Origin of the sequence: Pedobacter sp. WC2423 (genome assembly GCF_040822065.1) — a bacterium.
Lineage (GTDB): Bacteria > Bacteroidota > Bacteroidia > Sphingobacteriales > Sphingobacteriaceae > Pedobacter.
In genome coordinates this window covers 5,822,154-5,879,824 of sequence record NZ_CP162005.1, presented here as the reverse complement: position 1 = coordinate 5,879,824, position 57,671 = coordinate 5,822,154, and the positions used below count along the sequence as shown (strand labels likewise).

52 protein-coding genes (2 of these 52 cut by a window edge) are annotated in these 57,671 nt (G+C 39.0%); 25 read left to right on the top strand and 27 right to left on the bottom strand.

The features are described from left to right. On the top strand, positions 1 to 756 hold the final stretch of the coding sequence (locus AB3G38_RS24790; protein WP_367866368.1) for a M1 family metallopeptidase. It extends 1,608 nt beyond the left edge of the window; only the last 756 of its 2,364 coding nucleotides appear in the window; its start codon lies beyond the left edge, outside the window; its stop codon occupies positions 754 to 756. Positions 757 to 882: 126 nt separating this feature from the next. On the opposite strand, the gene AB3G38_RS24785 is transcribed toward AB3G38_RS24790, so the two are convergent. From AB3G38_RS24785 to AB3G38_RS24760, 6 genes are all read right to left on the bottom strand, one after another. Further along, complete coding sequence (locus AB3G38_RS24785; RefSeq protein WP_367866367.1) at positions 883 to 1,749, bottom strand: DUF4302 domain-containing protein; 867 nt, start codon at positions 1,747 to 1,749, stop codon at positions 883 to 885. Between the two features lie 65 nt (positions 1,750 to 1,814). Continuing rightward, positions 1,815 to 2,843 carry a substrate import-associated zinc metallohydrolase lipoprotein gene (locus tag AB3G38_RS24780; protein WP_367866366.1) on the bottom strand — a complete coding sequence of 343 codons (1,029 nt, stop codon included), beginning with the start codon at positions 2,841 to 2,843 and terminating at the stop codon, positions 1,815 to 1,817. Between the two features lie 49 nt (positions 2,844 to 2,892). Next, positions 2,893 to 4,374 (bottom strand): RagB/SusD family nutrient uptake outer membrane protein, encoded by a 1,482-nt coding sequence (locus AB3G38_RS24775; protein ID WP_367866365.1) that lies wholly within the window; start codon positions 4,372 to 4,374, stop codon positions 2,893 to 2,895. A 15-nt stretch (positions 4,375 to 4,389) separates the two neighbouring features. Then, on the bottom strand, positions 4,390 to 7,995 hold the full coding sequence (locus AB3G38_RS24770) for a SusC/RagA family TonB-linked outer membrane protein (protein WP_367866364.1): 3,606 nt from the start codon (positions 7,993 to 7,995) through the stop codon (positions 4,390 to 4,392). 251 nt (positions 7,996 to 8,246) lie between these two features. Then, positions 8,247 to 9,443 carry a FecR family protein gene (locus tag AB3G38_RS24765; RefSeq protein ID WP_367866363.1) on the bottom strand — a complete coding sequence of 399 codons (1,197 nt, stop codon included), beginning with the start codon at positions 9,441 to 9,443 and terminating at the stop codon, positions 8,247 to 8,249. 62 nt (positions 9,444 to 9,505) lie between these two features. After that, a complete protein-coding gene (locus AB3G38_RS24760) occupies positions 9,506 to 10,090 on the bottom strand; it encodes an RNA polymerase sigma factor (RefSeq protein WP_367866362.1) in 585 nt (194 codons plus the stop codon). A 404-nt stretch (positions 10,091 to 10,494) separates the two neighbouring features. Between AB3G38_RS24760 and AB3G38_RS24755 the strand changes: the two genes are divergently transcribed. The 13 genes from AB3G38_RS24755 (at position 10,495) to AB3G38_RS24695 (ending at position 22,292) form a co-directional block, all read left to right on the top strand. Beyond that, positions 10,495 to 11,229 carry a hypothetical protein gene (locus AB3G38_RS24755; RefSeq protein WP_367866361.1) on the top strand — a complete coding sequence of 245 codons (735 nt, stop codon included), beginning with the start codon at positions 10,495 to 10,497 and terminating at the stop codon, positions 11,227 to 11,229. Then, positions 11,210 to 11,869 carry a YiiX/YebB-like N1pC/P60 family cysteine hydrolase gene (locus tag AB3G38_RS24750; protein WP_367866360.1) on the top strand — a complete coding sequence of 220 codons (660 nt, stop codon included), beginning with the start codon at positions 11,210 to 11,212 and terminating at the stop codon, positions 11,867 to 11,869. The genes AB3G38_RS24755 and AB3G38_RS24750 overlap by 20 nt, the downstream gene beginning before the upstream one ends. 207 nt (positions 11,870 to 12,076) lie before the next feature. After that, positions 12,077 to 12,853 (top strand): ROK family protein, encoded by a 777-nt coding sequence (locus tag AB3G38_RS24745; RefSeq protein WP_367866359.1) that lies wholly within the window; start codon positions 12,077 to 12,079, stop codon positions 12,851 to 12,853. Continuing rightward, positions 12,843 to 14,258, top strand: coding sequence for an NADP-dependent phosphogluconate dehydrogenase (gene gndA, locus AB3G38_RS24740; RefSeq protein WP_367866358.1), 1,416 nt, complete (start codon positions 12,843 to 12,845; stop codon positions 14,256 to 14,258). The genes AB3G38_RS24745 and gndA overlap by 11 nt, the downstream gene beginning before the upstream one ends. A 94-nt stretch (positions 14,259 to 14,352) precedes the next feature. Then, complete coding sequence (gene zwf, locus AB3G38_RS24735; RefSeq protein ID WP_367866357.1) at positions 14,353 to 15,867, top strand: glucose-6-phosphate dehydrogenase; 1,515 nt, start codon at positions 14,353 to 14,355, stop codon at positions 15,865 to 15,867. Between the two features lies 1 nt (position 15,868). Further along, entirely contained in the window at positions 15,869 to 16,594 is a 726-nt protein-coding gene (pgl, locus tag AB3G38_RS24730) for a 6-phosphogluconolactonase (protein WP_367866356.1), read from the top strand. Between the two features lie 227 nt (positions 16,595 to 16,821). After that, complete coding sequence (locus tag AB3G38_RS24725) at positions 16,822 to 17,955, top strand: NAD(P)/FAD-dependent oxidoreductase (RefSeq protein ID WP_367866355.1); 1,134 nt, start codon at positions 16,822 to 16,824, stop codon at positions 17,953 to 17,955. Beyond that, on the top strand, positions 17,955 to 18,668 hold the full coding sequence (locus tag AB3G38_RS24720) for a methyltransferase domain-containing protein (protein ID WP_367866354.1): 714 nt from the start codon (positions 17,955 to 17,957) through the stop codon (positions 18,666 to 18,668). Before AB3G38_RS24725 ends, AB3G38_RS24720 begins: the two co-directional genes overlap by 1 nt. After that, positions 18,665 to 19,717 carry a type III polyketide synthase gene (locus AB3G38_RS24715; protein ID WP_367866353.1) on the top strand — a complete coding sequence of 351 codons (1,053 nt, stop codon included), beginning with the start codon at positions 18,665 to 18,667 and terminating at the stop codon, positions 19,715 to 19,717. The genes AB3G38_RS24720 and AB3G38_RS24715 overlap by 4 nt, the downstream gene beginning before the upstream one ends. 48 nt (positions 19,718 to 19,765) lie before the next feature. Continuing rightward, a complete protein-coding gene (locus AB3G38_RS24710; protein ID WP_367866352.1) occupies positions 19,766 to 20,212 on the top strand; it encodes a 3-hydroxyacyl-ACP dehydratase FabZ family protein in 447 nt (148 codons plus the stop codon). Beyond that, a complete protein-coding gene (locus AB3G38_RS24705; RefSeq protein WP_367866351.1) occupies positions 20,205 to 21,482 on the top strand; it encodes a beta-ketoacyl synthase in 1,278 nt (425 codons plus the stop codon). Before AB3G38_RS24710 ends, AB3G38_RS24705 begins: the two co-directional genes overlap by 8 nt. Further along, positions 21,472 to 21,729, top strand: a complete 258-nt coding sequence (locus tag AB3G38_RS24700) for an acyl carrier protein (RefSeq protein ID WP_367866350.1) — start codon at positions 21,472 to 21,474, stop codon at positions 21,727 to 21,729. Before AB3G38_RS24705 ends, AB3G38_RS24700 begins: the two co-directional genes overlap by 11 nt. Beyond that, the gene (locus tag AB3G38_RS24695; RefSeq protein ID WP_367866349.1) at positions 21,726 to 22,292 is read left to right on the top strand and encodes a 4'-phosphopantetheinyl transferase superfamily protein; all 567 of its coding nucleotides are present in this window, start codon (positions 21,726 to 21,728) and stop codon (positions 22,290 to 22,292) included. Before AB3G38_RS24700 ends, AB3G38_RS24695 begins: the two co-directional genes overlap by 4 nt. Here the strand turns inward: AB3G38_RS24695 and AB3G38_RS24690 are convergent. The 3 genes from AB3G38_RS24690 to AB3G38_RS24680 all read right to left on the bottom strand — a co-directional run bounded on the left by AB3G38_RS24690 (position 22,258) and on the right by AB3G38_RS24680 (position 26,087). Further along, positions 22,258 to 23,142 (bottom strand): exopolyphosphatase, encoded by an 885-nt coding sequence (locus tag AB3G38_RS24690; protein ID WP_367866348.1) that lies wholly within the window; start codon positions 23,140 to 23,142, stop codon positions 22,258 to 22,260. The two genes, AB3G38_RS24695 and AB3G38_RS24690, sit on opposite strands and share 35 nt — an antisense overlap. Before the next feature lie 6 nt (positions 23,143 to 23,148). Beyond that, on the bottom strand, positions 23,149 to 25,206 hold the full coding sequence (gene ppk1 / locus AB3G38_RS24685) for a polyphosphate kinase 1 (RefSeq protein WP_367866347.1): 2,058 nt from the start codon (positions 25,204 to 25,206) through the stop codon (positions 23,149 to 23,151). A 134-nt stretch (positions 25,207 to 25,340) separates the two neighbouring features. After that, positions 25,341 to 26,087: a hypothetical protein gene (locus AB3G38_RS24680; protein WP_367866346.1), complete on the bottom strand. Its 747-nt coding sequence runs from the start codon at positions 26,085 to 26,087 to the stop codon at positions 25,341 to 25,343. Between the two features lie 73 nt (positions 26,088 to 26,160). On the opposite strand from AB3G38_RS24680, the gene AB3G38_RS24675 reads away from it, so the two are divergent. The 4 genes from AB3G38_RS24675 (at position 26,161) to AB3G38_RS24660 (ending at position 28,776) form a co-directional block, all read left to right on the top strand. Next, on the top strand, positions 26,161 to 26,652 hold the full coding sequence (locus AB3G38_RS24675) for a YajQ family cyclic di-GMP-binding protein (protein ID WP_183878731.1): 492 nt from the start codon (positions 26,161 to 26,163) through the stop codon (positions 26,650 to 26,652). Then, positions 26,652 to 27,098 (top strand): GNAT family N-acetyltransferase, encoded by a 447-nt coding sequence (locus tag AB3G38_RS24670; RefSeq protein ID WP_367866345.1) that lies wholly within the window; start codon positions 26,652 to 26,654, stop codon positions 27,096 to 27,098. The genes AB3G38_RS24675 and AB3G38_RS24670 overlap by 1 nt, the downstream gene beginning before the upstream one ends. A 42-nt stretch (positions 27,099 to 27,140) precedes the next feature. Further along, positions 27,141 to 27,653 (top strand): hypothetical protein, encoded by a 513-nt coding sequence (locus tag AB3G38_RS24665; RefSeq protein ID WP_367866344.1) that lies wholly within the window; start codon positions 27,141 to 27,143, stop codon positions 27,651 to 27,653. A gap of 88 nt (positions 27,654 to 27,741) precedes the next feature. After that, positions 27,742 to 28,776 carry an LLM class flavin-dependent oxidoreductase gene (locus AB3G38_RS24660; protein WP_367866343.1) on the top strand — a complete coding sequence of 345 codons (1,035 nt, stop codon included), beginning with the start codon at positions 27,742 to 27,744 and terminating at the stop codon, positions 28,774 to 28,776. Between the two features lie 18 nt (positions 28,777 to 28,794). On the opposite strand, the gene AB3G38_RS24655 is transcribed toward AB3G38_RS24660, so the two are convergent. Continuing rightward, positions 28,795 to 30,108: a nicotinamide mononucleotide adenylyltransferase gene (locus tag AB3G38_RS24655; RefSeq protein ID WP_367866342.1), complete on the bottom strand. Its 1,314-nt coding sequence runs from the start codon at positions 30,106 to 30,108 to the stop codon at positions 28,795 to 28,797. Between the two features lie 127 nt (positions 30,109 to 30,235). On the opposite strand from AB3G38_RS24655, the gene AB3G38_RS24650 reads away from it, so the two are divergent. Beyond that, on the top strand, positions 30,236 to 31,954 hold the full coding sequence (locus AB3G38_RS24650) for an ABC transporter ATP-binding protein (RefSeq protein ID WP_367866341.1): 1,719 nt from the start codon (positions 30,236 to 30,238) through the stop codon (positions 31,952 to 31,954). Here the strand turns inward: AB3G38_RS24650 and AB3G38_RS24645 are convergent. Continuing rightward, positions 31,937 to 32,827, bottom strand: a complete 891-nt coding sequence (locus tag AB3G38_RS24645; protein WP_367866340.1) for a mechanosensitive ion channel family protein — start codon at positions 32,825 to 32,827, stop codon at positions 31,937 to 31,939. The two genes, AB3G38_RS24650 and AB3G38_RS24645, sit on opposite strands and share 18 nt — an antisense overlap. 192 nt (positions 32,828 to 33,019) lie before the next feature. Here AB3G38_RS24645 and rnr point away from each other — a divergent pair, with 192 nt between their 5' ends. The 3 genes from rnr to AB3G38_RS24630 are packed head-to-tail and all read left to right on the top strand — an operon-like array spanning position 33,020 to position 37,295. Then, positions 33,020 to 35,152 (top strand): ribonuclease R, encoded by a 2,133-nt coding sequence (gene rnr, locus AB3G38_RS24640; protein WP_367866339.1) that lies wholly within the window; start codon positions 33,020 to 33,022, stop codon positions 35,150 to 35,152. 8 nt (positions 35,153 to 35,160) lie between these two features. After that, positions 35,161 to 36,327 (top strand): carboxypeptidase-like regulatory domain-containing protein, encoded by a 1,167-nt coding sequence (locus tag AB3G38_RS24635; RefSeq protein ID WP_367866338.1) that lies wholly within the window; start codon positions 35,161 to 35,163, stop codon positions 36,325 to 36,327. Next, positions 36,327 to 37,295, top strand: a complete 969-nt coding sequence (locus AB3G38_RS24630; RefSeq protein ID WP_367866337.1) for a polyprenyl synthetase family protein — start codon at positions 36,327 to 36,329, stop codon at positions 37,293 to 37,295. Before AB3G38_RS24635 ends, AB3G38_RS24630 begins: the two co-directional genes overlap by 1 nt. 15 nt (positions 37,296 to 37,310) lie before the next feature. Here AB3G38_RS24630 and AB3G38_RS24625 read toward each other — a convergent pair whose 3' ends face one another. After that, a complete protein-coding gene (locus AB3G38_RS24625; RefSeq protein WP_367866336.1) occupies positions 37,311 to 38,099 on the bottom strand; it encodes a response regulator in 789 nt (262 codons plus the stop codon). A 366-nt stretch (positions 38,100 to 38,465) separates the two neighbouring features. Between AB3G38_RS24625 and AB3G38_RS24620 the strand changes: the two genes are divergently transcribed. Continuing rightward, a complete protein-coding gene (locus AB3G38_RS24620; protein ID WP_367866335.1) occupies positions 38,466 to 38,822 on the top strand; it encodes a helix-turn-helix domain-containing protein in 357 nt (118 codons plus the stop codon). Between the two features lie 66 nt (positions 38,823 to 38,888). Here the strand turns inward: AB3G38_RS24620 and rpmA are convergent, their stop codons facing one another. The 4 genes from rpmA to AB3G38_RS24600 all read right to left on the bottom strand — a co-directional run bounded on the left by rpmA (position 38,889) and on the right by AB3G38_RS24600 (position 41,687). Beyond that, on the bottom strand, positions 38,889 to 39,290 hold the full coding sequence (gene rpmA / locus AB3G38_RS24615; protein ID WP_367866334.1) for a 50S ribosomal protein L27: 402 nt from the start codon (positions 39,288 to 39,290) through the stop codon (positions 38,889 to 38,891). A gap of 60 nt (positions 39,291 to 39,350) precedes the next feature. Beyond that, a complete protein-coding gene (gene rplU, locus AB3G38_RS24610; protein WP_068401388.1) occupies positions 39,351 to 39,662 on the bottom strand; it encodes a 50S ribosomal protein L21 in 312 nt (103 codons plus the stop codon). Positions 39,663 to 39,744: 82 nt separating this feature from the next. Further along, on the bottom strand, positions 39,745 to 40,260 hold the full coding sequence (locus AB3G38_RS24605; RefSeq protein WP_367866333.1) for a hypothetical protein: 516 nt from the start codon (positions 40,258 to 40,260) through the stop codon (positions 39,745 to 39,747). Between the two features lie 41 nt (positions 40,261 to 40,301). Beyond that, positions 40,302 to 41,687: a dicarboxylate/amino acid:cation symporter gene (locus AB3G38_RS24600; protein WP_367866332.1), complete on the bottom strand. Its 1,386-nt coding sequence runs from the start codon at positions 41,685 to 41,687 to the stop codon at positions 40,302 to 40,304. 161 nt (positions 41,688 to 41,848) lie between these two features. On the opposite strand from AB3G38_RS24600, the gene AB3G38_RS24595 reads away from it, so the two are divergent. Then, a complete protein-coding gene (locus AB3G38_RS24595) occupies positions 41,849 to 42,346 on the top strand; it encodes an RNA polymerase sigma factor (protein WP_068401403.1) in 498 nt (165 codons plus the stop codon). Beyond that, positions 42,333 to 42,932, top strand: a complete 600-nt coding sequence (locus AB3G38_RS24590) for a hypothetical protein (RefSeq protein WP_367866331.1) — start codon at positions 42,333 to 42,335, stop codon at positions 42,930 to 42,932. Before AB3G38_RS24595 ends, AB3G38_RS24590 begins: the two co-directional genes overlap by 14 nt. 22 nt (positions 42,933 to 42,954) lie before the next feature. On the opposite strand, the gene AB3G38_RS24585 is transcribed toward AB3G38_RS24590, so the two are convergent. The 11 genes from AB3G38_RS24585 to AB3G38_RS24535 form a co-directional block, all read right to left on the bottom strand. Beyond that, on the bottom strand, positions 42,955 to 43,578 hold the full coding sequence (locus AB3G38_RS24585; RefSeq protein WP_367866330.1) for a hypothetical protein: 624 nt from the start codon (positions 43,576 to 43,578) through the stop codon (positions 42,955 to 42,957). 119 nt (positions 43,579 to 43,697) lie between these two features. Next, entirely contained in the window at positions 43,698 to 45,584 is a 1,887-nt protein-coding gene (locus AB3G38_RS24580) for a beta-N-acetylhexosaminidase (protein ID WP_367866329.1), read from the bottom strand. Positions 45,585 to 45,620: 36 nt separating this feature from the next. Next, positions 45,621 to 47,039: a glycoside hydrolase family 125 protein gene (locus AB3G38_RS24575; RefSeq protein ID WP_367866328.1), complete on the bottom strand. Its 1,419-nt coding sequence runs from the start codon at positions 47,037 to 47,039 to the stop codon at positions 45,621 to 45,623. 49 nt (positions 47,040 to 47,088) lie between these two features. Continuing rightward, entirely contained in the window at positions 47,089 to 48,351 is a 1,263-nt protein-coding gene (locus tag AB3G38_RS24570) for a sugar MFS transporter (RefSeq protein WP_367866327.1), read from the bottom strand. A gap of 27 nt (positions 48,352 to 48,378) precedes the next feature. Then, positions 48,379 to 50,298, bottom strand: a complete 1,920-nt coding sequence (gene nagB, locus AB3G38_RS24565; protein ID WP_367866326.1) for a glucosamine-6-phosphate deaminase — start codon at positions 50,296 to 50,298, stop codon at positions 48,379 to 48,381. Between the two features lie 22 nt (positions 50,299 to 50,320). After that, positions 50,321 to 53,011, bottom strand: coding sequence for a glycoside hydrolase family 2 TIM barrel-domain containing protein (locus AB3G38_RS24560; RefSeq protein WP_367866325.1), 2,691 nt, complete (start codon positions 53,009 to 53,011; stop codon positions 50,321 to 50,323). Between the two features lie 409 nt (positions 53,012 to 53,420). After that, entirely contained in the window at positions 53,421 to 54,389 is a 969-nt protein-coding gene (trxB, locus tag AB3G38_RS24555; RefSeq protein ID WP_367866324.1) for a thioredoxin-disulfide reductase, read from the bottom strand. A gap of 121 nt (positions 54,390 to 54,510) precedes the next feature. Further along, entirely contained in the window at positions 54,511 to 55,137 is a 627-nt protein-coding gene (locus tag AB3G38_RS24550; protein ID WP_367866323.1) for a toxin-antitoxin system YwqK family antitoxin, read from the bottom strand. A 19-nt stretch (positions 55,138 to 55,156) separates the two neighbouring features. Next, complete coding sequence (locus AB3G38_RS24545; protein WP_367866322.1) at positions 55,157 to 56,785, bottom strand: acyl-CoA carboxylase subunit beta; 1,629 nt, start codon at positions 56,783 to 56,785, stop codon at positions 55,157 to 55,159. Positions 56,786 to 56,888: 103 nt separating this feature from the next. Then, positions 56,889 to 57,473: a TIGR00730 family Rossman fold protein gene (locus tag AB3G38_RS24540; RefSeq protein WP_367866321.1), complete on the bottom strand. Its 585-nt coding sequence runs from the start codon at positions 57,471 to 57,473 to the stop codon at positions 56,889 to 56,891. Positions 57,474 to 57,482: 9 nt separating this feature from the next. Continuing rightward, positions 57,483 to 57,671, bottom strand: the end of a protein-coding gene (locus AB3G38_RS24535; RefSeq protein ID WP_367866320.1) for a hypothetical protein. Its footprint extends 390 nt past the window's final position; the window shows 189 of its 579 coding nt (coding positions 391–579); its start codon lies beyond the right edge, outside the window; it ends in the stop codon at positions 57,483 to 57,485.

The window sequence follows — 57,671 nt, the reverse complement described above, 5'->3', positions numbered from 1 at the left end:
AGACGATGGGCTTTTAAACATCCTACACCAGCAGACTTATTCAGAACGATGGAAGATGCAAGTGGTGAAGATCTGGACTGGTTCTGGAGAGGATGGTTTTATACGACAGATCCTTGCGACATTGCTCTGGATGCAGTGAAATTTGCCAAAGCAGATGTAACTTCTAAAGTTCCGGTTTCAAGAGTAGCGATGGTTAAACTGGATCGCCCAATGGTCAATGCTTTTGATGATATTTCTAAAGTGAGAAACAGGGAAGATAAGAATATCAGGTTTTATACTGATCAGGACAAATCAACACAGGATTTCTACTGGAGATATGACCGTGGAATGGAGAAATATGATGACAAAGAACATAGACAGGAAATCCCTGAACTCGTAGAAGCTTTGTCTTCAGAAGATCAGGCGAAATATGCCGGTAAATTCTTTTACGAACTATCATTCAGCAATAAGGGTGGTTTGATCATGCCTGTTATCGTTGAATTTACTTATGCTGATGGCAGTAAAAAAATAGATAGAATTCCTGCGCAGATTTGGAGACATAATGAATTACAGGCTTCAAAATTCTATGTGCAGGATAAAGAAGTAACAGCTATCAAATTAGATCCTATGCGTGAAACAGCTGACATTGATGAAAGCAATAATAGCTGGGGAGGAAAAGCACAGACTTCTAAATTCCAGTTATTTAAACAAAAATCCATTGCTACACGCGGACAGTCTGCAGGTGGCAACCCGATGCAAAACGCAAAAGGCAGGTAAGCGCAAAAGCAATAGTATCATAAAAAAGGCTGATCATTTTTAACAATGATCAGCCTTTTTTTGGTAAAACCCGGTTTCCCGGGAAGGTTGGCAACTCTTTACAGGTAGGTATAGGGCCAAAGATGATTAAGGGGCAACAACCAGATCGTATCGTTTCCCTTGCCACTGTATGTACAATGATAATTTTGCACTATCATAAAACACTTCGTTAATGACGATGCCATTGTAAACAATAGTATTTTGAAAAAAGATACTGTTAACAGTTGGTCCCCACTTAGTGGTTTGAGTTTGCACCACCCCTTTATCATCCGGATAAGACAGCGTAAACGTTCTGTCATTGTCCTGATCGGTCACAATTTTACATTCCGGCTGATGTGCAGCATCAATTACCAGGGTTATCTTTTTTCCTTTCGTAGCGATTGCGTAGCTAATCAAAGCAGCCTTTATCGCATCAAATCCTTTATTTTGATAAGCGGTGTATTCTGCCTGTGTTGCTTTAATCAAAATCATTGGTGAATGATTAAAGTTCCCGTCCAGTTTAATCGTATCAGGTGAAGCACTCACAAAAGAAAACTCAAAATCTGATTTATAGCCTACTCCCACAGTTCCGTTTGAAGGATCAGAAAGTACATGTAATGGAGAATATGTATCGAAGATCAGTGATGGTCTTTGCAAAGCTTTCACTTGATATCCGCTGGATCCCGGCCCGCCAAACGTCGGGGAGATTAGCTTTAGAGATGGATCCGCATAGGTTTGCACCTGGTTTTTCTCATCGAACTTAAAGAAGAAACCTCTTCCTCTAAAAAGTCCGGGAAAAATGACTGCTTTCCAGCCATATGGGGCCGCTGTTAAAAATGCCTGGTTTTTTTTGACCTCGGCTGCTGCCCGCTGCTCTGGTGTATCACCAAAAAGCGATGCCTCTTCCTTTTTGCTGCAGCCGGCTAAACCAGCAATAAGCAGCAATATAGTTATATGGACTAAATATTTTTTCATCTGTATACAGGTTATCATTAATTGTTCAGGATATATTTCCGGATATATCAAAATCCGTTCTGCCTTTATTTAACCGCGTTAGCCATAGACTTTTGTACGTTGGTCTGCAAACTATAAAAATCAATGTTGTAGGCTGATTTAAAGTAAGCCACCACAATAGCTTCTTTTTTTCTGATTTTCGCTATTCCAGCTGAATAATCTGGTTTAACAAGATCCTTGATAAAAAAAGAAGCTATTGAAGCCGCAGTACCATCATAGACTTTGTTAATTTCCGGAATGTCTGATATCTTATAGAATTGTCCGAAGATTGTCCCATAAGATCCATCAGGATATACAGCCGGATTTGGAACCGGAACACCTTGTTTCAGATAGGTATTTTCATAATAATCCCTGCCCCAGGTCAGCATCCATGAAACCATTTCTGCAAAATCTTCTTCCGGAGCTTTTCTTGCATATCCTGAGATAAATCCCAATGAAAGTGGGTTCACTGAAGAATTATACCATTCAGCAATATAATCTGATGGGGTTACTTTATTGTAATCAGTGGTATATGCTTTTTTCTGATTCAGGATATGTGTAAATTCATGATGGATTAATTGTACTAATCCCTGAACATCAGCTGGTTTTTTAGGATCTATTTTGTTGATATTTGTCAGTAAAATATCAAGGCCACCTTCAGCTACACCGGCAGTAATGGTTCCATCATTATTCATTTGCGGACTACCAGATAAAATCAATTGCTTAGGAGAATATGTTTTCATGAACACATCACTCCCGGTTTCGGCATTGTATGGATCTATCCATATCTGCTTTAAAGCAGTGGCCACCGGCAAAACTTTTGCTGCCTGCGGAGGTACCAATGTATACTGCATATTAAATTCTGACTGATCCCATTTATATTTCACCTCAATATTATAAGGCTTAACCAGGAGATTGTAAAGATTCAGGTCTAAAGGCGTGGTTCCTGATACTTCCCCGCCAAGGTAATTATCCTGAAGAACCAGTTTCTCACTCTTTTTACAAGAAAATGCAGAGATTGCAATCAGCACAAGCAGGAGCAGTTTTCCTGGTGTGATGTTTATGATAGTTTTCATAATATATTATAATTAAGAATGTTATATTTTATAAATAAATCCAGTTATACTATCTTGGATTTGCTGGCAATCCTCCGGCTGTTTGTGCTGTTTGGGGAATTTGTAATACTCTTCTCAGATCGCCTGGCTTCAAAGAGAACTCATCCTTATTTTCATCCACGTGAACCACTGGCAGATTATAACGAAGAATATCAAACCATCTTAATCCCTCCTGCATAAATTCAGCTCTTTTAAAATCAAGAATGGTATTGATCAGCGCCTGTTTCACATCGCCGGTTTTATAAAAAGCAGTTACTTTAGCCTCGGTTATATTATTGGCCGATGCGCTGTAATTGCTGATTCTTGTACTTAAATAAGTATTAAGATCGGTAATTGCAGCTGCATTGTTTCCTTGCATCACTAAAGCTTCAGCTTTGTTAAACAAAACTTCTTCTGCGCTTAATAAAGGGATATATATATAATTATTACCAATTAATGGAGTTGTATAAATAAAATTACCACGCCATTTATTAATCCCCATCATCTCACCGCTTGAACCGTATCCTACGGCTTGATTAGCCCAGCTGCCGCCTGTCACATTAGGCTGCGTATAAATTTGCTGCTGAAGTTTTGAATTCAATCCATACCTGTACAATTGCCATCCGTTATTCCAGATCGAGGCAGTAGTTGCCAGCAACAGGTTGGATTTTTCAGCAGAACTGGTATAGATTGCTGCTTTTCCGGCATCTGTCAAACTTAAATAAGTTGAATTCCAGGGTCTTAAATAATTGCCTATATTGGTTGGAAAGGTAAGATTTGCCTGTTCAATGACTTTATCGTATTGCTTTTTAAACAGGTAAACCCGGCTTGCAAAAGCATGAGCAGCAGCTTTTGTAAAACGATAAGCAGGAACTTTATAAGCATTATCATTTAATAAAGGCAGTCCTTCTGTTAAATCCTTTTCAATCATCTCATAAACATAAGCTACCGTTTTACGTTCATAAGACTTATACAAGGTTTTCTCAGGCTCGGTTACATAAGGTATGCCCGGATCAGTTGCTGCAGTAGCAGGATCGTAGCTTTTTGAAAAAAGAGAAACCAGCATAAAATGAGAATAGGCACGTGCTATTAATGCCTCTCCTTTATAGGCACTGTATGCTGCAGGATTATTCGCAGTATTAATGGCTTGCAAGGCTTGATTAGCTGCTGAAATCGCACTATAACAAGCACCCCAGTAAGTATCAACTGCTCCATCATCTGATGATGAAAAATCTTTAAACCGGTATGGATTATCATTAAGCAATGCATTGTTATACACAGTTTTATATCCCCTGTCTGCTGCATTATCCGTCATCGATTCGCAAAAAGTAATATAATCTTCACTCGGATAAGCAGCAGTAAGCAATTGAGATACTTTATCCGGACTATCAAGCTCAGCTCTGTTATCTGGTGCAGTATCGAGCATTTTTTTACATCCTGATAAGGAAGCGGAGCAAATTAATGCACCCATGATGATGACCGCTATTTTATTATGAATATGTTTTATTTTCATGTCAAGTTTCATCTTTTATAATCCAATTTTTAAAGAAATAATCACCTGCTTTTGTAAAGGCTGGGCTACACCTCCAGCGTTGAAAAATTCCGGATCTTGTCCTTCCAGTCTCTTATCCGCAAAAAACAACATTAAATTAGTACCGGCAGCTGTCAGCGACATGTTGTTCATCCCTATCGCGTTGGCAAATTTTACAGGTAATTGATAGGCCAGTGACAGATATTTTAATCTGGCAAAACCACCATTGGCAACTCTTGCTGAAGAGAGGTCATAATTATTATATGGATAGGTTCCTGATGGCATGTTGTAATTATTGATAGCATCCAGAATAGACGGAATATTCGTTTTTGTTTCATCTCCAGGCAACATCCATCTGTTTCTGAATTCTGTTGGCATTGCATCCAGATCCGAGTATTGTGGTTTGAATGAAGGATTTAACCTTACTTTATTACCAGCCTGGTAGGTGATCTGTGCAGTTAAGGTGAAAGCTTTATAGCGAAAGCTATTGCTAAAACCTCCCGAATACGGAGGATCTACCGGCCCTTCATATTTCAGGTATTTAGTTTCAATATCCTGTAAATTAACCCTCTGGCTAACCTCTCCTTGCTCGTTGATGAAAAGAGGAACACCTGTATTATGATCTAATCCCTGGAAATCAAGAGAATATAAGGAACTCACAGGAAGCCCCAGTCTGTTGGCACCTGTTGGTACTAACATATCAAAAATAACGGGCTGGTCTTTGGTATTGGTAATCTTATTAGCTGCATAAGAGAATATCAATGTAGATCTCCAGCCCCAGTCTTTTTGTCTGATGATTTCACCAGAAACAGAAAACTCAATTCCATGTGATTTTAAATTAGCATAGTTTCCGGTTTTTACAACCTGTCCGCCAATTCCGCTGCTTCTTAAGTTTCCAATCAGGTCGAAACCTTTTTTATTGTATATATCAGCTGTAATGTTAAGTCTGTTACTGAAAAACCCTGCATCCACACCAATATTACCTGAATATTGTTTTTCATAAGTCAAGTCCGAATTCTCCAGATCTTGTATTCTGATACCAGACTCAATTTCTGAGGAATAAGGTCTGAGTGTATTGAAAGTCTGCAATACTAATGCTGAATTTGTTGCATTACCCGTACTGGCAGACAGACCATAACTCGCTCTTAGTTTCAGGTTACTGATCGCCGTTACATCTTTTATAAATGCTTCCTGATCAATATTCCACGAACCACTCACACTCCATGTTGGCAACCATCTTGCCTGTGGTGATTGACCTAATTGATTAGAACCATCATATCTGGCTGCTGCACTCAAGTTATAACGGCCGTCAAAAGTATAGCCAGCTGTTGCGTAAAAGGAAGCAAAACGATCATACGTTTTACCCATCCCGTAATATTGTCTGTTCTGCTCTACTCCCTGCTTGATAATCTTATAATTAACCAATGGAATTCCACCATTTTCATATTGATAACCGAAACCATTGTTAAACGCATTTTGTCTGTCGGCCGATCTGAGTTCCTGGCCTACAAGGACATTCAGATCGTGTTTACCAAAACTTCTGATATAAGTCAGGTTATTTCTTAAGTTATAGGTACCTAATGAGTTATCTGTACGATTATATAAACCTCCGGCAGCCATAACCACTTCTGGCAAAGCATTTGGATTATCTGAGTCTTTGTATAAATAAATATTCGAATTAGCAATCTGCGAGTTATAATTAGCCCGGTATGCATTTGCTCTGTTGGAGTTTTCATTGACCAGGTTTTCCTGAGTCGTTTTAGCATAACGGACAGCACCAAGAAATTCATACTTCAGATAAGGATCTACTTTATAAGCCAGATTCAACTGCAATTTCACATCAAGATCTGTCAATTTGATCTTGTTATTTTGCAACTCATTGATAATATTGAATGGTGCATAATTCATTCTGAAATATTCCAGGTTACCTTGGTCATCATAAGGAGTTAAGGCACGACTTGTATTTAAAGCATAGCTATAAGGATTGATATCAAACTCCCTGTTAAATTTTCCAAAAACAGGATCAGCTGAACGGTTAATCGTACCTGGTGCCTGCTGATCTCTGAAGGATGCTGTGGTGATAATGCCTCCGCTAAGTTTTTTGGAAAAATTATAAGTATTCTGTGAATTAAAAGTATAGCGTTTTACTTTATCAGCAATGGTCCACCCATTATCATCGTAATAACTTATTGAAGTATAATGTTGTGCTTTATCAGTTCCGCTGGAAATACTGATAGAGTGCTCTTGTGTTAAAGTGTTACGGAATAACAAATGAAACCAGTCTGTATTTGCATTTGCATATCTGCTTAAAAACGCGTTCCGCGCATCAGGCGTATTCTCCAGAAGAAACTTACCTGTTTTGGGGTCAACAGTCTGAAGGTCATTGTACATTTTACCAAATACACCTACATTTGACCGGTTTCCAAGATCTTTCAGGTTAAGCATACCCTTCCCATACATTTCAGAATAAATAGACATCTGATCTGCTGAATTTGAGATATTGAAACTACCATAGGTGGGACGCAATTGTGAACTGAAATTACCCGTATAGTTGATTTGCAAATTCCCATTTTTCCCTTTTTTAGTAGTAATTACGACTACTCCGTTCATCGCTCTTGCCCCATAAAGAGAAGTAGCTGCAACATCTTTTAAAACATAAATGTCTTCCACGTCATTCATGTTAATTCCTGCTACGGAAGATCCCAGCAGCGTAGTCGCATCACCACTGGAAAGCTGATCATTCGTCACATCGATTACATCTTCGAGTGCAATACCATCTACTACCCATAAAGGCTTGTTTGAACCGGTCAGTGAAGTAACACCACGGATCCTGATTTTTGGAGCAGAACCAAAAGTACCTGATACGTTCTGAATAGAAACCCCCGCTACTTTACCTTCCAGGGCACGGCCTATATCTAAAGATCCGGTCTGTCTGAGTTCATCACCTTTTAGTTTTACCGACGAACCGGTGAACTTCTTCTTATCTAACTGCTGATAACCAGTGATGACTGTTTCTTTCAGGTTCGTTGAGCTCTCTTCCAGTTTAATAGCTAAAACCGGATTATTATCTGAGACTTTGACTTCATGTGGTTTAAAACCTATTTTTGTAAAAACCAGTATGGCACCTTTCTGAACATTGATGGTAAATTTACCATCGGCATCTGTTTGCCTGGTGTTATTGGTTCCTTTCTCAGTAATGTTCACGCCAAAAACAGTTTCACTCCTTCCATCATTCTGCGTAAAGGTTACAGATCCTTTCACTGTAACAGGGTCAGGAGCACGGCTGGTAAGCGCTTCGATAAAGGATCTCTCTTTTTCTTTAATGACAACAGTTTGATCGACAATCTCATAAGAAAAGGGCTGATCTTTGAAACATAATTTCAATGCTTCATCTAAAGTTCCATTCTGAATCTTTATATCTACCTTTTTTGCTCTTTCAAGCAAACGTTCATTATAAAAAAACTGGTATCCGCTTTGTTTACCCAAATCATTGAAGATTTCTGGCAATGCGCTGTTTTTCTTATTAAGATTGATCTTTTGGGCTAATCCGGCTGCACTTACATGCATTAATACCGAGAATAGAAGAACGAAGGTTACCTTCATGGTTCGCCAAATTAGGTTACGGCCCTGCCAATTTTTGGACAGCAGGGGGCAATGAATAATATTATTCATATTTTTGTTTGGATTGGGTTGATGATTAAACTGTTTGCAGAAATTGTTAAAGGGTTGGCCCGGTCATTTCAGAAGCTCCGATCGCCATCGGGGTTTCTGTTTTCAAAGGGTACCCAGTTGTTTAATATGGCCCGTCGTCTCTGTAGATTTTTTTCATGTAAGTTTGGTTGGTGGTTGATTGATTAGTTGATTATCATTTTTCTGCCTTCGATACTGAATTTAATATCGCTCAGCTGTAATAGCTTGATGAATTTGCCAAGACTGGCAGCTTTCGGTATCTTTCCTGTAAAACGGTCGGTTGGTATAGCCCCCTTGTAAACAATTTCCAGGTCGTACCATTTTGCAGCCTCACTTAATACATCTTGCAGCTTTGTACTTTTAAAGCAGAACCAGCCTTCTTTCCAGGCTGTAGCTTGTTCAATATCAGCAGGTAGCATAGTAATGTTATTTGCTTTCTGTATAGCTTGTTCTCCTGGTTTCAATAAAATGGTATGCGCAGCCCTGTCTTTTTCCCCGGCATAACCTGATAAAGAAACTTTGACTGACCCCTCTAATAAGGTGGTATGCGTAATGGCACAATCCGCATAACTGCTGATGTTAAAATGAGTACCCAGCACTTCCACTTCCTGCCCCTTTGTTTTGACTTTAAAAGGATGATTTTTATCTTTGGCCACTTCAAAGTAGGCTTCGCCAATAAGTTCAACCCTGCGCTCTTTTTGAAAAGTAAATGATGCAGGATATTTTAAAGAAGATGCCGCATTGAGTTTGATTTTTGAACCATCCGGTAAAACTACCTGATAGTTTTCTCCGGCAGCAGTGGAAATTGTATTATATGCAGAACCCGGTGAAGCTGCATGACCAGGTTTTGAAATTATGGTATAGAGGAGTTCTCCATTTTTTGTTTTAGTAATACATACCCCAGCCTCTTCTGCCAGTTTTCCCTTTACATCATCAGATAAAATGATCTGATGTCCGTTAGCGAGTGTCAGGGTTGCCTTATTTTTCCCTGCTGTAATATGGTTAGCCATTTCAAGGTTTTTTGAAAGACTATTTTCTGCTGTCTGCTGTCTGTTTATTAAATAAACGGAACCTATAATGAATACAGCTGCTGCCGCAGTCAATTGATACCAGCGTTTGATTGATCTGGCAGGCCTTTTTTCAGCAATAAACACTTCTTCTTCAACCAGGTTCGCACGCTGCAATGTCCCTGCCCAGATTTCATCTTTCAAGTGGCTGAAATCTTCTTCGGTTTCAGAAAGATTTTGTTTCAGAATTTCTGCACTATACCAGCTTTCTAATAGTTTGACTTCCGTATCTGTAGCTGTGCCCGAATTATATTTGCTAAGAAGAGTGAGTGCTTCTTTCTCATTGATCATCATCTGGAGTGCTTATTTATAACAATAACCGCTCAGGATGAATCAGGGGGTAGACGAATCAGTAATTATCTGAAAATAATTAAAACAATTAAGCTAAAACCTATTTGTTCAATCCTGGGCCTGATAATTTTCAGGGCATTTTGCACTTGCTTTTTCACTGTCTGGTCTGATAAATTCAGCTTTTCGGCAATCTCTTTATGGGAAAGATTTTCTTTGCGGCTCAGTTCAAAAATCTCCCGCATCTTTGGGGGCAGACTCTGGATTTCGCGCTCAATAATTTTACTGAGTCTTTTTTCATCCAGTTTATCTATAGTATCAGGATCTGTTTCTGAGACAAAAGCAGCAATAGATTTTGCATAGTCATGGCGGACTTTACTTTTCTCTATACTGTTAAGCACCTTATTTCTTGCGGCAGTATATAACAGGCCACCTAAATTATGATTGGATTTAATTGCTGCTGCATTTATCCAAAGTTTACTGAATATTTCCTGAATTACGTCTTTAGCATCATCTTCATCTCTGAGCATCTTATAAACCTGTGCATATAAGACACTCCAGTACCGATTATAAATTTCAGTAAATGCAAAACGATCACCAGATTTCAATAATTCAGTTAGTTCACCATCTGAATACTCACTATACATGCCCATAAACTATGAATTTATAACAATCAAACAATAATTACAACAAATTTTATCTGAAGGATATAATTGAAGACCTTTTCTTTTAAAAAACAGCTGACCTTACCTAAACACTATAAGTAAACCTAATTAAAATCTATTAATTAAGAATATTCAGAGAAAAAATAATCCACAACTATAAAAACATCATAAATAAATACTATATCGATTCAACACCAGCATATTTGGAAAAGTAATCTAAAAAAAAAGCAACTATATTTTATTCAGATTAATCTTTTTTATAAAAAAACTGCAGCATAAACTAAAAAAAAGAAACAGCAATGTAAAAAATTAAGATAATAGCAAACCGGTCACAGTGAATATCAAACAGTACCTCTTTTTTTTGTACCATTGTATAATAAACACAACTTATTTTGAATTATAAAAAGAGTTACCTCCTGCTGCTGTTCCTGACATCGGCTATTTTCGTTAACGGACAGCAGTTAAAGAAAGTAAAAAGTGTTGCTGCATGGAAAATAAGCTATGCGCTGGACTTCGGTCAGCCGCAGCAAAAAGGAACTTCTTCAAAACAAGACCGGGGAGAACTGGCCATGATGGATCTGGCTATGTCTGTATCCGGATATCCGGATGACGGCCCTTCTTTAATTTGTTACCTGAGCCCTGAATATATCAGGGTAGAGCAAAGAGGTTTAGGCGGAGGGATCACTATAGCCGATAAAAGAGATACCGTAAGCTATTTACTGGATACTGTGGCTAAAACAGCGATGAAATATCCTGCTGAAATGCCTAATATACAAACTGCTATGGCCGGAGACTCTATGATGGTAATCAGCTCTGCTGATTTTGTGATGCAGTTGAAAGAAGGCACCATGGTTATTGCGGGAAAAGCTTGTAAAAAAGCAGTTTTTGTTAATCCTCATTCTCCGGAAAATGTAATCACAGTTTGGTATGCGCCTGAACTTCCCCGTTTATATTGGCAGCAATACAGTTATTTAAAAAGTGTACCCGGCTGTGCATTATCTATTGGAACATTATCCAGAGGTTTGAACATCGGTATTAAAGCGAACCTGATCGAACAGGTAACTTTAACGGAGCGCTTTTTCATTCCCCCGCCAGCTTATACTATTAATGAAGAAATGTCTTACTAAATCAACCATGCGTAAATTATTGATTTGTATTTTATCAGCCTTGCTTTTATCTTTTTATGCAAAAGCACAGGAAAATATTCAATTAAAATCCGGTGATCTGATTTTCCAGAATTTAGACTGCGGCCCTTTGTGCGATGCGATCAATGCAGTTACGCAAGGCTATGAGGGAAATAAATTCAGTCATATGGGAATGGTGCTGCTAAGAAACGATAGTGTGCTGATCATTGAAGCCTCCGGAAAAAATGTACACCTTACGCCACTCCAAACATTTTTGTCCAAATCTGCACATCCGCATTATGTGGGGAGATTAAAACCTGCTTATCAAAAGGTAATCCCAGCAGCACTGGCATTTTCAATGGCACAGATGGGTGTGCTGTACGATGATCAGTACTTATATAACAATGGAAAATACTATTGTTCTGAATTGATATATGATGCCTTCAAAGCGGCCAACAAGAATAAACCTTTTTTCAAATTATTCCCGATGACTTACAAAGAACCGGGTTCGGGTGCTTATTTTCCGGTATGGAAAGTGTACTTTGGACACTTAAACATGGAAGTTCCTGAAGGTAAACCCGGATGTAACCCAGGCGGCATCTCTTTATCTGATAAAATTGATATTTTAGGGCAAAAAAAATAACTGTATAAATAGTTAAAAAGTCATAGAGATATCAAATTAACCGCTAAATTCACGTTTAAATACGCTTTGCTGAGTTTTTCATCAATTAAGCCCGATAATTGGATATTCTTACCTGGTTTCTGGTTTTATATGGCTGGAAATTTGTTAATTTGAGTCGTCAAACATTGGCAGCAAGGCATAAAAAGCAATATTCATAAAAAAAGAAATATGGCCAACAACGAGCAAGAAAAAGAGAGTACCAATATTTTATCAATTGATATTGGCGGGACCGGTATCAAGGCCTGTATCTTAAAAGAAAATGGCGAACTATTCTCTGAATATACAAAACTGCCAACACCAAAGGATTCAACTCCTGAAAATGTAATCAAAGTTATTCATGAATTGGTTGCCCCGCTTACCCCTTACAGTAAAATTGCCATTGGTTTTCCCGGTTATGTAAAATGTGGTATCGTGGAAACGGCCCCTAACTTAGCGAAAAACCAATGGGCAGGTTATCCGCTTGCACAGCATATCAGTGATACTTTAGGCAAACCTGTCCGGTTAATTAACGATGCGGATCAACAGGCACTGGGCATTATATCAGGTAAGGGTTTTGAAATCGTACTTACCTTAGGTACAGGTTTTGGTACGGCCTTAACTTTTGACGGAGAATTACTTCCGCACCTTGAACTTTCTCATCTTCCGGTAACTAAAAACAAGGATTATGATGATTATATAGGTGAGAAAGCTTTCCAGAAAGAAGGCGACAAAAAATGGAACGAAAGACTAAAACGAATTATAGAAATTTATAAAACAGTGTTTAACTATGATGTACTTTATCTTGGAGGCGGAAATTCTAAACACATCAATTTTGAACTAGAGCACAATATTCACCTTGTTTCTAACAGGGATGGGATAAAAGGCGGTGCAAAATTATGGGCTGCCAGGGAAAAATATCACGTTTTCACTACCTATCCAAAATCAAATACAACAAATGGAAAGTAAATTCACATTAGGAATGATAGGCCTTGGTACAATGGGCCGCAATTTATTACTGAATATGGCCGATAAAGGCTTTGCAGTAACAGGTTATGACAAGGATCCGAAAATGATCCAGAAACTTAAGGAAGATGGTGCAAAGCACAATCTGACGGCCTACGGCTCATTAGAAGATTTTATTGGAAGTCTGGAGTTACCAAGAAGAATTATGCTTCTTGTACCTGCAGGACCAATTGTTGACAGTGTTATTGAGGAGCTTTTACCTTTACTGGATAAAGGTGATATTATTATTGATAGTGGAAACTCTCATTTTACAGATACCAGCAAAAGAGCAGTTGATCTTTCTGGTCATGGAATCCACTTCTTCGGCATGGGTATTTCTGGTGGTGAAGAAGGTGCACGTTTTGGCCCGAGCATTATGCCAGGTGGCGATAAGACTGCTTATGGGGTGATGCAAGAGATTCTCGAAGCTGTTTCTGCTAAAGTAAATGGTGATCCGTGTGTGGCTTATATTGGCCCCGGAGCTTCAGGTCACTTTGTAAAAATGGTACATAATGGTATAGAATATGCCATGATGCAGTTGTTGGCTGAGGCTTATGACATTATGAAAAATGCACTTGAATATTCAAATGAGCAGATTCATGATGTATTTGAGCAGTGGAACAATGGTCGTTTACAGTCTTTCTTATTAGAAGTGACTAAAGATATCTTTGCTTTCAAAGATGAAAAAACTGGTGGTTACCTGGTTGATTACATCAAAGATGAAGCGAAATCCAAAGGTACTGGAAAATGGACATCACAAGTATCGATGGATTTACAGTTACCAATTCCTTCTATCAATGAAGCGGTAAGTACAAGAGATTTATCGAAATTCAAAAGCTTACGTACTGCGTTATCTAAAACTTATACTCAGGGCAAATATGCTGTTGGAGATAAAGATCAATTTATTGTTGAGCTGGAACAGGCTTTATATTTTGCTGTAATTTCTTCTTATGCGCAAGGTCTTCATTTATTATGGCAGGCATCTATTACTTATGAATATGAACTGAATTTACATGAAATCGCACAAATCTGGCGTGGTGGATGTATCATCAGAGCTGAATTCTTAGAAGATATTTACCAGGCTTATAAAAAACAACCAGATCTGGAGCATCTTTATGCTGATGCAGGTATCGCAAAAAAATTAGAAGAAATCCTTCCGGGCATGAGATCTGTAGTTAGCCACACGGTATTAACAGGATTAGCTGTTCCCGCATTTGCTTCTGCCCTGACCTATTTCGATTCGTTAAAAACAGAAAGAATGCCTTCTAATTTAATTCAGGCACAAAGAGACTTTTTTGGTGCACACCAGTTTGAACGTACTGATGCAGAAGGAACGTTTCATGCTATCTGGAATCCAGTAAAATCGTAATATAAAAGAAATGAAACCTGGATGAGCTTACAAAAGCAGGAAAGCCATTATCAGCTCATTCAGGCTTCATCACCGATAAATAAAATATGCACTAATGAAAACAAGTCAATGCCTTAACCCAACCGTTTTTGTCATCTTTGGTGGCACTGGGGATTTAAATATGCGCAAACTTGCGCCAGCACTTTATAACTTGTATTCTGATGGCTATATGCCTAAAGATTATGCAATCATCGGAACAGCGAGAAGCAAGCTCACTGATGTACAGTTCCGTAACACGATTATGGAGGGGGTAAATAGTTTCTCCCGTGCCGGTAAGGTTAAAAAAGAAAAATGGGATGGTTTTGCAGAAAATGTATACTACAACCCTGTAGATGTATCTGCTCCTGAAACTTTCCAGGATCTTAAAATAAGCATTGAAAAGCTCAGGAAAAAATTCGGCCCTAAAACGCAGGTGATTTATTACCTGGCAGTAGCACCAAATTTATTCCCGTTAATCGCAGAATGTATTGCTAAATATGATCTTGCTGGTAATGAAGACAATTGCCGTATCGTAATTGAAAAGCCTTTCGGTCGTGATTTAGAAACTGCAAAGGAATTAAATAAATTGTTAACCGGAATTTTCACGGAGAAACAGATCTACAGAATTGACCATTATCTGGGTAAGGAAACTGTTCAGAATATTATGGCTTTCCGCTTTGCCAATTCATTCCTTGAACCACTCTGGAACCGTACTTATATTGATCACGTACAGATTTCTGTAACCGAGCAATTGGGTGTTGGAGATCGTGGTGGTTATTATGATGGTGCCGGTGCTTTAAGAGATATGATCCAGAATCATATTTTACAGCTTCTTTGTTTAATTGGTATGGAAACGCCTATCAATTTTGATGCTGACGAAATCAGAAATAAGAAAGTTGATGTATTGAAAGCTATGCGTCCTTTTGGGCCTGATGATATCCGTATGAGCACTGTTCGCGGACAGTATTCTAAAGGATGGGTTGAGGGTAAAGAAGTTCCTGGTTACCGTTCTGAAAAAGATGTGGCACCTGAGTCTAATACAGAAACTTTTGCAGCAGCCAAATTCTTCGTGGATAACTGGCGCTGGCAGGGAATTCCTTTCTATGTACGTACAGGTAAACGTCTGTTCCAGACTTCTTCTCTGATTACGATACAGTTTAAGGATGTTCCTCACCAGGTTTTCCCTGCGGGTGTAACTGAACACTGGCAGCAAAACAGGCTGATCATCAGTATTCAGCCAGAAATGAGTATCCGTTTACAGGTACAGGCAAAAAGACCTGGACTGGACATGGTACTGAATCCAGTTGACATGGTTTTTGACTATAAAGGAACTTATAGTGCTGAAGCACCAGAGGCCTACGAGACTTTATTACTGGATGTAATGATTGCAGATCAGACGCAATTTATGCGTGCAGATCAGGTAGAAAGTGCATGGGAATTATTAATGCCTGTCATCAACGCATGGGAAAGTAAAACTTCATTAAGTTTCCCTAATTACCCTGCTGATTCATGGGGCCCTGAAGATGCCGAAGCACTGATTGCCAGAGACGGTTTCCACTGGTTCACCTTACCTTTAAAAAATAAAGACTAGCATGAACTTACTGATATATAAAACAAAAAGTGAGCTGCTGAAAGATTTGGCAGATTACGTGATCGCAATTGCTGAAAAAGCGATTGCAGAAAAGGATTGTTTTAATTTTGTGCTTACCGGCGGTAATTCTCCTAAAGAATTATATGAGATGCTGTCAACAACTTATCGTGAAAAGTTAGATTGGTCCAAGGTATTTTTCTTCATCGGCGATGAACGTAATGTTCCGCCCGGGCATGAGAGCTATAATGGCTTAATGGCAAATAAATCAATATTAGCCCCTTTGAATATCGCTGCAGACCATATCTTTTTTGTAGATACCACATTAGCTCCTGAAAAGGCTGCAATCGAATATGCTAAAGCAATCACTACTCATTTTGGTGGTGCTGACCTTGCTTTTGATCTTATTTTATTAGGTATGGGTGATGATGGACATACGGCTTCATTGTTCCCTGGAACTGATATTTTAGACAGTAAAGTAGTAACTGTAGAAAGTGTATATGTAGAGAAATTAGCGACCTACAGAATCAGTTTTACAGCGCCATTGATCAATAAGGCTAAAAATGTTGCCTTCCTTGTATTTGGTGAGGCTAAAGCCGATGCATTAAAACATGTCATTGAGGATGATCCTAAGACTCCTGAATTGTATCCATCACAATTGATTGATCCGATTGACGGAAGCCTGACCTGGTTCCTGGATAGTGAAGCAGCAAAATTGCTGGATAACTAACCAATAATCTATCCTGTAAAAAACCCTGTTCCGGATAGGAACAGGGTTTTTTTGTGAGGTTTTGGTCAATGGCTTTTCACACATTGCCGAAATCGACAAAAAGACAGAAAGCCTCCTAAGTAACTTTTACTAAAAACAACAGAAATAAATCATTGCTCCTTTTTAGTCTTAAACAAATAGTCCGGTAAGCTGTTGTAAGATTACGCTTCTTATTCCCCATGTTATTTATGCCTGTTCAAACTGATATTCTTATTATAGGTGGCGGATTAGCCGGATTAACCGCAGCATTACATCTTCAGCAAGCAGGGATTGAGGTAATCCTGATTGAAAAGGATACCTATCCTCATCATAAAGTTTGTGGTGAATATATTTCTAATGAGGTTCTCCCCTATTTAAAATGGCTGGATGCTGATCCGGCAGTACTGCATCCTTCGGTAATTTCTAAAATGCAATTTTCTACAGTTTCAGGACGTCGTATTTCTACCCGGTTACCTCTGGGCGGATTTGGAGTGAGCCGCTATCAGCTGGATCATTTTCTCTATCAAAAATTTCTGGCCAGAGGAGGCCGGGTAATACAGGATACAGTAAGCAGTGTAGTTTATGAAAAAGATACTTTCCTGGTGTCTACGCAAAGTGAAAACCAATATATAGCCAGACAGGTGATTGGTGCTTATGGCAAACGTTCTGCTATTGACCTCAAATTAAAAAGAAAGTTTATACAGCATAAATCGCCATTTCTGGCTGTAAAAGGACATTACGCTGGTAAATTTGAAGACGGGCTTGTTGCATTGCATAATTTTAAAGGAGGCTATTGCGGTGCTTCTAAAATTGAAGGGCAAAAAATCAATATCTGTTACCTGGCAAATTATGAAACCTTCAAAACACACAAAAATATCGCAGCTTACCAGGAAAATGTACTGTATCAGAATAAACACTTAAAAAGTCTTTTTGAAAACTCAGAACCACTGTTTGATACACCAATAACGATCAGTCAACTCTCTTTTGGTGCCAGAGAAGCAGTGGTTGATCATATCCTGATGATTGGCGACACTGCGGCATTGATACATCCTTTGTGTGGAAACGGTATGGCCATGGCCATACACAGCGCCAGGATTTGCTCAGAATTATTGCTTTTGTTTTTTAAAGGAGAGATCCCCGACAGAACTGCCATGGAAAAACGCTATCTTATAGCGTGGAATCAACACTTCAGATCCAGATTATGGATGGGAAGGACTTTATCAGCCCTGTTCGAAAAGGAATATTTAACGGAAAAATTATTAGCCGGGATGGTTCGGCTGCCATTCCTGCTACCTTTGATCATCAAAAAAACACACGGCCATACTTTAACTGTTCCTGAATAATGTTTGTAGACACCACACATAGAAGCGATGCGCCTGAAATTATGGATAATTTCCAGATGGAAGGAGAAATACTCAGAGACGCACTCGATAAAATTGCCAGCATCAACCGCCTGCTTGGCGGAAACAAGGTCACGCTCGAAGGAATTATTTATTTACTCCGTGCACAACCAAAATCTACACTTATACGTATTACTGATGTAGGATGTGGAAATGGCGATATGTTAAGAGCACTCGCAGACTATGCAGAGAAAAATGAGCTGAACTTTATGCTCACCGGTATAGATGCTAACAATTTCACCATTGAACATGCCCGGAGTTTATCATCAGGATATAAAAATATAAGTTATGAATGCATTGATATATTTGAGGAGCTCAATCAGCAAAAATCAGCAGATATTATACTTTGTACTTTAACCCTGCATCATTTTAAAGATCAGGAGATCATTGCATTGCTGCAAAGTTTTCAGCGAACGGCAAAGCTTGGTTTTGTGATTAATGATTTACAACGGAGTGCAATCGCTTATTACCTGTTTTTGGGATTATGTTTTGTATTCCGGCTGAATGAAATGTCGCGCGAAGATGGACTGGTTTCTATTCTCCGCGGATTTAAAAGAAATGATTTAATGTCGTTTTCAAAAACATTAGGTCTTAAGTATTACTTTATTAAATGGAAATGGGCATTCCGCTACCAATGGATAGTTAAAACAGCATGAGTGTAATCATAAAAAGTATCAGCAAAGCGTTGCCTGAATATTCAAGGAACACAGCCGAAATCATCCCTTTTCTGGATGGATGGCTGCATGGGCAGGAAGACCGGTTTATCCGTAAGGTTAAAAAGATATTTGAAAATGCAGCAGTAGATAAACGTTATTCATTTATGTCTCCGGAAGAGGTTTTCAGCGATCTTACGTTTGAGCAGCGGAATAACATCTATTGCAGAGAAGGTATTAAATTAGGGACAAAATGCCTCACTGATGCAATTGATAAGGCTGGCTGGAAAAATGAAGAGCTTGATTATATCATTACCGTAAGCTGTACGGGGATTATGATCCCTTCTTTAGATGCCTATCTGATCAATGCATTAAAGCTGCGTCAGGATATCGTGCGTCTTCCGGTCACAGAAATGGGCTGTGCAGCCGGCGTATCCGGAATCATTTATGCCAAAAACTTCTTAAAATCCAATCCTGGTAAAAGAGCAGCAGTAATTGCTGTAGAATCTCCAACAGCAACTTTCCAGCGCAATGACTTCTCGATGGCCAATATTGTAAGTGCTGCTATTTTTGGAGATGGCGCAGCCTGCGTTCTTTTGTCTTCACATCCCGATGACAGCGGTCCGGAAATACTGGCGGAAGAAATGTATCACTTTTATGATGCAGAAGAAATGATGGGCTTTAAAATGACCAATACAGGTTTACAAATGGTACTGGACGTTACTGTACCTGAAACTATTGCCACACATTTCCCTGCTATTATTCACCCTTTTCTGGAAAAGAACGGATTAAACATTCAGGAAATAGACCACCTGGTTTTTCATCCGGGCGGAAAAAAAATCATCGAAATTGTAGAAGCCTTATTTGGTGAGCTTGGTAAAAATATAAACGATACTAAAGCGATTTTAAGATTATATGGAAATATGTCAAGCGTTACCGTACTCTATGTGCTTGAGCGGATTATGGATGCCAAACCTAAGCCGGGAGACAAAGGTTTGATGCTCAGTTTTGGCCCCGGATTTTCCGCACAGCGAATTTTATTGCAGTGGTAAGCGTTTTTTGTATTTACTTTACACCTTAAAATTGATAATCTTATAACAATGAACGCACAAGAAATACTAGCAAAATTACCTTACAGCAAACCTTTTTTATTTGTTGATGAGTTATTACAAATTGATGAAAACGGATCAGCCGGAACTTATACTTTTGATAAAGACCTTGATTTCTATAAAGGACATTTCAAAGATGCCCCGGTTACACCAGGGGTAATATTAACAGAAACAATGGCACAGATCGGACTGGTTTGCCTGGGTATCTATCTTTCCGGAAATGCAAATACGGAGCTGAAAGCGCATGTGATGCTGACCTCAACAGCAATGGATTTTATGAAACCTGTTTTTCCGGGTGAAAAGGTTACAGTAACTGCTGAAAAAGTATACTTCAGGTTTAAAAAACTGAATTGTAATGTAGTCATGAAAAATGAAGCCGGAGAAACCGTCTGCAAAGGAAATATATCTGGAATGGTAACTACAAAAATGAATGACTAAGCGTGTTGTAATCACTGGCTTAGGGGTTGTTTCACCAAATGGTGCAGACATCACGCAATTCAGGGATGCGCTTAAAAATGGGGTGTCCGGAATTCAGCATGATCCGCAGCTGGAACAACTTCTTTTCTCCTGTCAGATTGCAGGAAAACCAGTGATTGATACTGCCCGGATCAGCCAGTATTTCACTGAACTTGAAATCCGGAACCTGGAAAGCACGGGAATTGTATACGGTGTAATTGCAGGTTTGGATGCATGGAAAGACGCAGGACTTCAACCTGCTCCGGATGAAACACCGGATTGGGAAAGTGGAACTGTTTTCGGTACAGGCACTTCTGGTATTGATAAGTTCAGAGGTGCCATTTATAAATTAGATAACCTGCAAATCCGTAAACTGGGCAGTACTGTAGTCGCCCAGACTATGGCGAGCGGGGTAAGTGCATTGCTGGCCGGAAAGCTTGGCTTAGGGAATCAGGTAACCACGAATTCGTCTGCTTGTGCAACTGGAACCGAAAGTATTTTAATGGCTTATGAGCGTATTAAATCAGGTCAGGCAACGATTATGCTGGCCGGCAGTACAAGTGACAGCGGCCCGTATATCTGGGCTGGTTTTGATGCAATGAAGGTTTGCACGTATAAGCACAATACAAACCCCGGAAAAGGAAGCCGGCCGATGAGTGCCACCGCAAGTGGTTTTGTTCCCGGAAGCGGTGCCGGAGCTTTGGTTTTAGAGAGCCTGGACAGCGCTTTAGCAAGGGGTGCTAAGATTTATGCCGAAATACTGGGCGGACATCTTAATTCCGGAGGACAGCGCGGTGAAGGTACCATGACTGCGCCTAATCCATTAGCGGTACAAAGATGCTTGTCTATGGCCTTCAGGAATGCTGGCATACAAGCTTCTGAAGTTGAGGTGATCAATGGCCATCTCACTGCCACGGTAAAGGATACACTTGAAATACAGAACTGGGTAACCGCATTAGGGCGTTCAGGTAAGGATTTCCCTTATATCAATTCGGTTAAAGGAATGATCGGTCACTGCATTTCTGCGGCCGGGAGTATTGAATGCGTTGCTGCTGTTTTACAACTACATGAAGGGTTTATTTTTCCTAATGTAAACTGTGAGGACCTCCATCCGGCTATTGAAATGCTGGTAGATCCGGAGCGCATCCCCCGTATTTGTCTCCAAAAAGATTTTAATATACTCGTCAAAGCAAGTTTTGGTTTTGGCGATGTCAATGCCTGTTTAGTTTTAAAAAAATATAATGATGGATAGAGAAGTTATCATTTCCGCTATTAAAGAAGTTGCAGCGCCTTATACTCAGGACAAGGAAGCATTGGATCAGCTCAGTGAGACTACAAGTTTCATTACAGACCTGAAAATCAACTCTGCCAACCTGGTAGATATTGTGCTGGACCTGGAAGAAAAGTTCGGCATAGAGATCGATAATGATTCCATGTCAAAAATGCTGGATGTTAAATCAACACTCGATGTTATTGAAGATAAACTAGCTGAAAAATGATAGGCAATGATCTGGTAGATCTCCGCCAGGCTGCCATAGAGAGTAACTGGAAGCGCAAAGGTTACCTGTCTAAAATCTGTACGCCTGAAGAACAGCTGCTCGTTGCGGAGGCTGTACAGCCCGATAAAATGTTATGGTTGATCTGGACGATGAAAGAAGCGGCCTGTAAAATTGTTCAGCGCAAAACAGGCATCAGAAGTTATGAACCTTTGAACTTTTGTTGCGGTTCGCTGAATATCGGGCAGACGAAGGCTTCAGGAATGGTCAGCTATTTTAAAGATAGTTTTCTGATCAGAAGTGAAGTCAAAAGCACATTCATCCATTCTGTTGCGGTGTCAGCGATGGTGGATTTTGAACGGCTCCATTTACACTATCTAAAGCCTGGTACTGGTTACAAGGCAGCATTTAATAATTCAGGTCTTCTTTATCAGCTGGCCGGTACTCCTTCAGGGATCCCGGAGTTAACCCATCAGATTACCGGCCGGAAGCATGCTGTTTCCATCAGTCACCATGGTGACTATCTGGCTGTTATTTATTCAGATTCTCTTCTATTAACAGATTAATAATTCCGTCAGCCATACCAACTCTTGGTACATGGATCTGCTTGATACCCGTCCATTTCATCAGGGTGATAAAGATTTCACTCGCTGGAATGATTACATCGGCACGATCAGGATTCAGGTTAAAAATCTGGATACGTTCTTTTAAAGAATGGCTGTTCAACTGGTTGTAAAGAGATTTCAGCTTCAGAAAAGTCAGCGGCATCCCCTCTTTTTCATTCGCCATTTTATACAATTTATTGATATTTCCTCCGGTTCCTATTCCGGCAAGGTTTTTATGATATTTAGTCTGATCTTTCACCCAGAGTCTCATTTCTTCCCAGGTTTCTTCTTTATCCTGATTGTCCAGGATTCTGATTGTCCCGATATCAAATGATTTAGAAGCAACTGGCACTTTATTGACAAATACTGATAGTTCTGTACTACCACCACCTACATCTATGTAAAGATAGTTTTTCTTGATATCAAGATCATCTTCAATATGGTTGGCATAAATGATATTGGCCTCTCTCTGCCCTTCAATAATCTCCAGATCTATATTGGCCTTCTCTTTGATCATTTTAATGATTTCAAGTCCGTTTTGTGCTTCCCTCATCGAAGAGGTTGCACAAGCCAGGTATTTAGTCACCTGATACACTTCCATCAGATTTTTAAAGGCCTGCATAGTTTTGATCAGGTCTTCGATTTTGCGTGCAGATATTTTATGGTCTAAAAAGGCATCATCACCTAATCTTAAAGGAACCCTGACCAGGGTATTCTTTTTAAAACCAAACCCATTATCATTGTGTGTTATATCTGCAATAAGCAGTCTAACGGCATTAGAGCCAACGTCAATTGCTGCATATCTGAGCATAATCTTCTACTGGTGTTTGTTTTTTAAGTAATTATAAGTTTGAACCTGTGCCCTCACCTTAGTGCTAAGCCTGTTTTTATGATATTTATTGTTATTTAACCGGGTAATATCCCTGGCTTTCACGTTATCCTGTAACTGAAAATCTATAATATCCCTGATCTCTTGTTTAACGTCTTCGTCCAGTACCGGAAAGCCAACTTCTACACGGTGTTCAAAATTCCGGCTCATTAAATCACCTGAAGAAAGAAACATTTCTTCTTTACCGTTATTCCCAAAAATGAACACACGTGCATGCTCCAGAAACTTATCAATGATACTGATGACTGTAATATTTTCACTGAAGTCTTTTACTCCCGGAACAAGGCAGCAAATACCGCGTACAATCAGTTTAATCTTCACTCCTGCATTACTTGCGTCATAAAGTTTCTCTACGATCCCTTCATCGGCAAGACTATTGACTTTGAAAATAAGATAAGCTGGTTTACCGGATTTCGCGATCTTAATTTCCCGGTCTATCAAAGTATAAAACTTAGTTCTGGATTCCAGCGGAGAAACAATCAGGTATTTAAATCCTGTAGCTACTGTGCGCTTGTTTAAGGCAGCAAAGAGCTTAATCAGATCGTGGGTAATCTCTTTTTTAGCCGTAAAAATACTATGGTCACAATATAATTTAGCGGTTTTCTCATTGAAATTACCAGTTGCCAGATTCGCATAATAAACGGGGCGGCCTTTTTCTATACGGGTAACCAGGCAGATTTTAGAATGGACCTTATAATCAGTTAAACCATAGTTTACATGCACACCTTCTTCTTCCAGCCTGTTGGTCCAGAAGATATTCGCTCTTTCATCAAATCGTGCTTTAAGCTCCACCAGACAGTTAACTTTCTTACCATTTTTTGCCGCGTTAATCAGCGCATTAATCACCCTTGAATTCTCAGCCAGACGGTAAAGTGTAATATTGATCGCAGTAACTTTAGGATCAATCGCTGCTTCCCGAAGAAAAAGAATGATATAATCGTAAGATTGATAGGGCAAATTCACCAGGTAATCTCTCTCTGCAAGTTTGTTAAAGATACTCTGGGTACGGTGTAAACCGAAAACCTTCAGTGGTACGTTTGCTGGATATTCCAGACTTTTATCTCCGACATTCGGAAAACGGATAAAATCGCCAAATTTATGATAACGGTTACCGGGAATCAGGCTTTCTGCTTCAATTTTCATTTTAGCCACCAGCACACCTAACATATCAAATGGCATTTCTGTATCATAAAGTAAACGCATAGGTTTACCTTTTTTACGCTTATCAAGGCTGGTCTTTAATTCATCAATAAACTTATCACTTACATTTTTATCGATATCAAGTTCAGCGTCTCTGGTGAGCTGAATGGAATAAGCATCCATTTCATCATATCTGAATACGTAAAAGATGTCATCCAGACAGTATTTGATAATATCTTCAGCGAGGATAATAAATTTTAATCCGTTAGTCTCCGGCAGTACCAGAAACCTTGGCAGATCGGGAGGTAATTCTATCAATGCATACTTTTCATCTTTTCTGCCGGTTTTCTTTTTAAGCCTTACAAAAAAGTACAGGTACCGGTCTCTGAGTTCTGGAAATGGTTTTTCCATATCAATCATGATCGGTACCAGGTTGGAAAGTATCTTATCCCGGAAATGTTCTTTTACAAACTCTCCCCTGGCCACATTGAGTTGTGTATCGTTCAGAATAAAAATCCTGTTCTGTGCAAGTTCGTTAATCAGCGTAGCCTGAAATAATTGTTCAAACTTACGCTCTTGTTTAACGACGATATTTTTAATCTCGTTCAGTACCTTTTTAGGATTAAACCCTAAAAGTTCTTTGGCCTTGTCGTTTAAATTAGACAACCTGGTCAATGTAGCTACACGTACCCGGTAAAATTCTTCCAGGTTAGAAGAGAAAATAGACAAAAATTTAATTCTTTCAATTAGCGGAACAGTTTCATCTGTTGCCTCCTGTAAAACCCGTTCATTGAAATATAACCAGCTGAGTTCTCTATTTAAAAATGGGACCTTCTTCTTTGTCATGGGGGTTAATATCAAAAAATCCCTGGTGGGACCGGATGCTCAAAACTGCGAATTCTATTGTTAATTCCATGTTAATTATTTAAGCATTAATCTTCACTAAAACAGTGCTAAATTAACCTCAAATTGCAATTGAATTAACTTTCGTCTGTAGTCTTTTCACCAGTTTTTTCTGAAGTCACGACAGGTTGAACAGCTGTTAGCGTAGCTTTAGCAGGAGTTGCAGCAGGTTTAACCGGAGTAACAGCAGCTTTGGCTGGAACACGTTTAACAACTGCTTTCTTTACTGGGGCAGTTTTGGCGGCTGCTGTATTTACAACTTTCTTAGCTGCACTCGTTGCTGCTGTAGTTGTTTTATCTTTCGCTGTTGTAGCTGCCTTTTTCACTGCTGCAACATCTTTTTTTACTTCATTTTTAACCTCAGGAACCGCTTTTTTAACTGCTGAAGCAGATTTTTTCACCACTGTTGCCGCTTTTTTAACGGGCTTAGCGATTAAAGTAGCTGCCTTTTCTTCACTGGCAATCACCGGAACTTTAATGCTGTTTACCGATGGTTTAATACTTGAACCTGCTTTTTTAACTTCCTTTTTGACCTTTTTAGCATCTTTAGCAGCTACTTTTTTAAGTTTTTTTGCGGTCTTTTCTATTTCCTTTTTAGTTGATTTTGTTTTTTTAGTAGTTTCTGCTTTCACCGCACTAAACTTACTGGCTAATTTACTAGCCACAGCTTTAGCTGCATGTGCTAATTCTTCACCAATTTTTTCTGCATCATGACCCAAATGAGAAACTGCTTCAAAAAATTTTTGCGAAAGAGTCTGCTCCAATTCTTTTTTAACTGCTTTTTTAGCATTATTTTTTTGCACTTTTGATTTATTGGTTTTCATAATAATTTTTTTAGCAAGAACGTTAAATATTAATATCTAAATCTAATATATTTTTTATACTAAAGCTATAATCATGCCCACTTTCGATATCGTAAGTAAAGTTGACGCGCAGACATTGGATAATGCAATGAACAACGCAAAAAAAGAGATTCTTAACCGTTATGATTTCTCTACCTCTCAGAGTACTATTGACCATGACAAGAAAACAAATGTGATCACCATTGTTACTGAAGATGACATGCGTCTGAAAGCCATTGAAGATTCCATTATTTCCCGTATGGTGAAACAAAATCTGGATCCTAAAAGTCTTGACTTTGGAAAGGAACAATATGCTTCTGGTAATATGATCAGGAAAGAAGTTTCTATCAAAGAAGGAATTGACAAAGATGTCGCCAAAAAGATAGTTGCAAAAATCAAAGCCAGCGGCCTTAAAGTCCAGGCTTCTGTAATGGACGATCAGTTGCGTGTACAAAGCAAAAACATTGATGATCTTCAAAAGGTTATTTCGCTTTGTAAAAGTGAAGATTTCGGACAGCCGCTTCAATATATCAACATGCGTAACTAATGGAAATTGCTGATAACGGCTTTATTTTTTCGGACGACAAAAGCAAAATCAACGCAGTTGCTGTTCATCTTTTCCTGAGTACCAAATCTTACTGGGCTGAGGGAATTCCATTAGAAACAGTCAAAAGATCTATTGATAACTCTCTTTGCTTTGGAATCTATAAAGAAACCCGGCAAATAGGATTTGCCAGATGGATTACTGACCGTGCTACGTTCGCTTACCTGGCAGATGTATATGTGGAGGAAGAGTTCCGTGGTATTGGACTCTCGAAAAAACTAATGTCGCTTATGCTTTTCCATCCTGATCTTCAGGGTCTGAGAAGGTACATGCTGGCCACAAGGGACGCACATAGTCTTTACAGTCAATATGGTTTTGAGCCACTGGAAACACCAGAAAATATAATGGCGGTTACGGTCAAAGACATTTATAAAAAGCAGGAAGATTAATTTCCCTGCTTTTTATTGCACAATCAAATTAATCTACTGACCATGAAAAGATTTCAATTCTACAGCTTAGTACTGGCAGGCCTGTTATTCACTGCTTCCTGTACACAGCAAACAAAAAACAAGGCACCCCAGCAAGATACTATAGACAAAGTTGCAGTTGCAGTTGCACAATCTAAAACTCCCGAACAGGATACACTGAAATCCGGCTCCACAAAAACATGCAGTCAGCTTGCCTATCTGATACTGACCACTTCTCCCCGTTACCAAAGTTTAACCAATGGATTGAGGGAAAGAATCATCAAAAATGGTGGTACTTCATTCTATATTTCTTATGATGGCAGCCCCTATCCAAAAATAGATAGTGCCATGAATTACTCCAAAACGTTTGATTATAGTATTCATGAAAACTATCCTGATCATGCACCCTTAATCGCAAGTTTCACTTTTGATCCTGCGAAGAAGCAGCTATTTGAATATAATGTAGCACAAGATTCTCTAATACCTGCTGCTTTCGATAAGACGCTTTTGGTGGATTTAGCCAAAGCATGCAAGTAAAAATCCAGCAAAAAACATTACTTATCATAGGTTAACGGGAAATTTTAGTTTCCCGCTTAACTTTGTATCAGATTAAAACAAGGTAATTATGGAATTAGGTATTAGTATGTTCGGGGATTTACGTGTTGATCCAATAACAAATAAATTTCAACCTGCCCGGCAACGACTGGGTGAGATTATTGAAGAGATCAAATTAATGGACGAACTGGGGCTGGATTATTTCGGTATCGGAGAACATCACCGTCCTGATTTTTCAGTTTCAAGTCCTGAAATATTATTGGCAGCAGCGGCTGTGGTAACTAAAAACATCAAATTAGGTAGTGCAGTAAGTGTATTAAGTTCTGCTGATCCGGTAAAGTTGTATCAAAACTTTGCGATGGTTGATTTATTGTCCAATGGTCGTGCAGAACTGATGGCAGGCCGTGGAAGTTTTATCGAATCGTTCCCTTTATTCGGAAATAATCTGAATGATTACAATGAATTGTTTACAGAAAAGCTAGACTTATTATTAAAAATAAATAAAGAAGAAACCATTACCTGGAAGGGAAAATTCAGACCGGAACTGGTTAATCAGCAGGTTTTGCCAAGAGCGGTCGATAACAATTTACCAATCTGGATTGCTGTGGGTGGTACTCCGGAGTCTGTGATCAGGGCTGGTAAATTAGGCTTGCCTTTAATGATCGCTATCATTGGCGGCTCCCCAAGCCAGTTTAAACCTTTATTTAACTTATATAGAGAAGAATATCAAAAGGCCGGTCACGATATGGCTAAGTTTCAGGTGGGCATACATGCGCATGCATTCTTTGGGGAAAATGCGGATGAGGTAGCTGCTAACTATTATCCGTTATATGCGGCACAAATGGACAGAATAGGGAAATCACGCGGATGGCCGCCTTATACTAAATACCAGTTTGATTATGGCAGACAAAAAGAGGGAGCATTATTTGTAGGCGATGCTGAAGCAGCAATTGACAAGATTTTATATGCACAGGAGATGTTTGGTCTGACACGCTTTGCAGCACATATGGATGTTGGCGCTCCTGCACACAATGATATGATGAAGTCTATCGAGATTTTCGGAACTAAAATCGCTCCGAAAGTTCGTGAAGCATTAAAAAAATAAGCAGGTATTGTGAAGACTTTAAACGGTCTTCACATCTGTTTCACTGTATTCTTTGATATCTGTAATATATCCGTTCAGGATCAGGAAGTCAAAAAGTGGTTTGGCCTCCGGTGTCACCGGCATATTTACTGTGGTAATTACTTGATTAGATTTTTTATCCAGGAAAGGGTAAGCAAACAGTTTTACATTTTTGGTAAACATATCGCTTACGTAACTTAACAGCATGCTGGAATAGTTCTCCCCGAAATTATAAGAGTTGAATACAAATTTCAGGTTATTGATGTTTGTTGAAATACCTACACTTTTCGGTTTACACCTGTCCAGATATTTAGCTAATTTATTATGTCTCGCAAAGTTGGAAACAATCACCAGGTTGCCTGTTTTACATAACTCTTCAGCCCTTAGCGCTACTGCTTCCAGATCAATATCTTCAGGAATTTCTTCATCAGCGGTCAGAACGTTTGACAACAGGACCTCAATTAGCACACTCAGGTTGTCTTTCTTTACAGCTTCTGTCCTTTTAAACTGATCTACAGCTTTGTTGAACATACTAAAGTTAGGTAAAGATTTCTGCGCATATTTTGTCCGCAAAATCATAATATCCTTTTTGTACAAAAGATCTTTAGGCAGGCATGGATTTCCAAGGGAATCAAAAATGGCCGCATCTGAGAAATCCTTTACAATCAGGTAAAGATTCAGCAGGATATTATTGATGTTTTTAAAAGCCGGGCCATTTACAGAAATCAGATCTATCTCTACAGAACCTACAGTCAGGTTATCTGCAAGCGATTCAATCATTCTTTTTGGATCAGTATGGTAATAGAAAGCTGCATAAACCAGGTTCACGCCAATTATACCCAGTACGTTTTGCTGAAGTGCAGCATCGGTATCCAGTAAACGCACATGGAAAAAGATCTCATTAGGCTCACCACCGGGTTCAGTCTGAAATTTAATACCAATCCACCCATGCGGATCATTTGATTTATTATAGTTCAGGGTAGTAACTGTATCTGCAAAAGCGAAAAAACTCCTTGTTTCATATTTTTCACCATATAGTCTTTCAGTCAGCAAACCAAATTCATGGTTCAGCATTTTCGTCAGCCTGGATTGACTCACGTATCTTCCGGTTTCTTCTACCCCGTAAATTGCATCACTAAAAGTCATGTCATAGGCAGACATGGTTTTAGCTACTGTTCCTGAAGCCGCACCCGCAGTAAAAAAATTGCGCGCTACTTCCTGTCCCGCTCCGATCTCAGCAAAAGTTCCATAAATATCAGGGTTTAGATTAATATTCAGGGCTTTACGCTTGGTATCAAGAATTTCTCTTTCCATTCTGCAAAAATAGCAGAAAATGCGAAGAAGGAGATTAAATTTAGGTGATAAAATTGTTTACAGCTTATTTAGATGGATTTTAAACTGCTTCTTAATTTAAGGTATTTTTCTTTATATTGGGCCTCTGATGTTAAACGTAATTGATCTGAATATCCAGTTTTTTAATCAGGAAGACCGCTCCTGGCAAACCGCGGTTAACCAGATCAGCTTCAAGGCTGAAAGAGGACGGGTTTTAGGAATAGTCGGAGAATCAGGCTCTGGAAAGTCTGTGACCTCATTTGCCATCATGCGTTTACATGATCTGGCGTACACTAAAATTAGTGGAGACATTCTTTTCAATGAGATCAGCCTGCTCTCCTTATCCGATAAGGAAATGAATACCTACAGAGGTAATAAAATTGCAATGATTTTTCAGGAACCCATGACCTCGCTGAATCCTGTTTTCACTTGTGGCGATCAGGTTCAGGAAGCCATTATGCTGCATCAGAACCTCAGTAAACAAGCTGCAAAAGAAAAAACCAATGAACTTTTCAAAGAAGTGCAGCTGCCCCGCCCGGAAACTATCTTCGATACTTACCCGCATCAGCTTTCAGGAGGACAAAAACAAAGGGTAATGATTGCAATGGCTTTAAGTTGCAACCCTGAATTTCTGATTGCCGATGAACCAACCACAGCATTGGATGTAACGGTACAGCAAACAATTCTGCAATTACTGCTGAAGATCAAGGAACAACGGAATATGGGGATGATTTTCATCTCCCACGATCTGGCAGTGATCAGTGAAATTGCCGATGATGTAGCTGTGATGTACAAAGGAACAATTGTGGAGCAAGGTTCTGTGGAACAACTATTTAAACAACCAAAACACCCTTACACCAAAGGTTTGCTGGCCTGCAGGCCCTCTCCTTTATACCGCTTGAAAAAACTGCCGGTAGTAGCCGACTTTTTAAAACAAGGTACAGACCAGCCGATTGCTCATTTACTGGCTATAAACAGTTATACACCACAGGAAATTGACAGCAGAAGAGCAGTTTTATATGAAACGGCTCCCTTGCTTGAAGTAAAAAATATTTGCACCTGGTTTCCGGTCAGCAACGGATTATTCGGATCCTCTAAAACCGTAATCAAAGCCGTTGATGATGTTAGTTTTAAATTATATCCGGGAGAAACGCTGGGCCTGGTAGGCGAATCAGGTTGCGGTAAAACTACACTGGGCAGAACAATTCTCCGCCTGATAGAACCTTCTTCCGGATCAATTTCATTTGATGGACAAGACATTACACATTTAAAGAAGGAAAAACTCCGTGCATTGCGAAAAGATATACAACTCATTTTTCAGGACCCTTATTCTTCCTTAAATTCACAGCTTACTGTAGGAAATGCATTAATGGAACCTTTACAGGTTCATGGTGTATTTAACAGCAATGCTGAACGCAAAGCACATGTACAGCATTTACTGGAACTTGTAGATCTGAAACCTGAACATTTTAATCGATATCCGCATGAATTTTCAGGAGGTCAGCGGCAGCGTATAGTGATTGCACGCGCACTCGCGCTTCAGCCTAAACTCATTATATGTGATGAATCTGTCTCTGCACTGGATGTTTCCGTACAGGCTCAGGTCCTAAATTTACTCAGAAGATTACAGCAGGACATGGGCCTGACTTATATCTTTATTTCTCATGATCTGGCTGTTGTTAAACATTTGTCGGATAGAATGATTGTCATGAATAAAGGAAAAATAGAGGAAGAAGATTTTCCGGAGATTATATATGAACATCCGCAAACCGCTTACACGCAAAAACTAATTGCTGCGATACCAGGAAAACTAAGCCTGACCAGGTAACTCCTGCTTTGGAACAGTCAGTTTGATAATCGCGGTATTCAATGCTCTCCTGATTTCTCTTTCTTTGAGCTTATCATAGTTATTCAATAATACCTGCGCTTTAAATCTGGCAATATCTTTATGAATAGCCAGCGTTTTGATCGTCAGCCCACTGGACACAATATTATCTTTAAAACTATCCACGGCCCGGTATAAATGCTTTTCCAGGAAATCAGGGGTATATCCAAATTGTATTGCCATTTCAAACTCTATACTTAATTTCTTAATATTCTGTTTGGACTGGTTGATAATAACGGAGCTGAATACCACAGAGTTTGGAATAATTACCATATCATTATCTTCATTCTGAAGAATCATGTTAATTAAAGTGATGTCCAGTATTTTACCTTCATTATCATTTACACGGATATGATCACCTAATGATAAACGGTCTGAAAACATAATGATCAGTCCATTGATCATATTGGTAATATAATCTTTAAAAGTAACTGCAATTGCAGCAGCAACAATCGTAATGCTGGTTAAGAATTCAAGAGGTTGAATACCCATCCAGATCATGATTGCAATTACCCCAAATACGGTATTGAGAATAGAAACGATCCTGTTAATGCCTAAAATAAAGTTATCCTTGATCGTAGACTTAAAACGATGTTTCTTAATATACCAGTAAATGACAACCAGGCGGAGAAATGAGACTGCAACACTTGGCCCGAGAAATACCATAAATGCATGTGCAGTTAATGCTATAAAAGGGAAATCGGTAAATATTACTGGCTGATAAGTCTCAAAATATGCCAGCATAAAGAGAACGATAATCTTAATGATAATCATCAGAAATTCCTTTCTTGTACTCCGCTGTTTTTCTTCTATCATTTTAAATTTTCTCCTGTAATCAGATCAATTTTAATATTAGTCATCTGAATTTGAACTGTCCCTAAGCTCTGGTAAAAATTACAATTATACAAATCTCCAATACGTTTTAAGGCCTTTAATATTGGATTTATAGGCCTTAAAGCTTCATAAATCATTTCAAAGTGTTACCTTCGGAATATTGACAAATATACTATGGCAAAAAAGAAATCTTCTCAAATAAAACTCGTCTTAACTCAGTTAATTAGTGATGTTTTAGAGAATAGCAATAATGAAGCCTTGAATTATAAACAGGTTTCAGCCAAACTCAACATAAAAGATGAAGAAGCTAGGGAAACCATTTTAGAGATTCTGAAAGAACAAGCACAAAAAGGTGTTTTTTCGGAACCCGAAAAAGGAAAGTTCAAGCTTAAAGATTTAAAGACCTTTATCACCGGAAAAGTAGATATGACTGCCGATGGCGCAGCTTTTATCATTCCTGATGATGAGTTTGAAAAAGACGTATTCGTATCGGCCCGTAAACTGCACAATGCATTAAACGGCGATAAAGTAAAAGTTTATATCTACGCTAAAAAAAGAGGCAGAAAAAATGAGGGTGAAGTCGTTGAAATTATACAACGCTTAAAAACTGATTTTATAGGGGTAATCAAAATATCTGATCGCTTTGCATTCGTCACTATCGACGACAAAAAAATGCTCCATGACATTTTTGTCCCTTTAAGTGACCTTCATGGTGCTAAAAATGGACAAAAAGTACAAGTAGCGATTACGGACTGGCCAGAGGGCGCAAAAAATCCTATTGGAAAAATCATCAATATCCTGGGTACACAAGGAGAGAATAACACAGAAATGAATGCGATCCTTGCACAATATGGTTTTCCTTTGTCTTTCCCTGCTGAAGTAGAGAAAGAAGCCAATGAAATTCCGGAAGCCATTTCTGAAGAGGAGTTGAAAAACCGCCGCGACTTCCGCGATACGGTCACCTTTACGATTGACCCGGCAGATGCAAAAGATTTTGATGATGCGATATCTTTCAGAAAACTACCAAACGGCAATTATGAAGTTGGGGTACACATTGCGGATGTGTCGCATTATGTACAGCCTAAAACCTATCTGGATAAAGAGGCTTATTCCAGAGCTACTTCTGTTTACCTGGTAGACCGGGTAATCCCTATGCTTCCCGAAAGATTGAGTAACGGTGTTTGCTCACTTCGTCCAAACGAAGACAAACTCTGCTTTGCAGCTGTTTTTGAACTGGATGAAGCGGCTAATGTAGTAGAGGAATGGTTCGGCAGAACTGTGATTCACTCCGACAGGCGCTTCAGTTATGAAGAAGCTCAGGAAGTTATAGAAAATAAAGAAGGTGACTATGCACAGGAAATCCTGAAGCTGAATGAGCTTGCTTACATTTTAAGAGACAGGAAGTTTAAAAACGGAGCGATAAGTTTTGAGAGTACTGAAGTGAAATTCAGACTGGATGAAAAAGGAAAACCAGTTGGTGTTTACGTCAAAGAGCGTAAGGATGCCCATAAACTGATTGAAGACTTTATGTTGCTGGCCAATAAAAAGGTGGCTGAATTTATTGCTAAAAAAGGTAAAGGAAAAGCTAAATATACTTTCGTATACCGTTCTCATGATTCTCCAAACCTGGAAAACCTGGGGAACTTTGCTTTATTTGCTGCTCGTTTTGGTTACAAAATCAACATGAAATCGGATAAGGACATTGCCAAATCACTAAATTTCCTGATGGAAGATGTGGAAGGTAAAAAAGAACAGAATGTATTAACACAGCTGGCTATCCGTTCGATGGCCAAAGCAGTTTATACAACTAAAAAAACCAGCCATTATGGACTGGCTTTTGACCATTATACCCACTTTACCTCTCCGATCCGCCGTTATCCTGATGTAATGGTTCATCGCCTGCTGGCTGCTTATCTTAACGGAGAACGCTCTGCCAATGAGGATGAATATGAAACTGCTGCTTCCCATTCTTCTGCTATGGAAAAACGTGCTGCTGATGCGGAACGTGCTTCTATTAAATACAAACAGGTAGAATACCTGGAAGAGAATGTAGGCAAGCTCTTTATGGGAATTATTTCCGGCGTTACTGAGTGGGGAATGTATGTAGAACTGATTGAGAACAAATGTGAAGGAATGATCAGGCTAAAAGACATAGCTGATGATTTTTATGTACTGGACGAGAAAAACTACTGTATAGTAGGCCAGCGCAAGAAAAAGAAATATCAATTAGGTGATGAAGTCAAAGTGAAAGTAAAAAGAGTAGATCTGTCTAAACGCCAGATTGACTTTTCACTGGTACAGGACTAAAGGATAACATGTATAAATCAGGCTCCGTTCTCCTTTTGTTACTGTTGTTTTCTTCTGTATGCGTTTTAGCGCAGCAAAGAATTTCAGGTATAGTAGTAGAAAAAAGTACAGGTAACCCTGTTGTTTTTGCTACTGTACAGGTTAAAAATCAGAAGAGTACTTTAACCAATGAAAACGGTGAATTCGATCTTACTGTCCCATCATTACCTGTTAGCCTGCTGATTACTCACCTGAATTATGCTGGCGGCAGTTTTGAAGTTAAAACCACAGATGAGCAATTGAAAATAGTGCTTGATCCGCAGGTGATGACTTTAAAAGAAGTAACTATTGGAAATCCGGCAACGGCTATTATGCAGGATGCAACAGATAAAGCGCTGAAAACTTACAATAAACCGAATCTCGGTAAAGCTTTTTTAAGACAGATTGCTTATGAAGGGGACGAACCTGTATACCTGAATGAGATCTGGCTGAATGCAGCATGGAAACCTTATGGACTGATTGGCTGGCACCCTACCGAGGCGCGTCATCTGCAAGGCAAAAAAGGCATCTCTTATACCAATACAAGCTTCTTTTCCTTTATTTTTTCGGGTTATCTGGCCAATACATTTCATAAAAAACCCTTACTGAAAAAAGTAGATTCTTTGTATACTTTCAAACTCGCGGGTACTTATCTGCAGGATGGCGAAGAGATTGCAAAGATCATCTGCACGCCTAAACGGGCACTGAAAGAGAAAAGATTTGAAGGGGCCTATTATGTGAATACAGTCACCAATAATGTCCTCAAAATTGAAGGTGTAATTAAAGGTATGTTTTTCAAGAGTAACGGGTCTGTAAGTATCAAGAATAAAGAAACCGCATTTATCGCACAATACAGATTGAATAAACAGGGAGACAATGTACTGGATTACTCAGTTTTCAATACTTCGAACAGGTTAAAAATGATGGGGCTTGGAGTGCAGAATACAGCTCTTTATTCCACGCTATACATGATCGATGATGATACGATAGATCAAAGTAACCTGGAAGAAGTAAGTTTGAAGATCAATGATAGCAATCTGGTCAAAGCAATGACTTATAATGAAGATTTCTGGAAAAAGAATCCGGGAATTAAAAGAACTGCAAAGGAACAGGCAGCAATAGAAATTTTAGAAAAAAACACCACATTAAGAAAATAATGCATACCATTTTTGAGTTACAGCAATTAATTGAAACAGCGATCAAAAAGGTCGGATATCCAGAGGTTCCTTCCAGGCTATACGAGCCAATAAGCTATATTATGCGCCTTGGCGGCAAACGGATCAGACCGGTATTGCTTTTGCTTTCCAGTGAATTGTTTAATACTGATGCCACCAAAGCCATAGAGGCAGCACTGGCCATTGAAACCTTCCACAATTTTACACTGATCCATGATGATATTATGGACAATGCTCCTTTACGCAGAGGCCAGGATACTGTTCATATTAAATGGGGAGTAAATAATGCGATTCTGAGTGGTGATGTCATGATGGTTGAAGCTAATAAACATTTGACAAATCTGGATGCCAGCATTCTTAAAAAAGCTTTGCATTGTTTCAATGCTACCGCACAAGGAGTTTGTGAAGGTCAGCAGCTGGATATGGAATTCGAACAGCGAACTGACGTAAGTATCGTAGAGTATATCAATATGATCCGTTTAAAAACGGCAGTACTGGTAGGCGGAGCGATGAAGCTCGGTGCAATTGTAGGTGGTGCAAGTGAACAGGATGCCCAACATTTGTATGACTTCGGGGAAAATTTCGGTATTGCTTTTCAGCTGCAGGATGATATCCTTGATGTATACGGCGATCCGGTTAAATTTGGTAAACAGGTTGGCGGCGATATTATCTCCAACAAACAGACCTTCCTTTTACTTAAATTAAAAGAATTAGTGAATAGCAATGACCTGAAATTACTGGAATCACAATATTCAAATACAGACTATCCTGCAAAAATTGAAGCCATTACCAATTTGTATAGCCACTACAACATCAGAGCGCTTGCAGCTACTGAAATGAAACACAGCCTGGACATTGCTTTTACAGCATTGGAAAAAGTAAGTACTGAGCCAGCCAAAAAGAATGAACTGATTCAGCTTGCCGAATCACTGCTTGATAGAGAACACTAACATTTACATCAGGTATTAGTTGTCTACCAGATGTTTAATTTTCTCATAGGTTAAGGGTTTCGTCAGGAAATCCTTAACTGACTTATAGGACTGGGCTCTGGTGCGTTCTGCGGGATCAATTGTAGAAGAGATGATCACGACGTCTACTCCAGGCTTTTGTTCCTCCAGGAGCTTTAAAAACATCCAGCCATCTATCTCTGGCATGTTCAGGTCAAGTAAAATTAAATCAGGCCTGTTTTCCTTCAGATAATCAAGTGCACGTATGGAGCTCCCGAACTGTACCACCCTTTTATTCTTATTGTGTTTAGTAATAATCATATGATGCAGCTTATTGGTCAGTGAGTCATCATCGATCAGCATGATATGTTTGGAATCTATTTTGGTAGATTCTGCAATAAAATCATCAGTCTCCTGTTCTTTATTGATCAGACTATTCAGCATTTTGATAATATCATCCAGTTTTTCTGCCTGAAAGTTAATATCTCTTAATAATTCTTTGATCTTTCTCGTATCAAACAATTCCATATCCGGAAAATTCATCAGGCTCGACAGACTTAAGATATTTGTTATCGGAGCGCGCAGATCATGTGAAGCAAGGTGTGAGTACTCATCGAGCAGTTTCATCTGGTTAGATTTTCTGTTGCTGTCAATAATAGTACAAGCCACCTGCGGATGCTCAGGATCAGTAAAAACCGGTGTAAGGATGATTTGCAGCAAGACATCATCCATACCTTTTACCTTCAAACGCTTTTCTATACTGAAAACCTTCCCTTCAAAGCACTCTGCTACAAGCTTAGAAAACATCCTTTCGTATTTTTGTGAAATGATTTCCACAAAAGATTCCCCAATAGTGGGATTTTTGGCTAAAAAATACCCTATTTTTTCTATCGAATGAATATTAAAAAAAGTAATGTGATTTTTTTTATTAAAAAGAAAATAAGAGTTATCTGTGTAACAATCACAGTAAGCACTAAGCTTCATAGTTGATTTTTTTTAGCATGACACAAATACAAGCACTCATTTAATTTCTTTTTAACATTTAACATCCTACTTTAAACTCGAAATCCTCGTATAAAGATAAACAAATTATGTCTGCAGACGTAATGGATCGATAATTGTCTTTTTTACACCATAGAATAAAGTCACAAACCAACAAAAAAAATATTATTTATGCAAGAAATTCTATCAAAGAAAATATTAGGGAAGAGGATTAAGTCATTAAGACTAGAAAGAGCTTATGCTCAGATTGATGTAGCAAATTTATTGAATCTGTCCAGGAGTAATTATTCTCAGATTGAGCTTGGTAACCAATATCCCACATTTCATACGCTTTTCGCCCTTTCAAGACACTATAATAAAAGTTATGAATGGCTTTTACATGGAGAAGATCATAACAAACCACAGGCAGTACTTCCGGTAGCAAGCTTAATGAATGAACTGGAGACCACGCTTAAAAATTTCTCTTTGTGTTTAGAAAAACTGGAAAACGAACTTCAAAGTCTTAAAATAAAAATTGACGTATCTTAAAAATAAAGGTCAATAAAAAAGCCGCAACGTATTCGTTGCGGCTTTTTTAACTATTTTTTTTAAAGATTATTCTGCCGGAGCAGCTTCAGCTTCAGTTTCAGCTTTAACAGCTTTTTTAGCTGGTGCTTTTTTAACAGGTGCCTCAGCTACCGGAGCAGCAGCTTCTGCTACTTTTTTAGCAGGAACAGCTTTTTCAACAACTTCGCTAATTACACTTGCAGGTAAGATAGAAACATAAGATTTGTTATCTTGTTTCTTTCTGAAAACTACAGTACCAGCAACAAGAGCGAATAAAGTATGGTCTTTACCAATACCTACGCCTTTATCAGGATGGTGTTTAGTTCCGCGTTGACGTACTAAGATGTTTCCTGCAATTGCTTCCTGACCACCAAAAATTTTGATACCTAAGCGTTTACTATGAGACTCACGTCCGTTTCTCGAACTACCGGCTCCTTTTTTATGTGCCATTTTGTTTTATATTTTATCAACTAACAGTTATAAAACTGATAATTTTTGTTTAACAACTAATTATAAACTGATACCAGAGATCTGGATTTTTGTGAAATACTGGCGGTGGCCATTTTTCTTTTTGTAACCTTTTCTACGTTTCTTTTTGAAAACGATTACTTTATCGCCTTTTAAATGAGACACGATTTTAGCTGAAACGATAGCTCCTGATAATAAAGGGGCACCAACAGAGATATTACCTCCGTCTTCAACCAACAATACATTGTCAAATTCAATACTAGCGCCTTCATCTCCTTGCAAACGGTGTACAAAAAGGTGCTGGTCTTTTGCAACTTTGAATTGCTGTCCTGCTATATTTACTATTGCGTACATTGTTAAATAATTAGTATTTTAAATTGTTTATTTTTTTATCGAGGTGCAAATATAGAATATATATTTATAAATTCATAATGATTTACTTTTTCTTAGTATATCTTTCTTCAGCATCATTGATACTCTGTTCCAAAAGGGTCTTCATTTGCTTGGCTACATCCCGTAATTTGGCGATATCGTTATAATCAGTAACAAAAATCACCTTTTTAGTTTTACGTTTATAGTTAAACTGCATCACATAACGCAGTACTTTAGATTGATTAAGGTCAGTTCCGGCATTGGCAATTACATCAGGAAAATTCCAGAATCCAATCTCGCTCGCCTTGTTATGAATATAAATGATATCATTCTGTCTTAACTTCACATTGGTTTTGATCAGCGAATCTTTTGCATTCAGGTACTGATAGTCTCCTGTAGCAGAATCATAAGAATTCACCAGGTCATTACCTGCTCCCCATTTGAACTGGAAAGAGACAAACTCATCCGATCTGAAAGGTGCATTTTTAATAATAGGCATATAATAAAACACACAGTAGGCCAGAAAAGGAACTACGATAGTGAGCAGTAAAAATATTTTTTTCGCGTTGGTACTCATCATTTTAATCTATATAAATTGGTCTTGCATTCATAACTTATCATCTAATCCAGAGGCCCTGTAAGCTCTCCCTCCCACTTGCTGACCACAGCTGTTGCCAGACTGTTACCAATTACATTAGTCGCTGACCTGCCCATATCCAGCAAAGGATCAATACCAATCAATAAGGCCAGTCCTGCTTCAGGAATATTAAAAGTTGCAATCGTACCTGCAATGACTACCAGCGAAGCTCTTGGAACACCTGCAATCCCCTTACTGGTCAGCATCAGGATCAGCAGCATAGTAATCTGCTGTTGAAACGATAAATGAATCCCGTAAGACTGTGCAATAAATAAGGATGCAAAGGTCATATATAACATTGAACCATCCAAATTAAACGAGTATCCTAATGGTAATACGAAACTCACAATTTTATCTTTACAGCCAAAGCGCTCCAGCTGCAACATTGTTTTCGGATAAGCCGCTTCACTGCTCGCCGTACTAAAAGCAACGATTACCGGCTCTTTCATCCTGTTCATCAGGTTGAAAACCCTGCCTTTCAGAATAAGATAACCAATAAATATCAATAGTAGCCATAACAGCAGCATCGTGGAATAGAATTCTCCGATAAATAAGGCATAGGTTGAAAGGACACTTAAACCTTGTTTCGCAATAATGGCTGCCATCGCACCAAATACCGCAAAAGGAGCAAAATTCATTACATACCCTGTCACTTTTAAAATGACATGCGCAACTGCATCAAAAAACTCAATAATAATTTTACCTTTTTCACCAATAGCAGCAGTGGCTACTCCAAAAAACAGGGAAAAAGCTACAATCTGAAGGATTTCATTGGTTGCCATCGCTTCGGTCATACTTTTAGGTATGATATGCGCGATAAAGTCTTTCATGGATAAAGCAACTTTATGAATTCCTGTATCTTCATGACTGCTTGGAAGCGGCAAATTCATCGCCTCGCCCGGTCTGAAAATATTCACCATAATCATACCCAGGAATAATGATAATAAAGAGGCACTCATAAACCAAAGCATGGTTTTACCACCAATTCTTCCTACCGCTTTAATATCACCTACTTTAGCTACCCCAACGACCAGTGTGGTAAAAACTAAAGGGGCAACAATCATTTTAATTAATCTTAGAAAGATATCACTTAATAAAGTAAGTGGTTCCAGTTTTTTCTCTCTTTCAGTCTCGTTATCTCTTCTGATTTTAACATTTTCCGCTCTTTGTGTCTTCAGTTGCAAATACTGTACAGAGGCTGTATCAGTTCTTTCACCCATCTTTATAGCTAAGGTTTTAATTTGAGCATCAGCATTGGTAATCTTGGTATTATAGGTATCAAATGAATTTACATTTAATACGTAACCTAAGATAACTCCTAGTATCAGTGCTAAAAATATAAAGAATGTTAATCTGTTGTTTTTTGACATTATATTTGGTTGAGTGTTTTTTCCGAGCGTAAAACTACAATAATAAACTTATTTTCAGAATCAGCTATTCCGTTTTTGTAGTATTCTGGAAATGTAAAAAACATTTTAGCACTGTAACAATTTACTATTAACCGTGTCAAACAACAAAAATAACGACTCAATTGGATCAGAAAGACATCTTATTTAAGCAAATCTTCGACACTAACTCCAAGAAAATATTCCATTTGTGCTATGGCTATACAGGTGATGCTGAGTCTGCGAATGATCTGTTACAGGAGACTTTTCTTAAGGTTTGGCAAAATCTTGATAAATTCAGACAGAAATCACTAATTTCGACCTGGATTTACCGGATCGCAGTAAATACCTGTTTAACTTATCTTCGTTCGGAGAAAAGACAGGCTAAAGACGAACTAACGGAAAATATTATTGAGAACAGAGTGGAGGAATTCTCTGAAAAAAATGAGCAGGTGGCTCTTTTATATAAATCAATATCCAAATTAGAAGAAAACGACCGTTTAATTATTACTATGGTTCTTGACGAACTGCCCTATCATGAGATAGCCGATATTTCAGGAATCAGCGAAGGAAATCTTAGAGTTAAGATTCACCGTATTAAACAAAAACTCACCGAATTATACAATCATCATGCAAGAATTTGAACATATACAGTCTCTTTGGCAATCTCATTCTGTGGAGGTAAAAATCACTTCAGAAGAGATGCTGGATCAGGCAAAAAAAGAGGTGAATTCCATTCGTACCAAATCGCTCTTTAATATCGGGGGCATGGTTATCTCATTCCTCGCTATCAGTTCCTTACTGGTTTATTTTGATTTCAGCTCCTGGGCAACGTTTTTAGGAATCGGAATCATTGTATTAGCCGTAGCGATCTATACGATTTTATTATATAGAGAACACCGGTTGATTTCACGGAATGATTTCACGGAACATCCTGGCGCATTTCTGAAAAAACTTCATGAATACCAGCTGAGCAGATTTAATTTGTACCATAAGCTTTACTGGTTTTATGCCGCAGCCATATCAGTTGGTTTCATTCTTTTCTTCTTTGAAACGCTGAACCATCTGAATACCTGGATACAAATCGCAATCGTCCTGTTTACAATAATCTGGATGGCTTTCTGTGCAACCATCCTTCGTAAATCATATATGAATAAAGAAAAAGAGCGTATTGACCTTTTAATTGAGAAATTTGAAAGAATCAGTGCACAGTTTAAAGAGTCTGTTTAAATTAGCTTAAAGAACAAGGGTATTACTCTTGTTCTTTAACTTCATCTACAGAGAAGCTATTTCCTCTCAGGCTGTAATGCAGCATTTTCGTTGCTCCATTCTTTTGTGTACTATCCGAAGAATTGACAATAGGAAATGACCTGAACAACTCCCCGTTTTTCTGAATAAATTTATCATTCCCACCATAAATCTTCTTCATTTTAGCACTTAAAGGCGGGAAGCTGATTTTATTAAAGCCACCATTGTATTCATAAACGTTAAGATCTCTGACGTTCTTTTTACTCAGCAATTCTATATACAGTTCCGGATTACCATCATTGTCCATATCCATATTCCATGCATCGGTAATTATACCAGCACGTTCTACAGATAAAGATTTGTAATTATTTTTTGTTGAATCAGACATCAGGATCAGATAACCACCAAGGCTGTCCACTCCCCTTCCCCAGCTTAATACTTCAAAGTGAAGCCCTGGTTTGATCACAATATCTTTATGAAAAGGAAAAGTTCCTGCAGTGTTTTTAGCCACAGCCTTCACATCGGCTGAAGGAGAAATTTTAACCGGCTGATTCTGTTGACAAGCAAACAAAAACAACAATCCCACACAGAGTGCAGACTGCTGTAAAATATATAGTTTTCGTTTCATCTGGTTCATTTTATTTTAGCAATTTATACTAAAAAAGCATTTTAACCAAATATAAAGCCTGTTTAAAATTCAAATGATGAATTTCAAACAGGCTCATATAGTAAGGAATAATAAAGAAATTACTTCGCTCCGTTATTTAAAGGAGTTTCTGAGATCACACTACGTTTTCCTTTTGGCGTGATCACAATAGTCTTCAATAAAAGTTTACTGCCCTTAGGTACATTGACTTTTAAACCAGGACGATATTGATTAGAAACATCAGAAGGAGTGGTACCATCTAAAGTATAATAGATTTTAGCACCCTGAACAGGCACTTTCAAATCAACAGTAACATCCTCTCCATCAATCTGTTGATCAGACTGACCAACTGGAACCGGAACCCAGTAATTGGTGTTGGTTTTATCCAGACGAGCTAAATGCAATGGGATTCTTTCTTCAGAAAAATTCTTAAAGTTCTTTTTAGCCAATGGGGACCATGCAATTTCTGCTAAAGCGAACATTCTTGGTAGAATCATGTACTCTGCTTTCTCAGGACTTTCAATATATTCTGTCCATAAATTAGCTTGTACACCTTTAATATATTTCTTTTGATCTGCTGATAAAACTTCTGGAACAGGATCATAAGCATAAGCCACCGAATAAGGTGAATTTCCACCAATATTAACAGGCTCACCGCTTGATTTTGACTGTGCATGGTCAAAATATAAGCCTTGATTTCCAGGCGTCATAATCACATCATGGTTAAGTTTTGCCGCAGCAATACCACCTTCAACCCCACGCCATGACATCACTGTCGCATTTGGTGCTAATCCACCTTCTAAAATCTCATCCCATCCAATAATAGATCTTCCTTTAGAATTGATATATTTCTCTATGCGCTGAATGAAATAACTTTGCAGTTCATGCTCATCTTTTAAACCTTTTTCTTTAATCAGCTGCTGGCAGAAAGGTGATTGTTTCCAGTATTCTTTTGGACTTTCATCCCCGCCAATATGGATATATTTCGAAGGAAACAAGACCATTACCTCATCCAGAACATCTTCTAAGAATTTAAAAGTATATTCAGTTGGCGCAAATACGTCGTCAAAAACGCCCCACTGCTGCTGTACCTGTTTACCTTTTCTTGATCCTGCCCAAGGTGTTTTAGGATCAATGAAAGTATCTCTGTCAGGAAAACAGCTCAGCTGAGGATAAGCTGCAATTGCCGCAGAACTGTGTCCTGGTAATTCAATTTCGGGAATTACAGTCACAAACTTTCTTGTGGCATAAGCAACTACTTCTTTCACTTCATTTTGTGTATAAAAACCTTTGTAAGGCGTATTATCATTCGTTACTCCGGGATGGTGGCCTACAACTGTACCATTTCTTTCTGCGCCGATAGTGGTCAGCTTAGGATACTTTTTAATCTCTATTCTCCAGCCCTGATCTTCTGTCAGGTGCCAGTGGAAATTATTCAGTTTATAAGCTGCCATCAGGTCAATATACTTCTTGATGAAAGAAACAGGGAAAGTATGTCTTCCTACATCCAGGTGCATCCCTCTGTACTGGAATCTTGGATAATCATTGATGATACTGGCAGGTACATCAATTTCCTGTCCTTTTTTCTCAGGCATCATCTGCATCAGTGACTGCACCCCATAAAAAAGGCCAGCACCCTTTCCGGTAACGGTAATATTCCGGGCAGTAACCTGGATCTCATAACCTTCAGCAGGCAATTTTTCAGCTCCAGCAGAGCTTAATACAATTGCACGCTCATTGGTTGCTGCTGTTTTAGAGGGTCTCAATGCAAAGCCACCCTGACTGGCGATATAGGCATTCAAAATATCAGCTGTCCCTGCATTTGCTGTTTCATTGGAGACCAGCACTACAGTTTTGTCCAGTTTAAAAACGCCAGCCTTTTTTTCTACAGATACCGGCGCAGGTATAATGCCTAAGTTTTCATCCGTCTGTGCGCTTACACTCAGCGTAACACAGGCCAGAATAAGCCCTGAAATGATTTTCTTCATGATTTTGATTAAAGTTTATATTTGGTTCATTGTTAGTTAGCTCAATAAATGCGGGCGTGCTAAAAACACTTCCCATAAAAACTCGCCGAAGATCGTATTTGTCCAGGCAAACCATGGTCTTGTAAAGATTTCGGGATGGTCCTTTTTAAAAGACTCATGCATAAAACCAGTACCGGCATGCGTTTTTTTCAAGGCAGCAATACATTGTTTAATCTCTTCGTCATCTGTACTGGTCAATCCTCTGCAAATGATACTCAGCGGCCAGATCATGTCCTGCTGCTCCACGTGCGGACCTCCGATTCCTTCTATATCCTTCCCTTTATAAAAATATGGATTATGTTCTGATAGTGCAAATTTCCGGGTATTCTGATAAACAGGATCTGTTACAGGTACTGCATTCAGGTAAGGAAGAGAAAGCAAACTTGGCACATTGGAATCATCCATCAGGTTTACGTTGCCAAATCCATCCACTTCAAAAGCATAGATTTTTCCATAAACAGGGTGTTCAACAACTGCATATTTCTGAATTGCAGTTTCCACTTCTGTTGCCAAAGCACTCAGTTCAGCAGCAAAAGCTTCTTCCTTGAAAATTGCCCTGAACATTTCTGCCATTTGTTTCAAACTCACGACAGCAAAAAAGTTAGACGGGATCAGGAAAGGGAAGATCGTGGCATCATCACTTGGTCTGAACATCGAACAGATCAAACCAACTGGTTTTACCGGAAAGCCATAACCCGCCATTGGTAAACTATCTGTTGGTTTAGCGGTATCACGCTGAAAATGATATGGACCCAAACCTGTTTTACGTTGCTGCTCTTTAAAAGTTTTCAGGATCGTATGAACAGCTGTTTTCCATTCCTCATCAAACGGGGTGGCATCACCAGTCATTTTCCAGTAATTATAAGCCAGACGCATCGGATAACAAAGTGAATCTATTTCCCATTTACGTTCATGAACACCAGGCTGCATATCAGTATGGTCACCTGCCCATTCACTTTTCTGTTCTCCATCCTTGTAAAATGCATTCGCATAAGGATCCTTAATCACATAATGTGCCTGACGGTGGATAATCCCTGCAACTAACTGCTGTAGTTTTTTATCCTCTTTCATAAAGGCAAGATAAGGCCAGACCTGCGCAGAACTATCTCTGAGCCACATCGCATCAATATCTCCGGTAATCACATAAGTATCAGGCTTGCCATCTTTCATTGCAAATGAAACTGTCGTATCCAGGGTATTCGGCAAACAGTTATTAAATAACCAGCCTAACTCTTTATCCGAAACTTTCTGCTGGAATTTAAGGATAGCTTTCTCTACCGCCGGACTACTGAATTTTCTCTTGTTCAACGGTACTCTTACATTTGGATAAGCTAACTCAAATGCGCTTAAATCTTTACTCAAAAACAAACCGGCAGTCAGCAAACCTGTGCTGGTAATGAAATCTTTTCTGTTCATCTATATTTGGTGTTATTACGCCTGCCTCCAGGCAGGCGCTTATTATAATTTAATATGTTTTGCTCTTTACTTTATACCCTGCCGCTGCATAATAAAAGATAAATGCATAACAAGGAACCATGATCCAGTAAGCTTGCTGTGCATTTAACGCATCTGCAAGCGCACCATAACAAAGCGGAATGATTGCTCCCCCCGCGATACCCATAATTAATAAAGAAGAGGCTATTTTAGTAAATCTGCCCAGCCCTGAAAGCGCCAGCGGCCAGATTGCCGGCCAGACCAGTGAATTTGCCAGTCCCAGCAAAGCGATAAATAAAACTGAAGTATAGCCTGTAGTAAAAATTGAAATTACAGTCAAGACAATACCCAGTACCGCAAACCATTTCATCGCATTTTCCTGGCTGATATACCTTGGGATACAAATGATACCGATCAGATAACCGAGGATCATTCCCATTAAAGTAAAAGTGGTAAAAAACTTAGCCGTAGAAAGTGGAATACCCTGATAATGCGCATAACTGATAATGGTATCACCAGCCATTACTTCTACTCCTACATAAAGGAACACAGTCATTACACCTAACAACAAGTGAGGAAACTGAAGAATACTTGTTTTGCCGGCAGTAGCCTGTGAAACAGCTTCATCTTCCTGATCTGTATCTATTTCCGGTAAAGTTGAAAAGTAGATCAGTACAGCTAAAATAATCAGTACAATAATAATGATTACATAAGGCAGGATTACTCTTGATGCCAGCGCATTCAGTTCAGCGATTTTCTCTGCCGGGCTCATCAAAATCAGGCGGTCATGAAAACCATCGGCATCCTTTAAAGCAATTGCGCCCAAAACGATCGGTGCAATTGCACCAGCCACTTTATTACAAATCCCCATAATACTGATCCTTTTGGCTGCACTTTCAGCAGGCCCCAGTATCGTGATATAAGGATTAGAAGCTGTTTGTAATAAAGCAAGCCCTGTTCCCTGGATAAATAACCCCAGTAAAAACAAACTGTAAGTGCGGGTCAATGCTGCCGGAATAAAAACCAGTGCACCAATCCCCATGACGACAAGCCCCAAAGCCATTCCCTTTTTATAGCCCGTAACTTTAAGCACACTGGCAGATGGGATAGCCATCACGAGATAACTGATATAAAATGCGAACGCAACCAGGTAAGACTCAAAATTATTGAGCTCACAAGCGAGTTTCAAATAAGGGATCAACACTGAATTTAACCAGGTTACAAATCCGAAAATAAAGAATAGTGCACCGATTATAATAATAGGTGGCATTCCTTTTTTAGCTGTTGTTGTCATTGAATATTAGGGTTTAGGTTTAAGCAATTAAAACTTCCACTTCACAAATGCTTCCATAGCTTCATATTCAGCCAGCCCGAGTTGATCATAAGCCCTGGCAGTTTCCTGCGTACGTGCCTCTGCCCTTACCCAGAACTCTCTTGAATCTTCACCCGGAAAAACAGGCAGGTCCTTTTGCGACTGATGTTTGAAGATCGCAAGTTTTTTTCTTTCCACTTCTTGTGGTGAAAGTGGTACAGCCATTTCAATTTCATGGGTTTCAAACTCATGCCATGCTCCTCTGTATAACCACAACCAACAATCTTTTGTCCAGCTTTCAGTTTTTCTCAAACGGGTCATCGCTTCCACTAAAATATTGAAACACACTTTATGGGTACCATGCGGATCTGCAAAATCACCCGCAGCAAAAACCTGGTGCGGCTTTACTTCCTGTAACAACTCCATCGTTTGCACAATATCATCTTCAAAGCTTACCTCTTTCTGGAACTTACTTCTGTCATAAAAAGGGAGATCCATAAAATGGATACGCTCATCGATTACACCAGCAAATCTTGCCCCTGCAATAGCCTCACCTTTACGGATCAGTTTTTTGACCGTACGAATTTCTTCCGGATCAGTCTGGTTAGGTAATTTTGTACTGATAAAACTACGCATGCTATCATAAGTATCTCTTAAAGCTTTCGCATCTTCACCTTTGGACTCTGCAAAATCTATATTGAATTCCATGAAACGCAATACATCATCATCCCAAACCGCGGTATTACCTGAGGTCTGGTAAGCCACATGCACCTGATGTCCCTGATCTGCCAGGCGGATAAAAGTACCCCCCATAGAAATTACGTCATCATCCGGATGCGGAGAGAAAACGATCACCCGTTTCAATGCAGGTTCTGCACGTTCCGGACGCTGACTATCATCTGCGTTTGGTTTACCACCCGGCCAGCCAGTAATGGTATGCTGTAGTTTATTAAAAATATGAATATTGATCTGATAAACCGGGCCACGTAAAATAGCCAGTTGTGCCATACCATTATTATTATAGTTGTCTTCCGTTAACTTAAGGATAGGCTTATTTAATGTTTTTGCCAACCAGATAACTGCTTTAGTAACCTGCTCCTCAGTCCATGGGCAATCCTTAACTAACCATGGCGTATCAAAACGTGTCAGTGAAGAGGCTGCATCCTGGTCCAGAATAAATTCTACATGAGGAGATAATTGTAAATAAGTAGCTGGTACATCTGCAGACATTTCACCTTCTACTGCTTTTTTTACGATTGATGCTTTCTTTTCATTCCAGGCCATCAGGATAATTTCCTTAGCCTTGAAAATAGTACCTATACCCATAGTAATCGCTTTGGTAGGTACGTTCGCTACTCCTCCAAAATCACGGGAAGCATCTCTTCTGGTCAGTTCATCTAATGTTACTAATCTTGTTCCCGAATTAGGCGCAGATCCCGGCTCGTTAAAACCAATGTGCCCCGTTCTTCCTATCCCGAGCACTTGTAAATCAATCCCCCCGAAACCACTGATTTTCTGTTCATATTTCAAACAAAAATCCTCAATATCTTCTCTTTTCAATTCACCATCCGGAATATTTATATTTTCCCTTTTAATATCAATATGATCAAAAAGATTTTCATTCATGAAACGAACATAACTTTGATTCGATCCAGGTTTCATCGGATAATATTCATCCAGATTAAAAGTCACCACATTGCTGAAGCTAAGTCCTTCTTCTTTATGCAGGCGGATCAGCTCTTTATATACTTTCACAGGAGTGGCTCCGGTAGCAAGGCCTAAAACAGCCTGTTCTCCTTTTTCCTGTTTTGACAGAATAAGAGATGAAATTCTTTTTGCCACTTCAATACTTGCAGTTTGTTCATCAGTGTAGACACTGACCGGCAATTTTTCGTATCTCGTCTCTTCTAATAAATTTAATCTTGACATTTTATATTTGTGAGGTTTGGTTCTAGGGATTAATCTGGATGGTTTGTTCCTGTCCAACATAGTTGGTTAAAGTGATCATTGGCAGTGAAACACCTTTTTCAGGCTGATAATCTATAATGATCTTTTTGTCTGCCCCCGGAAGGATAGAGAAATAGTTATCATCATAAAATACCGGTAAAACTCTTTTTTTAGTTTGTGCATTCACCAGGGAGACTCTGTTGAAGAAACTGACAGGGCCATTGGCCGGGTTGCTTAAAGAAACTTCAATCTGTCCGCTTTTCAACTGTTTTGCAGTCATTTTAAGGGCAGAACCTTTCAGTGAATTTAGTCCCGAATAACCGCCTTTACTATCAGCTAACCAGTATAAGTTATTACTCAATAAGTTTTTATTTTCATCTGACAACTGTAAAGAAAGAAAGGAACCCTTTTTTGCTGAAAGCTCATCTACGATCTTTTTAACTGACATAACTTTTTTAGTACTTGCCGGATCAAGGAAACAGAATACCCTGGTTAAAGAGGTCTCTTTTCCATCCATATCAAATACCCTGGCATCCAGCATGATGTTTTGTCTGCCCTTAAAGCCATTGTTAACGACCATCAGCATTCCATCTACAGGATTATACATTGCATGTAAAGGCTCACTTCCAGAACGTAAACCAAATAAACAAGCATTAGGATCCAGGTAATAATCATACATCTGTCCACGCATGGAAGTCCATGGATTCTGTGTTTTCCAGATAATTACACCAGTATACCATTCCCACATATGAGAACTGAAGCCTTCCATTAAGCCTCTGTACTGATCATAGTTGACCAATTGTGCCTTCTTGGCAAAATCAGCAATATCAGCAGGTTTACCATAAGGCAGAATATGCTGCTCATAACCTACTCCCAGATAATTGTGATAATCCCATACAGAATCCACTTTTTCAGATGGGCCTTTTGCTTCACGCTTTTCCGGAGCTACATAAACAGGAGCGATTAAATTAGCCTTGGGAATAAATCTTTCCAGAGACTCCAGATCACCAACTCCAACAGAACCTACTTCAGAATTGAATGGGAAAGTCCGGTCTTTCCAGAAAGTACTTACCTCCTGAATCGTATAAGGCCCGTCACCATTTCCACCAATCGTATTCAGTGACATACTGTCTGAATTCGAATAGTCAATAAACCAGCGCGTACCATCCAGTTTTGGTAAAATTGAATCACGTAACGGAATCAGAATATCATCTGGCGGAGTAATTTCATTTCCTCCGCACCAAATCGCTAATGAAGCATGGTTACGTACCATTTTAATCATATCAGTAGCCGATTCAAGGAATAAATGATGGTCATCCGGATATTTTCTGCGTTTCCATTGATCTTCCAGTTTCATTGGATCTTCCCATCTCCCATTGCAATCTCCCGACATCCAGAAATCCTGTAAAACCAGCATTCCGTATTTATCACAAGCCTGATAAAACTCAGGACGTTCAATCAAAGCACCACCCCAGATCCTGATCAGATTCAGGTTCATATCGCGGTGATATCTGATTTCCGTATCATACCTGGCATCCGTAAAACGAAGCATCGCATCAGAAATGATCCAGTTACCTCCTTTAATAAATATCTTTTGTCCGTTGACCAAAACCTCTTTGCTCTTAGTGGTCACATTCCATTCTGTCTGAATCTCTCTGATTCCTACATTGACCGTCTGACTATCACAAAGTTTGGTTCCCTTTTCTAAAAAGCTGATTTTTAAAGCATATAGATCTTGTTTACCATAACCAGCAGGCCACCATAACTTAGGATTTACAAAGCTTAATTCCGGAAGGCTGATTTCATTCGTACTGTTAGGTTTCAGCGTAACCGATTTGCTGACCTTCTGCCCTCCCATCGTGTAAACCAGGTTTCCCGTTACGGGTTTGCCAGTTGTATTTTTAAGTTCAGCAGAAACTTTAATAATTGCAGGCTGCTGTTGTCCTGAAGCCTCACGTTTTCCAGGTACAAGAGTAACTACATGCGGATTATCCAGGCTTACACCACCAGTTCTTTCAATATATACTTTATCCCAGATTCCGGTATTTCTATCTCTGATCGGACGAATCCAGTCCCATCCGGCAGTATACTGATGTGCTACTCCTTTTGCAATCGTTCCATCACCACCTTGTCCGCCGTTCGGGTTACCTACTTCATCAGGAGGGTAAACAATTACAGCCAGTCTGTTTATTCCGCTTTTTGAAAGCAATGCAGTAATGTTAAACGTTTTCCTCAGGTACATTCCTTTGAAAGGTTTATCATTTACTTTTTTACCATTCAGAAAGATATCACAACTATAGTTAATTCCTCTGAATTTCAACCATACCTGGCCATCAGCTCCGGGAATTGCTTCCTTAAAATCTTTAGAGAACCAGTAAGTATAATAATCCCTTCCTGTATCATAAATATCAGGAATCAGTTTATTATTCATTCCAAAAAAAGGATCCGGTACCTCTTTATTTTCCAGCATAGTGGTCAGTACTGTTCCAGGAACTACAGCTTTTTTCCAGCCTGACAAAGAGAAGCTAGCATTAGAAATTTCAGTACCCTTTGCTTTTACTTGAGTAGATGGCATACATAGCCAGCCCGAATTGAGTTCATATTGATCTTGAGCTGATGACTGATTGAATGTTGCCATGACCATCAGCAAAGAAAACAGCATTTTGAGCAATCGGAATTTGGTGGTTTTAGACATTACGAATTTGTGTATTTATTTGGGTTTTTAAAATAATGGTATAAATATGTTCAATTTTTTTGACAGGATGAAAGATTGCTATTAAACAAGGAGTCGTATAGCAGAAAGAACGTAACCAGACAGAAGATCATTCAAAAAATGAAGAAGCTGGTCATTAAAAGAATTTCATTTTATATTAACAGTAACTTAAGTACCTTAATACCCTAAAAATTATTTAAAAATCTAACATCAAATAATATGTTAAATCGGTTTAGCTTATTAATTGATGAAATTATAATAAAATATGGAGAATACAAAACCGTGTAATATGATTATAGCAATTAATCAATCCCATTTCTTCACACAAATTTAGTTTTAATGCAAAAAGCCCCGTCAGTAAAACTAACGGGGCTCCATATCCTATTGTATTTTAAGAAACAGCTTTCACTTCATGTTCTTTAGCAGCAAGATAACGCTCTGCATCCAATGCTGCCATACAGCCTGAACCCGCAGCAGTTACTGCCTGACGGTAGTAATGATCCTGTACATCACCAGCTGCAAAAACACCTTCAATATTTGTTTTTGTAGTACCAGGAATAGTTTTCAGATAACCAGTATCATCCATATCCAACCAGCCTTTAAAAATGTCAGTATTTGGTTTATGACCGATAGCCACAAAGAATCCCTCTACTTCCAGATCTTTTTCTTCACCAGTTTTGTTATTTAAAATCTTCAGACCAGTTACATTTTTACCATTTCCTAAAACCTCTTTAGCTTCAGAATTATAGATTACTTCAATATTAGGCGTATTTAATACACGGTGAACCATTGCTTTAGAAGCTCTGAATTCATCACGACGTACCAGCATATATACTTTCTTACATAATTTAGCCAGATAAGTTGCTTCTTCTGCTGCAGTATCTCCTGCACCAACAATAGCCACATCCTGATTTTTGAAGAAGAAACCATCACATACCGCACAAGCCGAAACTCCAAAACCATTGTAATGCTGCTCACTAGGTAAGCCCAGCCATTTCGCAGTAGCACCAGTAGAGATAATGACTGTATCAGCAGTAATTGTTTTAATCTCATCTACCACAACCTGATGTGGTGTAGCTGAAAAATCTACTGAACTTACATAACCAAAACGGATATCTGCACCAAAACGTTCTGCTTGCTTGCGGAAATCTTCCATCATTTCAGGGCCCATGATGCCATTAGGATAACCTGGGAAATTGTCAACATCAGTAGTCTGCGTCAATTGTCCTCCAGCTTCCATTCCGGTATACAACACTGGTTTCAAATCTGCTCTGGCAGCATAAATTGCAGCAGTATAACCTGCTGGACCCGAACCTATGATCAGACACTGAACGTGTTCTATTTCTTGAGAAGTATTCATCTATTTATTTATTAATATTTTCTATTATAGCTATACACCTGTACAACTACAGATGATCTTATATTCTTTTTAATGTACAAAATTAAGATTTAAAGCGGGATGCGCAAAAGATTAAAAACGGCTAATTTGTCTTTGTGCGCTCTGCCTGCTTTTCGCGGAGTTTTTTACCTTTTAAAGTAGAAACCAGCTGATCATTGACATATTCATTTTCCTGTTTACCGTCACTAAGCGTCCAGGTGCCTTCTTTTTTTCCATTAGTATACAAACCAGAAACCTGCTCCACACCTCTGCTGTCAAAAGCTTTATAAGGTCCATGGATAATACCCTGCGAAAAAGTAATGATCTGTTTCATTTTTCCGTCCGGATAAAAAGTAATCCAGCGGCCATCACGTCTTCCATTCTGATAAGAACCAATCAGTTCAATATATCTTTCCTTTCCGTTGATCTCAAAGCCGTCATTCCGATTGTTATTTTCGGGCGTAATCCAGCTGTAATAAACGAATTTACCTACAGGTATTTCCATATCATCATCCCTGAAAGAACCAGAAGCTAATAGTACACCGCTAAAATCATACTTTTTAAAAGTATAGACGCTGTCTCCGCTGATTTTACCCAGCACACCATAAGTTACTGCCTGAGTAGAGTCCAGCGTAAGCTGATCCTTATCATCAAGTAAAACCTTTTTGATCTGGGCATAAGTACTAAATCCCGCGAACAGCAGAAAAAAACAAACAAGTATCCGTTTCATTGTAACACAAAGTTAGGGACTAGGTCTGGATAATTCCAACATTGAATTGTCTTTTTATTGGCGACTGATTCGCCGCTTCAATTCCCATAGAAATCACCTTACGTGTTTCCAGTGGATTAATAATTCCATCTACCCATAACCTGGAAGCTGCATAAAAAGGAGTCGTCTGGCTATCATAACGGTCAGTAATCTCTTTCAGCAATTCAGCTTCCTTCTCCGGAGTAATTGTTTCCCCCTTCGATTTAAGTGAAGCGGCCTGAATTTGTAACAAAGTCTTTGCAGCCTGAGAACCACCCATGACAGCAATTTTGGCACTTGGCCATGCATAAATCAATCGTGGATCATAGGCCTTACCGCACATTGCATAATTACCAGCACCATAAGAATTACCAATAACAATCGTGAATTTAGGGACCACTGAATTAGCTACCGCGTTCACCATTTTTGCACCATCCTTAATAATCCCGCCTTGCTCCGATCTGCTGCCCACCATAAAACCAGTCACATCCTGTAAAAAAACCAAAGGAATTTTCTTCTGGTTACAATTCATAATGAAACGCGCCGCTTTATCAGCACTGTCAGAATAGATTACACCGCCAAACTGCATTTCGCCTTTTTTAGACTTGACGACTTTACGCTGATTGGCGACAATACCAACAGCCCAGCCATCTACCCTGCCTAAACCACAAATAATACTCTGACCATATTCTTTTTTATATTCTTCAAATTCCGAATTGTCTACCAGGCGGTAAATGATTTCGTGCATATCATATTGTTTCTCTCTGTTTTCAGGCAGGATTCCAAATATATCTTCAGGATTTAATTTCGGTTCCTGAGGCTTCACACGGCTAAAACCAGCCGATTGAGGTTCCCCAAGCATACTCATCATATTACGGATACTATCCAGCGCAGCCTGGTCATTCGGTTGTTTGTAATCTGTAACGCCAGATATTTCGCAATGTGTGGTTGCTCCACCCAATGTTTCATTGTCAACCTCTTCACCAATTGCAGACTTTACCAGATAAGAGCCCGCAAGAAAAACAGAACCAGTTCCCTCCACAATCATAGCTTCATCACTCATGATCGGCAAGTATGCCCCACCGGCAACACAAGAACCCATGATTGCTGAAATCTGTACAATTCCGTCAGCAGACATCATTGCATTATTCCTGAACATTCTTCCAAAGTGTTCCTTATCAGGAAATATTTCGTCCTGCATCGGCAGATAAACCCCGGCACTATCTACCAGGTAGATCACCGGAAGTCTGTTTTCCATCGCAATTTCCTGCGCACGAAGATTTTTCTTGGCAGTCATTGGAAACCACGCCCCCGCTTTCACAGTAGCATCATTGGCGACAATCATACACTGACGTCCCGATACATAACCAATCCCACAAATTACTCCGGCAGACGGACAGCCTCCCTGTTCTGCGTACATACCGTCCGCAGCAAAGGCCCCTATCTCTAAAAATTCTGTTTCTTTATCGATCAGGTAAGCTACTCTTTCCCTGGCCAGCATTTTACCTTTTTCTTTTTGCTTCGCCGCACTCTTTTCTCCCCCTCCAGCAAATATTTTCTTCAGCTTTGTTTTAAGTTCATATACCAGCTGCTTATTAATATCTTCGTTTTTGTTAAATTCGATGTTCATTCGGGCAAGATAAGCCATTCTACCAAATTATAGAAAGAGAAATACAAATTTTACAAGATAAAATCACTCTTATTGTCAATAAGACACATTATATATTGGGTGATCAGCTCAGATTTCTATCCTCAAACCATACCGAATCAGGTGTCGCTTTAAAGTCCATCATTTTTTGTATTAACTCCACTGGCTCAGTCGCATCAATGACCAGCTTTCTGTTATTTGGTGTCAACAATTTATGCGCAACCATCACATCCAGTTGTGCAAATAGATGATCATAAAAACCACCAACATTCAATACACCAATGGCTTTATTATGCAAACCTAACTGTAACCAGGTCAACACTTCAAAAAACTCTTCCAGAGTCCCGAAGCCACCAGGCAGAATAATAAATCCATCCGAAAGATCGGCCATTTTTTGCTTCCGCTGATGCATGTTCTCCGTAACAATCAGTTCAGTAACCTCCAGATTCCCAACCTCTTTATCCAGCAAGAACTGCGGAATTACTCCTGTCACCAATCCTTTACGGTTTAATACTTCTTCCGAAATAATTCCCATTATTCCAACACTGCCACCACCGTAAATCAAACGGATGTCCTGGTCTGCAAATGCCTGCGCCAGGTTCTCTACAGCTGTTCTTAAAACCGGATCCCCGTTAAAATTAGCCCCGCAATAAACACAAATCGATTTCATTCAAAAATATTATTTAGTATCAGTTTTAGACTTTTTAGTATTTGCAATAAATGCATCTCTTAAATTTTCCAGATCAGCAACCAACTGTGCTTTAATAGCCTGGAAATCAAAATCTAAAGTATTGAAAGAATAATTTTTAAAAGTAAGTTTATAACTTAAAACCAATGGCCCTAACTCATAAGTTGATTCTTTAACAGC

What these genes read in the sequence shown, in the direction of transcription:
- AB3G38_RS24770 (WP_367866364.1), bottom strand. Translation starts at nt 7,995, where the DNA reads ATGAAGGTAACCTTCGTTCTTCTATTCTCGGTATTAATGCATGTAAGT.
- AB3G38_RS24545 (WP_367866322.1), bottom strand. Translation starts at nt 56,785, where the DNA reads ATGAACATCGAATTTAACAAAAACGAAGATATTAATAAGCAGCTGGTA.
- AB3G38_RS24675 (WP_183878731.1), top strand. Translation starts at nt 26,161, where the DNA reads ATGCCCACTTTCGATATCGTAAGTAAAGTTGACGCGCAGACATTGGAT.
- AB3G38_RS24750 (WP_367866360.1), top strand. Translation starts at nt 11,210, where the DNA reads ATGAAGAAATGTCTTACTAAATCAACCATGCGTAAATTATTGATTTGT.
- rplU (WP_068401388.1), bottom strand. Translation starts at nt 39,662, where the DNA reads ATGTACGCAATAGTAAATATAGCAGGACAGCAATTCAAAGTTGCAAAA.
- AB3G38_RS24660 (WP_367866343.1), top strand. Translation starts at nt 27,742, where the DNA reads ATGGAATTAGGTATTAGTATGTTCGGGGATTTACGTGTTGATCCAATA.
- nagB (WP_367866326.1), bottom strand. Translation starts at nt 50,298, where the DNA reads ATGTCAAGATTAAATTTATTAGAAGAGACGAGATACGAAAAATTGCCG.
- AB3G38_RS24580 (WP_367866329.1), bottom strand. Translation starts at nt 45,584, where the DNA reads ATGAAGAAAATCATTTCAGGGCTTATTCTGGCCTGTGTTACGCTGAGT.
- AB3G38_RS24765 (WP_367866363.1), bottom strand. Translation starts at nt 9,443, where the DNA reads ATGATGATCAATGAGAAAGAAGCACTCACTCTTCTTAGCAAATATAAT.
- AB3G38_RS24690 (WP_367866348.1), bottom strand. Translation starts at nt 23,142, where the DNA reads ATGCTCAGATATGCAGCAATTGACGTTGGCTCTAATGCCGTTAGACTG.
- AB3G38_RS24695 (WP_367866349.1), top strand. Translation starts at nt 21,726, where the DNA reads ATGATAGGCAATGATCTGGTAGATCTCCGCCAGGCTGCCATAGAGAGT.
- AB3G38_RS24655 (WP_367866342.1), bottom strand. Translation starts at nt 30,108, where the DNA reads ATGGAAAGAGAAATTCTTGATACCAAGCGTAAAGCCCTGAATATTAAT.
- AB3G38_RS24625 (WP_367866336.1), bottom strand. Translation starts at nt 38,099, where the DNA reads ATGTTTTCTAAGCTTGTAGCAGAGTGCTTTGAAGGGAAGGTTTTCAGT.
- AB3G38_RS24585 (WP_367866330.1), bottom strand. Translation starts at nt 43,578, where the DNA reads ATGAAACGAAAACTATATATTTTACAGCAGTCTGCACTCTGTGTGGGA.
- AB3G38_RS24710 (WP_367866352.1), top strand. Translation starts at nt 19,766, where the DNA reads ATGAACGCACAAGAAATACTAGCAAAATTACCTTACAGCAAACCTTTT.
- AB3G38_RS24680 (WP_367866346.1), bottom strand. Translation starts at nt 26,087, where the DNA reads ATGAAAACCAATAAATCAAAAGTGCAAAAAAATAATGCTAAAAAAGCA.
- gndA (WP_367866358.1), top strand. Translation starts at nt 12,843, where the DNA reads ATGGAAAGTAAATTCACATTAGGAATGATAGGCCTTGGTACAATGGGC.
- AB3G38_RS24635 (WP_367866338.1), top strand. Translation starts at nt 35,161, where the DNA reads ATGTATAAATCAGGCTCCGTTCTCCTTTTGTTACTGTTGTTTTCTTCT.
- AB3G38_RS24715 (WP_367866353.1), top strand. Translation starts at nt 18,665, where the DNA reads ATGAGTGTAATCATAAAAAGTATCAGCAAAGCGTTGCCTGAATATTCA.
- AB3G38_RS24705 (WP_367866351.1), top strand. Translation starts at nt 20,205, where the DNA reads ATGACTAAGCGTGTTGTAATCACTGGCTTAGGGGTTGTTTCACCAAAT.
- AB3G38_RS24560 (WP_367866325.1), bottom strand. Translation starts at nt 53,011, where the DNA reads ATGTCTAAAACCACCAAATTCCGATTGCTCAAAATGCTGTTTTCTTTG.
- AB3G38_RS24665 (WP_367866344.1), top strand. Translation starts at nt 27,141, where the DNA reads ATGAAAAGATTTCAATTCTACAGCTTAGTACTGGCAGGCCTGTTATTC.
- AB3G38_RS24785 (WP_367866367.1), bottom strand. Translation starts at nt 1,749, where the DNA reads ATGAAAAAATATTTAGTCCATATAACTATATTGCTGCTTATTGCTGGT.
- AB3G38_RS24650 (WP_367866341.1), top strand. Translation starts at nt 30,236, where the DNA reads ATGTTAAACGTAATTGATCTGAATATCCAGTTTTTTAATCAGGAAGAC.
- AB3G38_RS24670 (WP_367866345.1), top strand. Translation starts at nt 26,652, where the DNA reads ATGGAAATTGCTGATAACGGCTTTATTTTTTCGGACGACAAAAGCAAA.
- AB3G38_RS24600 (WP_367866332.1), bottom strand. Translation starts at nt 41,687, where the DNA reads ATGTCAAAAAACAACAGATTAACATTCTTTATATTTTTAGCACTGATA.
- AB3G38_RS24775 (WP_367866365.1), bottom strand. Translation starts at nt 4,374, where the DNA reads ATGAAAATAAAACATATTCATAATAAAATAGCGGTCATCATCATGGGT.
- AB3G38_RS24575 (WP_367866328.1), bottom strand. Translation starts at nt 47,039, where the DNA reads ATGAACAGAAAAGATTTCATTACCAGCACAGGTTTGCTGACTGCCGGT.
- AB3G38_RS24645 (WP_367866340.1), bottom strand. Translation starts at nt 32,827, where the DNA reads ATGATAGAAGAAAAACAGCGGAGTACAAGAAAGGAATTTCTGATGATT.
- AB3G38_RS24590 (WP_367866331.1), top strand. Translation starts at nt 42,333, where the DNA reads ATGCAAGAATTTGAACATATACAGTCTCTTTGGCAATCTCATTCTGTG.
- AB3G38_RS24745 (WP_367866359.1), top strand. Translation starts at nt 12,077, where the DNA reads ATGGCCAACAACGAGCAAGAAAAAGAGAGTACCAATATTTTATCAATT.
- AB3G38_RS24700 (WP_367866350.1), top strand. Translation starts at nt 21,472, where the DNA reads ATGATGGATAGAGAAGTTATCATTTCCGCTATTAAAGAAGTTGCAGCG.
- AB3G38_RS24720 (WP_367866354.1), top strand. Translation starts at nt 17,955, where the DNA reads ATGTTTGTAGACACCACACATAGAAGCGATGCGCCTGAAATTATGGAT.
- AB3G38_RS24780 (WP_367866366.1), bottom strand. Translation starts at nt 2,843, where the DNA reads ATGAAAACTATCATAAACATCACACCAGGAAAACTGCTCCTGCTTGTG.
- rpmA (WP_367866334.1), bottom strand. Translation starts at nt 39,290, where the DNA reads ATGGCACATAAAAAAGGAGCCGGTAGTTCGAGAAACGGACGTGAGTCT.
- AB3G38_RS24620 (WP_367866335.1), top strand. Translation starts at nt 38,466, where the DNA reads ATGCAAGAAATTCTATCAAAGAAAATATTAGGGAAGAGGATTAAGTCA.
- AB3G38_RS24630 (WP_367866337.1), top strand. Translation starts at nt 36,327, where the DNA reads ATGCATACCATTTTTGAGTTACAGCAATTAATTGAAACAGCGATCAAA.
- rnr (WP_367866339.1), top strand. Translation starts at nt 33,020, where the DNA reads ATGGCAAAAAAGAAATCTTCTCAAATAAAACTCGTCTTAACTCAGTTA.
- trxB (WP_367866324.1), bottom strand. Translation starts at nt 54,389, where the DNA reads ATGAATACTTCTCAAGAAATAGAACACGTTCAGTGTCTGATCATAGGT.
- AB3G38_RS24540 (WP_367866321.1), bottom strand. Translation starts at nt 57,473, where the DNA reads ATGAAATCGATTTGTGTTTATTGCGGGGCTAATTTTAACGGGGATCCG.
- zwf (WP_367866357.1), top strand. Translation starts at nt 14,353, where the DNA reads ATGAAAACAAGTCAATGCCTTAACCCAACCGTTTTTGTCATCTTTGGT.
- AB3G38_RS24725 (WP_367866355.1), top strand. Translation starts at nt 16,822, where the DNA reads ATGCCTGTTCAAACTGATATTCTTATTATAGGTGGCGGATTAGCCGGA.
- pgl (WP_367866356.1), top strand. Translation starts at nt 15,869, where the DNA reads ATGAACTTACTGATATATAAAACAAAAAGTGAGCTGCTGAAAGATTTG.
- AB3G38_RS24605 (WP_367866333.1), bottom strand. Translation starts at nt 40,260, where the DNA reads ATGATGAGTACCAACGCGAAAAAAATATTTTTACTGCTCACTATCGTA.
- AB3G38_RS24760 (WP_367866362.1), bottom strand. Translation starts at nt 10,090, where the DNA reads ATGGGCATGTATAGTGAGTATTCAGATGGTGAACTAACTGAATTATTG.
- AB3G38_RS24570 (WP_367866327.1), bottom strand. Translation starts at nt 48,351, where the DNA reads ATGACAACAACAGCTAAAAAAGGAATGCCACCTATTATTATAATCGGT.
- AB3G38_RS24550 (WP_367866323.1), bottom strand. Translation starts at nt 55,137, where the DNA reads ATGAAACGGATACTTGTTTGTTTTTTTCTGCTGTTCGCGGGATTTAGT.
- ppk1 (WP_367866347.1), bottom strand. Translation starts at nt 25,206, where the DNA reads ATGACAAAGAAGAAGGTCCCATTTTTAAATAGAGAACTCAGCTGGTTA.